The sequence below is a fragment of the Sporosarcina jiandibaonis genome, assembly GCF_013184495.1.
In the GTDB taxonomy this organism is placed as follows: domain Bacteria; phylum Bacillota; class Bacilli; order Bacillales_A; family Planococcaceae; genus Sporosarcina; species Sporosarcina jiandibaonis.
In genome coordinates this window covers 230,687-288,357 of the sequence record NZ_JAAOIY010000003.1, presented here as the reverse complement: position 1 = coordinate 288,357, position 57,671 = coordinate 230,687, and the positions used below count along the sequence as shown (strand labels likewise).

General features: G+C 40.4%; 54 protein-coding genes, 1 pseudogene, 1 riboswitch and 1 other annotated feature (2 of these 57 running past the window's edge). Of the genes and pseudogenes, 24 read left to right on the top strand and 31 right to left on the bottom strand.

Going from position 1 to position 57,671, the window contains the following annotated elements:
• Positions 1–446 carry the 3' portion of a GAF domain-containing protein gene (locus tag G8782_RS11180; protein WP_172371123.1) on the top strand. Its footprint begins 34 nt before the window's first position, so 446 of the gene's 480 nt are visible here — the last part of the coding sequence; its start codon lies beyond the left edge, outside the window; it ends in the stop codon at positions 444–446.
• Between the two features lie 316 nt (positions 447–762).
• Here G8782_RS11180 and megL read toward each other — a convergent pair whose 3' ends face one another.
• Positions 763–1,977, bottom strand: coding sequence for a methionine gamma-lyase (megL, locus tag G8782_RS11175; protein ID WP_172371121.1), 1,215 nt, complete (start codon positions 1,975–1,977; stop codon positions 763–765).
• A 338-nt stretch (positions 1,978–2,315) separates the two neighbouring features.
• Here megL and rpsD point away from each other — a divergent pair, with 338 nt between their 5' ends.
• Positions 2,316–2,921 (top strand): 30S ribosomal protein S4, encoded by a 606-nt coding sequence (rpsD, locus tag G8782_RS11170; protein WP_172371119.1) that lies wholly within the window; start codon positions 2,316–2,318, stop codon positions 2,919–2,921.
• Here rpsD and G8782_RS11165 read toward each other — a convergent pair.
• Both G8782_RS11165 and G8782_RS11160 read right to left on the bottom strand, forming a co-directional pair.
• Positions 2,906–3,151, bottom strand: coding sequence for a hypothetical protein (locus G8782_RS11165; RefSeq protein WP_172371111.1), 246 nt, complete (start codon positions 3,149–3,151; stop codon positions 2,906–2,908). The genes rpsD and G8782_RS11165 overlap by 16 nt on opposite strands.
• A 4-nt stretch (positions 3,152–3,155) precedes the next feature.
• Positions 3,156–3,401: a hypothetical protein gene (locus G8782_RS11160; protein WP_172371109.1), complete on the bottom strand. Its 246-nt coding sequence runs from the start codon at positions 3,399–3,401 to the stop codon at positions 3,156–3,158.
• Positions 3,402–3,534: 133 nt separating this feature from the next.
• Here G8782_RS11160 and G8782_RS11155 point away from each other — a divergent pair, with 133 nt between their 5' ends.
• From G8782_RS11155 to G8782_RS11140, 4 genes are all read left to right on the top strand, one after another.
• Complete coding sequence (locus tag G8782_RS11155) at positions 3,535–3,969, top strand: ferritin-like domain-containing protein (RefSeq protein WP_172371107.1); 435 nt, start codon at positions 3,535–3,537, stop codon at positions 3,967–3,969.
• A gap of 127 nt (positions 3,970–4,096) precedes the next feature.
• Positions 4,097–4,954 (top strand): manganese catalase family protein, encoded by an 858-nt coding sequence (locus G8782_RS11150; protein ID WP_172371105.1) that lies wholly within the window; start codon positions 4,097–4,099, stop codon positions 4,952–4,954.
• Between the two features lie 103 nt (positions 4,955–5,057).
• Entirely contained in the window at positions 5,058–5,720 is a 663-nt protein-coding gene (locus G8782_RS11145; RefSeq protein WP_172371103.1) for a cupin domain-containing protein, read from the top strand.
• 265 nt (positions 5,721–5,985) lie between these two features.
• Complete coding sequence (locus tag G8782_RS11140) at positions 5,986–6,798, top strand: cobalamin-binding protein (RefSeq protein ID WP_172371101.1); 813 nt, start codon at positions 5,986–5,988, stop codon at positions 6,796–6,798.
• Positions 6,799–6,847: 49 nt separating this feature from the next.
• Here G8782_RS11140 and tyrS read toward each other — a convergent pair whose 3' ends face one another.
• Positions 6,848–8,113 carry a tyrosine--tRNA ligase gene (gene tyrS / locus G8782_RS11135; protein ID WP_172371099.1) on the bottom strand — a complete coding sequence of 422 codons (1,266 nt, stop codon included), beginning with the start codon at positions 8,111–8,113 and terminating at the stop codon, positions 6,848–6,850.
• 357 nt (positions 8,114–8,470) lie between these two features.
• Here tyrS and G8782_RS11130 point away from each other — a divergent pair, with 357 nt between their 5' ends.
• Positions 8,471–11,440: a transglycosylase domain-containing protein gene (locus G8782_RS11130; RefSeq protein ID WP_216667851.1), complete on the top strand. Its 2,970-nt coding sequence runs from the start codon at positions 8,471–8,473 to the stop codon at positions 11,438–11,440.
• Positions 11,441–11,506: 66 nt separating this feature from the next.
• On the opposite strand, the gene acsA is transcribed toward G8782_RS11130, so the two are convergent.
• Positions 11,507–13,189: an acetate--CoA ligase gene (acsA, locus tag G8782_RS11125; protein WP_172371098.1), complete on the bottom strand. Its 1,683-nt coding sequence runs from the start codon at positions 13,187–13,189 to the stop codon at positions 11,507–11,509.
• Positions 13,190–13,366: 177 nt separating this feature from the next.
• Between acsA and G8782_RS11120 the strand changes: the two genes are divergently transcribed.
• The 3 genes and pseudogenes from G8782_RS11120 (at position 13,367) to G8782_RS11110 (ending at position 15,830) form a co-directional block, all read left to right on the top strand.
• On the top strand, positions 13,367–13,999 hold the full coding sequence (locus G8782_RS11120) for a GNAT family N-acetyltransferase (protein ID WP_172371096.1): 633 nt from the start codon (positions 13,367–13,369) through the stop codon (positions 13,997–13,999).
• A gap of 21 nt (positions 14,000–14,020) precedes the next feature.
• Entirely contained in the window at positions 14,021–14,668 is a 648-nt protein-coding gene (locus G8782_RS11115) for an acetoin utilization AcuB family protein (RefSeq protein ID WP_172371094.1), read from the top strand.
• Positions 14,638–15,830: pseudogene (locus G8782_RS11110) on the top strand (acetoin utilization protein AcuC). The gene G8782_RS11115 and the pseudogene G8782_RS11110 overlap by 31 nt, the downstream one beginning before the upstream one ends.
• Before the next feature lie 69 nt (positions 15,831–15,899).
• Here the strand turns inward: G8782_RS11110 and ccpA are convergent.
• The 11 genes from ccpA to G8782_RS11055 all read right to left on the bottom strand — a co-directional run bounded on the left by ccpA (position 15,900) and on the right by G8782_RS11055 (position 27,637).
• Positions 15,900–16,895: a catabolite control protein A gene (ccpA, locus tag G8782_RS11105; protein ID WP_172371083.1), complete on the bottom strand. Its 996-nt coding sequence runs from the start codon at positions 16,893–16,895 to the stop codon at positions 15,900–15,902.
• A 67-nt stretch (positions 16,896–16,962) separates the two neighbouring features.
• Positions 16,963–18,039, bottom strand: a complete 1,077-nt coding sequence (locus G8782_RS11100; RefSeq protein ID WP_172371081.1) for a bifunctional 3-deoxy-7-phosphoheptulonate synthase/chorismate mutase — start codon at positions 18,037–18,039, stop codon at positions 16,963–16,965.
• Positions 18,040–18,252: 213 nt separating this feature from the next.
• Complete coding sequence (locus tag G8782_RS11095) at positions 18,253–18,924, bottom strand: YtxH domain-containing protein (protein WP_246231642.1); 672 nt, start codon at positions 18,922–18,924, stop codon at positions 18,253–18,255.
• 73 nt (positions 18,925–18,997) lie between these two features.
• The gene (locus tag G8782_RS11090; protein ID WP_172371072.1) at positions 18,998–19,444 is read right to left on the bottom strand and encodes a DUF948 domain-containing protein; all 447 of its coding nucleotides are present in this window, start codon (positions 19,442–19,444) and stop codon (positions 18,998–19,000) included.
• Between the two features lie 151 nt (positions 19,445–19,595).
• Entirely contained in the window at positions 19,596–20,906 is a 1,311-nt protein-coding gene (gene murC / locus G8782_RS11085; RefSeq protein WP_172371070.1) for a UDP-N-acetylmuramate--L-alanine ligase, read from the bottom strand.
• Positions 20,907–21,027: 121 nt separating this feature from the next.
• Complete coding sequence (locus tag G8782_RS11080; RefSeq protein WP_172371068.1) at positions 21,028–23,541, bottom strand: DNA translocase FtsK; 2,514 nt, start codon at positions 23,539–23,541, stop codon at positions 21,028–21,030.
• Between the two features lie 111 nt (positions 23,542–23,652).
• Positions 23,653–24,258, bottom strand: a complete 606-nt coding sequence (gene ytpR, locus G8782_RS11075; protein WP_172371066.1) for a YtpR family tRNA-binding protein — start codon at positions 24,256–24,258, stop codon at positions 23,653–23,655.
• A gap of 4 nt (positions 24,259–24,262) precedes the next feature.
• Positions 24,263–25,075, bottom strand: a complete 813-nt coding sequence (locus tag G8782_RS11070; RefSeq protein WP_172371064.1) for a DUF1444 domain-containing protein — start codon at positions 25,073–25,075, stop codon at positions 24,263–24,265.
• 74 nt (positions 25,076–25,149) lie between these two features.
• Entirely contained in the window at positions 25,150–25,662 is a 513-nt protein-coding gene (locus tag G8782_RS11065) for a hypothetical protein (RefSeq protein WP_172371062.1), read from the bottom strand.
• Between the two features lie 85 nt (positions 25,663–25,747).
• Complete coding sequence (locus G8782_RS11060; protein WP_172371060.1) at positions 25,748–26,278, bottom strand: DUF84 family protein; 531 nt, start codon at positions 26,276–26,278, stop codon at positions 25,748–25,750.
• 285 nt (positions 26,279–26,563) lie between these two features.
• Positions 26,564–27,637 (bottom strand): M42 family metallopeptidase, encoded by a 1,074-nt coding sequence (locus G8782_RS11055; protein WP_172371058.1) that lies wholly within the window; start codon positions 27,635–27,637, stop codon positions 26,564–26,566.
• Between the two features lie 243 nt (positions 27,638–27,880).
• On the opposite strand from G8782_RS11055, the gene G8782_RS11050 reads away from it, so the two are divergent.
• On the top strand, positions 27,881–28,195 hold the full coding sequence (locus G8782_RS11050; protein WP_172371056.1) for a hypothetical protein: 315 nt from the start codon (positions 27,881–27,883) through the stop codon (positions 28,193–28,195).
• Positions 28,196–28,247: 52 nt separating this feature from the next.
• On the opposite strand, the gene G8782_RS11045 is transcribed toward G8782_RS11050, so the two are convergent.
• Together G8782_RS11045 and dat are read right to left on the bottom strand one after the other, a co-directional pair.
• On the bottom strand, positions 28,248–29,102 hold the full coding sequence (locus G8782_RS11045; protein WP_172371054.1) for a YtnP family quorum-quenching lactonase: 855 nt from the start codon (positions 29,100–29,102) through the stop codon (positions 28,248–28,250).
• 29 nt (positions 29,103–29,131) lie between these two features.
• Entirely contained in the window at positions 29,132–29,986 is an 855-nt protein-coding gene (dat, locus tag G8782_RS11040; protein WP_172371052.1) for a D-amino-acid transaminase, read from the bottom strand.
• A gap of 309 nt (positions 29,987–30,295) precedes the next feature.
• Here dat and G8782_RS11035 point away from each other — a divergent pair, with 309 nt between their 5' ends.
• Positions 30,296–30,511, top strand: a complete 216-nt coding sequence (locus G8782_RS11035; RefSeq protein ID WP_172371050.1) for a DeoR family transcriptional regulator — start codon at positions 30,296–30,298, stop codon at positions 30,509–30,511.
• A gap of 39 nt (positions 30,512–30,550) precedes the next feature.
• Here G8782_RS11035 and G8782_RS11030 read toward each other — a convergent pair whose 3' ends face one another.
• Together G8782_RS11030 and G8782_RS11025 are read right to left on the bottom strand one after the other, a co-directional pair.
• Entirely contained in the window at positions 30,551–31,270 is a 720-nt protein-coding gene (locus G8782_RS11030) for a pseudouridine synthase (RefSeq protein WP_172371048.1), read from the bottom strand.
• A 10-nt stretch (positions 31,271–31,280) separates the two neighbouring features.
• Positions 31,281–32,894: a putative polysaccharide biosynthesis protein gene (locus G8782_RS11025; RefSeq protein WP_172371046.1), complete on the bottom strand. Its 1,614-nt coding sequence runs from the start codon at positions 32,892–32,894 to the stop codon at positions 31,281–31,283.
• A gap of 122 nt (positions 32,895–33,016) precedes the next feature.
• Between G8782_RS11025 and G8782_RS11020 the strand changes: the two genes are divergently transcribed.
• Positions 33,017–34,282, top strand: a complete 1,266-nt coding sequence (locus tag G8782_RS11020; protein WP_172371044.1) for a BaiN/RdsA family NAD(P)/FAD-dependent oxidoreductase — start codon at positions 33,017–33,019, stop codon at positions 34,280–34,282.
• 59 nt (positions 34,283–34,341) lie between these two features.
• On the opposite strand, the gene leuS is transcribed toward G8782_RS11020, so the two are convergent.
• From leuS to G8782_RS11000, 4 genes are all read right to left on the bottom strand, one after another.
• Complete coding sequence (gene leuS, locus G8782_RS11015; protein WP_172371042.1) at positions 34,342–36,756, bottom strand: leucine--tRNA ligase; 2,415 nt, start codon at positions 36,754–36,756, stop codon at positions 34,342–34,344.
• A 45-nt stretch (positions 36,757–36,801) separates the two neighbouring features.
• Positions 36,802–37,023, bottom strand: a binding site (T-box leader).
• Between the two features lie 42 nt (positions 37,024–37,065).
• Positions 37,066–37,725: a 3-oxoacid CoA-transferase subunit B gene (locus tag G8782_RS11010; protein ID WP_172371040.1), complete on the bottom strand. Its 660-nt coding sequence runs from the start codon at positions 37,723–37,725 to the stop codon at positions 37,066–37,068.
• Positions 37,726–37,749: 24 nt separating this feature from the next.
• Positions 37,750–38,436, bottom strand: coding sequence for a CoA transferase subunit A (locus G8782_RS11005; protein WP_172371038.1), 687 nt, complete (start codon positions 38,434–38,436; stop codon positions 37,750–37,752).
• Positions 38,437–38,655: 219 nt separating this feature from the next.
• Positions 38,656–39,840: an MDR family MFS transporter gene (locus G8782_RS11000; RefSeq protein WP_172371036.1), complete on the bottom strand. Its 1,185-nt coding sequence runs from the start codon at positions 39,838–39,840 to the stop codon at positions 38,656–38,658.
• 128 nt (positions 39,841–39,968) lie between these two features.
• On the opposite strand from G8782_RS11000, the gene mnmL reads away from it, so the two are divergent.
• Entirely contained in the window at positions 39,969–40,928 is a 960-nt protein-coding gene (gene mnmL, locus G8782_RS10995; protein ID WP_172371035.1) for a tRNA modification radical SAM protein MnmL/YtqA, read from the top strand.
• Positions 40,925–41,497: a tRNA 5-(aminomethyl)-2-thiouridylate-methyltransferase MnmM gene (gene mnmM, locus G8782_RS10990; RefSeq protein ID WP_172371033.1), complete on the top strand. Its 573-nt coding sequence runs from the start codon at positions 40,925–40,927 to the stop codon at positions 41,495–41,497. Before mnmL ends, mnmM begins: the two co-directional genes overlap by 4 nt.
• 42 nt (positions 41,498–41,539) lie before the next feature.
• Here mnmM and G8782_RS10985 read toward each other — a convergent pair whose 3' ends face one another.
• From G8782_RS10985 to G8782_RS10975, 3 genes are all read right to left on the bottom strand, one after another.
• Positions 41,540–42,262, bottom strand: a complete 723-nt coding sequence (locus G8782_RS10985; RefSeq protein ID WP_172371031.1) for an SDR family NAD(P)-dependent oxidoreductase — start codon at positions 42,260–42,262, stop codon at positions 41,540–41,542.
• 3 nt (positions 42,263–42,265) lie between these two features.
• Positions 42,266–42,811: a DUF4825 domain-containing protein gene (locus G8782_RS10980; protein WP_172371029.1), complete on the bottom strand. Its 546-nt coding sequence runs from the start codon at positions 42,809–42,811 to the stop codon at positions 42,266–42,268.
• A gap of 238 nt (positions 42,812–43,049) precedes the next feature.
• On the bottom strand, positions 43,050–43,808 hold the full coding sequence (locus tag G8782_RS10975; protein ID WP_246231641.1) for a LysM peptidoglycan-binding and 3D domain-containing protein: 759 nt from the start codon (positions 43,806–43,808) through the stop codon (positions 43,050–43,052).
• 130 nt (positions 43,809–43,938) lie between these two features.
• On the opposite strand from G8782_RS10975, the gene G8782_RS10970 reads away from it, so the two are divergent.
• The 5 genes from G8782_RS10970 to G8782_RS10950 all read left to right on the top strand — a co-directional run bounded on the left by G8782_RS10970 (position 43,939) and on the right by G8782_RS10950 (position 47,559).
• A complete protein-coding gene (locus tag G8782_RS10970) occupies positions 43,939–44,454 on the top strand; it encodes a GNAT family N-acetyltransferase (RefSeq protein ID WP_246231640.1) in 516 nt (171 codons plus the stop codon).
• 17 nt (positions 44,455–44,471) lie between these two features.
• The gene (locus G8782_RS10965) at positions 44,472–45,572 is read left to right on the top strand and encodes an RtcB family protein (protein WP_172371025.1); all 1,101 of its coding nucleotides are present in this window, start codon (positions 44,472–44,474) and stop codon (positions 45,570–45,572) included.
• Between the two features lie 30 nt (positions 45,573–45,602).
• Positions 45,603–46,175 carry a VanZ family protein gene (locus G8782_RS10960; RefSeq protein ID WP_172371023.1) on the top strand — a complete coding sequence of 191 codons (573 nt, stop codon included), beginning with the start codon at positions 45,603–45,605 and terminating at the stop codon, positions 46,173–46,175.
• Between the two features lie 23 nt (positions 46,176–46,198).
• Positions 46,199–46,834 carry a glyoxalase gene (locus tag G8782_RS10955; protein ID WP_172371022.1) on the top strand — a complete coding sequence of 212 codons (636 nt, stop codon included), beginning with the start codon at positions 46,199–46,201 and terminating at the stop codon, positions 46,832–46,834.
• A gap of 62 nt (positions 46,835–46,896) precedes the next feature.
• Positions 46,897–47,559 (top strand): GntR family transcriptional regulator, encoded by a 663-nt coding sequence (locus tag G8782_RS10950; protein ID WP_172371020.1) that lies wholly within the window; start codon positions 46,897–46,899, stop codon positions 47,557–47,559.
• Positions 47,560–48,116: 557 nt separating this feature from the next.
• On the opposite strand, the gene brnQ is transcribed toward G8782_RS10950, so the two are convergent.
• The 3 genes from brnQ to G8782_RS10935 all read right to left on the bottom strand — a co-directional run bounded on the left by brnQ (position 48,117) and on the right by G8782_RS10935 (position 53,915).
• Positions 48,117–49,475 (bottom strand): branched-chain amino acid transport system II carrier protein, encoded by a 1,359-nt coding sequence (brnQ, locus tag G8782_RS10945; RefSeq protein ID WP_172371018.1) that lies wholly within the window; start codon positions 49,473–49,475, stop codon positions 48,117–48,119.
• 196 nt (positions 49,476–49,671) lie between these two features.
• Positions 49,672–52,761, bottom strand: coding sequence for an AAA family ATPase (locus G8782_RS10940; protein ID WP_172371016.1), 3,090 nt, complete (start codon positions 52,759–52,761; stop codon positions 49,672–49,674).
• A 2-nt stretch (positions 52,762–52,763) separates the two neighbouring features.
• Positions 52,764–53,915, bottom strand: a complete 1,152-nt coding sequence (locus G8782_RS10935) for an exonuclease SbcCD subunit D (RefSeq protein WP_172371014.1) — start codon at positions 53,913–53,915, stop codon at positions 52,764–52,766.
• A gap of 141 nt (positions 53,916–54,056) precedes the next feature.
• Positions 54,057–54,158: riboswitch (TPP riboswitch) on the top strand.
• Positions 54,159–54,265: 107 nt separating this feature from the next.
• Between G8782_RS10935 and tenA the strand changes: the two genes are divergently transcribed.
• From tenA to G8782_RS10915, 4 genes are read left to right on the top strand one after another with little or no spacing between them, the layout of a single operon-like run.
• Entirely contained in the window at positions 54,266–54,958 is a 693-nt protein-coding gene (tenA, locus tag G8782_RS10930) for a thiaminase II (protein ID WP_172371226.1), read from the top strand.
• Positions 54,945–55,694: an ABC transporter ATP-binding protein gene (locus tag G8782_RS10925; RefSeq protein ID WP_172371228.1), complete on the top strand. Its 750-nt coding sequence runs from the start codon at positions 54,945–54,947 to the stop codon at positions 55,692–55,694. Before tenA ends, G8782_RS10925 begins: the two co-directional genes overlap by 14 nt.
• Positions 55,691–56,431, top strand: a complete 741-nt coding sequence (locus G8782_RS10920; protein WP_172371012.1) for an ABC transporter permease — start codon at positions 55,691–55,693, stop codon at positions 56,429–56,431. The genes G8782_RS10925 and G8782_RS10920 overlap by 4 nt, the downstream gene beginning before the upstream one ends.
• On the top strand, positions 56,428–57,405 hold the full coding sequence (locus G8782_RS10915; RefSeq protein WP_246231639.1) for an ABC transporter substrate-binding protein: 978 nt from the start codon (positions 56,428–56,430) through the stop codon (positions 57,403–57,405). The genes G8782_RS10920 and G8782_RS10915 overlap by 4 nt, the downstream gene beginning before the upstream one ends.
• Positions 57,406–57,659: 254 nt before the next feature.
• On the opposite strand, the gene G8782_RS10910 is transcribed toward G8782_RS10915, so the two are convergent.
• Positions 57,660–57,671, bottom strand: the final stretch of a protein-coding gene (locus tag G8782_RS10910; RefSeq protein WP_172371010.1) for a hypothetical protein. Its footprint extends 1,251 nt past the window's final position; the window shows 12 of its 1,263 coding nt (coding positions 1,252–1,263); the start codon falls outside the window, past its right edge; the stop codon is at positions 57,660–57,662.

The window sequence follows — 57,671 nt, the reverse complement described above, 5'->3', positions numbered from 1 at the left end:
CAAAAGAATATACTCAACTTTCCAACCAATTAGATGCACTTCTTTCTGGAGAAAGTAATTTATATGCAAATTTGAGTAACGCTTCCGCATTATTAAATCAATTTTTCGATCGTATTAACTGGGTTGGTTTTTATTTAATGGAAGACGGGGAACTTGTTCTCGGACCTTTCCAAGGGCTTCCAGCATGTGTGCGCATTACGGTTGGAAAAGGCGTGTGCGGAACATCTGTTGAAAGAAGAGAATCGATTGTTGTACCAGATGTACATGCTTTCCCGGGTCATATCGTATGCGATGCAGCTTCACGCTCGGAAATTGTTGTTCCGATTATTAAAGATGATGTCGTATTGGGCGTGCTTGATATCGATAGTCCGGAATTAAACCGTTTTTCTGAAGCAGATCGTGTGGGGCTAGAACTTGTTGTTTCGACGTTGGTAAAGCATATTTAAATATAACTTTAGCGAGTACTTGAATGTTCTATTCAGGTACTCGTTCTTTATTTAGAACGTTGATTTCCGTTGCGGGCTACGCTTTCCATGGGGCGGGCGGTGAGCCTCCTCAGTCGCTTGCGCTCCCTGCGGGGTCTCACCTGTCCCGCTAATCCCATAGGAGTCTTCGCCCTCCACTTCAATCAACTCATTTCTTTAAATAAAAAAAGTTATTAAGTACTGTTTTCTGTATTCCATTTCGCAAGTGGGTAAATATAAAAAAAGTAAGTGGAGGTTTATAGAAATTCCACTTACCTTTAATTCTTTGATAGTTTTGTTATATGTTTGTATTTACTTCAGTCACTTTCATCTTTTCAAATGCGCCTGCTAAGTCTGCGAGTAAATCGTCTGCGTTTTCAAGGCCAACGGAAAGGCGTATTAATGAATCTGTGATTCCCATGGCTAAACGTTTTTCTTCGGGCACTACGGAATGTGTCATTGTAGCTGGGTGTTGTATGAGCGTTTCTGCATCACCGAGGCTGACGGCGATTTTTATGAGTGATAAGCTGTCCATAAAGTGCTGCGCTTCATCTCGACCGCCTTTGATAGTGAATGAAATGAGTCCGCCGCCCGCTGACATTTGACGTTTTGCAATTTCGTATTGAGGATTATCCTCATCAAATGGGTAAAAGACTTGTTCAACTAACGGATGATTTTTCAAATAAGCGAGAAGCTTTTCGGCATTGGAAGTGTGGCGTTCCATACGTACAGGCAACGTTTTTAATCCGCGGATTAAAAGCCATGCATCGAACGGAGATATAATGCCGCCGTAATCTTTTTGAGCGCTCATGCGAATTTTGTCCATTTCATCTTTGTCGTTCCCCACGAGCAATCCCGCAATTACATCCCCGTGTCCGTTAATATATTTTGTTGCACTGTGTAAGACGAAATCCACCCCGATTGTTAATGGGTTTTGTAAATAAGGCGATGAAAATGTATTATCGACAACGACCTTTAACCCGTGGCGTTTTGCGACATTCACAACTGCATGGAGATCAACGAGTTCCATCGTTGGATTGATCGGCGTTTCGACATAAATGCAAACCGTTTCTGGTTTTATCGCTTTCTCAATTTCTTCTTCTGTCCCCATCCGGATTAAATCATGCGTGATGTTATACTTCTCTTCCATTATAGATAACAATCCAAAAGTACATCCGTAAATACCGCGCGTGCAAAGTATATGATCGCCCGACTTTGTTAAATGGACGAGAACGGTACTGACCGCCGCCATTCCAGAACCGAATGCGAGTGCTCCTTTACCGTTTTCGAGCATTTTCATTCTTTCTTCAAGAACATGCACGGTCGGGTTTCCTAGACGAGAATAAATCGGTCCAGCTTCTTCGCCCGAAAAACGAAGTTCACCTTGTTTTGCCGATTCAAACGAAAAAGTTGAAGTTTGATAGATTGGCGTTGTTAAACTTCCGTGATGCGCTTTATCGTCATAACCTTCATGAATTACTAGTGTGTCTTTGTGCAGTTTATTTCCCCTCATTATTTACACCCCTTCTTCACTTGAAAGTTCTTTACATGTCAATTATACTATACCCCTCTTTCATTGAAAGGAAAAGAAATTATGAGCGATGAATAAAATGAATTTGTAAGAACAAAAGAGCTTGACTCTATGCCAGCATCTTGTTATGATAGTCGTTGTGTAAAATATTTGCAGCAGTTATGTGTTTCGATCTGTTCAGTCTATTCCTTTTAAGAGGTGCATCGCGTAACCTTCAGGCTGCGAAGGCGAAGTTGCAAGATAATAGAATGGCAATCGAATTGAACATATCTGGTCTTATTTTACAACAAAATAAAACCAAATTAGAGGAGGAGTCTACTATGGCTCGCTATACAGGTCCAGCTTGGAAATTATCTCGCCGTCTTGGCATTTCACTTTCAGGCACAGGAAAAGAAATTGAAAAACGTCCTTACGCACCAGGACAACACGGTCCTACTCAACGTGTTAAACTTTCCGAATACGGAATGCAGTTACAAGAAAAACAAAAACTTCGTTTCATGTTTGGTGTAAACGAACGTCAATTTAGAACACTATTCAATAAAGCTGGTAAAATGCCAGGTAAACACGGTGAAAACTTCATGATTCTTCTTGAAACTCGCCTTGATAACCTAGTATACCGCATGGGTCTTGCACGCACACGTCGTGCATCACGCCAACTTGTTAACCACGGCCACATTTTGGTTGATGGAAAACGCGTTGACATCCCATCATTCAGCGTTAAACCAGGTCAACAAATTTCTCTTCGCGAGAAATCTCAAAACCTTGATGTTGTTAATGAAGCACTAGAAGTGAACAACTTCGTTCCTGAATATGTTTCATTCGACAAAGACACTAAAGTTGGTACATTCGTTCGCATGCCTGAGCGCAGTGAACTAGCAGCAGAAATTAACGAAGCACTTATCGTTGAATTCTACAGCAGAAAATAATATTCAAAAAAAGAGTCCTTTATGGGCTCTTTTTTTTGGTTAAAATTGTTGCAGATTGAAGGTCCTATTTTACGGATTTGCGTGTCAAACGCGCGGATATGCTGCTCAAAGTGTCGGATATGAGCGCAAAACTGTCGGAAATCCACTCCCAACATACGGATATACCGATGCACGCCCCCTCTTTCTCTAGTTTTGTCTCCAAACAAGGAGGAGCATTCTGTTTTACTCATTGTTCTACCCCCTATTTTTGGACCTGAATTCAGAAACTTTATAATCAATGAATACTCCAACGAATCCTATCGGTATACCGCCTGCGGACGTTGAGAGCAAAATAACAAATAAATTTATTTCCTCTATTTTTTTGTACAAAATGAAAAAGACTAAGGCAATTCCGATTGCCATGAATATTACCGTAAAATAATATGTAATTTGGATGCTCTCTTTTATCTCTTGTTCCTCTCTTGCCAACCTTTCAGTCATATCACGCCCTCGATTCTTGGAACGATAGTAATTTATATCATTATTTACTTATCGTCATTGTTTCAATCAATTTTCCGTATAACTTTCAAAAGTTAGTTAAATATACGACTATACTCATTAAGGAGTTTTTACAATGAAAAATAAAGTAATCAAAGAATTAAATACTTTCTTAGAAGGTAATTTTATGGCAATTCATGCTTATGAAAATTACATTCGCCACATCGAGGACATCGAAATAAAACAGGTTCTTCAAAAGATTCAACAAGATCATAAACAACATGCAATGATGATAGCAGAAAGAATCCAAAATCTCGACGGTATGCCTGTTGATGATGTAGGCATGATGGGAAATTTCGCAGAATTTATTAACAAGATAAAAGGCTCTACTAAAGGTTCCGCTCACATTTTGAAAGATGCTCTTGCCGGTGAACATAGAGGCATTGAAAAATCCAAAGAACTTCTTGACGGTGATTTAGATCCCGAAAGTCTAACACTCGTTAAACATATTTTGGACATAGATCAAAAACATGTTGACCTGCTAGATCGGCTCATCCACTTAGAAACATAATATTAATGACAAACGCTGCAGCCAAATGCTTCTCACGGCTTCCAAAAACCAATTCACTTATTCGTTTAATTATAAATATCTTGGGCATTCTTATCTTGATAAGTAAACTTGAAAGGGTTGAATACATTTGTATTACTATAAAGAAGAGCTAATTAATATCATCACCCCTGATAAACCCGACCCAGAAGCCGCGAGAGTGATGCAAGAGATTCTAGGTGGTCATTACGGCGAAATGAGAACTATGATGCAATACTTCTTCCAAAGTTCCAATTTCAGGGGAAAAGATACTCAGTATCGAGATTTGCTTCGAGGTGTCTTCATAGAAGAAATAGCTCATGTTGAACTCGTGCAAAATACAATTAACCAGTTATTAAATGATTCTGGAGAATCCGCGATTCCCGGGGATGCAGGTGTCGATCATGCACCTCTTGACGATGCAGTCAGGCACGCCAACCCCCATCATTATATTGTTGGAGCTCAAGCTTCTTTGCCCGTTGATGCTGCTGGTAACCCTTGGAATGGCTCTTGGGTTTATTCACACGGAAACCTTATAGCTGATTTACTTAACAATTTGGTTCTTGAATCAACTGGCGTGCTTCAAAAGACACGTATATACGAAATGAGTTCAAATAAAACTTTCCGAGAAACGCTGGCTTTTCTCATCGTCCGAGATAACGCGCACCAGAATGCTTTTGCTAAAGCGTTAGAGACATTGGGTGTGGATTGGGGTAAAATATTACCTATACCGAACTATGATATAAACAAGTATCCCGAATGCAGAAAATATGTAGAGTTGGGATACCATAATGCACAGTTCAACTTTAGGTTAGACCCTACTCGCATAGGCGAAATTCTTCAAGGTCAAACCCCTAGCAGGAACAAAGAGCCATTTACAGTAACAGATCCACCAAAAGGGTTCCCAGTTCCTTTAATGCCCGACATGCCAAATGAACATAGTCCAGGTACCCAGGACTTGAATAAATAAAAAATTTCAGTCCCGTGTTGGGACTGAATTTTTATTTTCACATAAGAATGAATTTATAAATATTCTGTTTATGACGTTTAATTTATGATGGAAGGATGTACGGATGAGTTCCACTGTGGATTATTCTTCACCAACTGCGCAGTTCGCTTTTGATATAAATAAAAGCCCTTTGTTCAAAAAAAACAACCAAAACTTTATTAACATCCTAGGAATTGATCAACTGAACACGCTAGATAATGTGTCGTTACTCGATATTTATCTTAGTAAGAATAATGTCATAGAACCGCATTACCACCAAAACGCCGCGCAACTCGTATATTGTATTTCCGGTGCGATTACTGTTTCTATTTTGAATCCTTATACAAAACAACTTCACCATTATCCTATTACACCCGGCCAAGTAGCGAATGTTCCTCAAGGATGGTGGCATTATGAGGTAGCAACGTCGGATAACACACATATTATAGCGATTTTCAATGCACCAACTCCTGAAGTGATTTTAGGATCAGACCTTTTAAAATTAACACCCGCGAATATCATGGCGCATACTTACTGCCTTGACGAGGAACAGTGGAAAAAAGCCATTGCTCCTGTTAAACCAGCAACATTTATCGGCCCGCCCGTAGATTGCAATAAAACAAATGAACATTACCCAATCCAAAATTCATTTAATCAATACGCCTGCCAGATGTATACATCGCAAGCATATAGCCATCAATACGCATATTGTCCTCACCAATATGAACATAACAAGTGGATGGGGTAACCGTTAAAGACTACTAATTATATTAGTGGTCTTTTTTATGCGCAGGATCAATTTTTCATTCAAAAACATGTAGGTTAAAAGTTCTGTTTTACGGATATATATGAAAAAGGTGCTGATATGTTAGTTCAAGTGTCGGATATGCAGCTCAAATCGTCGGATATAAGCGCAGAACTGTCGGATATCTGCCCCACACCTACGGATATCCCAGAGCACACTTCCCTTTCTTCTGCTAAACTTAAGAAAACTAGTATGAGGTGAAGTTCCATTGAAACTTATTTCAATTTGTCCTAGCAACACCGAGCTACTTGCTTATCTCGGTATAATTGATCAACTAATTGCGGTTGATGACTTTTCGGATTGGCCGGAATCTGTCAATACTCTCCCCCGACTCGGACCGGATTTATCAATCGATATGGACAAGCTAGAATCGCTTGAACCAGATTTAGTTTTGGCTTCTTTAAGTGTTCCGGGAATGGAAAAGAATATTGAAGAACTTGAAAAGCGTAGAATTCCGCATATCGTTTTAAATCCTCAAAGCCTGAATGATATTGCAGGAGACCTTTTATTGGTTGGAAAAGAGTGTGGAATTGAGGAAAGAGCTAAAATTGTTCATGCGGATTATTTAGCATTTATTCATGAGATGAAAAAGCGGGCACCGACCGCTAAACATACACCCTCTCTCTATTGGGAATGGTGGCCGAAACCGATATTTACACCTGGTCGGATTAACTGGTTGACTGAAATTAGTTCAATTGCGGGCGGATTAAACGAATTCCGCGACGTAGAACTTGCCAGCGTACAAACTGATTGGGAAGATGTCTTGCAAAGAAATCCCGATTACATACTACTTGCATGGGTGGGTGTGCGATCTGCAAAAGTTAACAAAGAAGTTGTTTTAAAGCGGCCGGGTTGGAAAGATATGCCCGCCATTAAAAACAATCGTTTTTCTATTATGGAAGAAGAATTATACTGCCGCCCTTCCCCACGTCTATTGGAAGGTGCTCTAAGGCTCGGGAAAATGATTCACCCTGAAATTTACAATGAATTGCAACTACCAAAATGGATTACAACCGTATGAATTGAAAAAAGGCTATTTTCCACGTATATAGGAAAATAGCCTTTTAAAATTAAACGAATTTAACCATCGTGTAATTACGTCTGCCGCGGCGAACGATTGTAAACTCATCTTCCAATCGATCAGTAGCGTCAACTACATATTGAGTATCGGTTATTTTTTCACCATTAAATGAAATCGCACCGTTATTGACGTCTTCTCTTCCTTGGCGCTTCGAAGAAGAAATACCTGCTTCAACTATGAAGTCGACGATATTTTTATCTTCTTTCGGCATTTCAAAAGAAGGCACGTCTTTAAACGCATCTTTCATTTCATCCGTAGAAAGTGATTTTAAATCTCCGCTGAACAAAGCTTTTGAAATGCGAATTGCATTGTCCAATGCTTCTTGACCGTGAATAAGTCGTGTCATTTCTTCCGCTAATGCTTTTTGTGCTTTACGCAAATGCGGTTCTTCTTCGACAGTCACTTCAAACGCTTCAATTTCTTCGCGCTCAATAAACGTGAAAATCTTCATGTATTTAATGACATCCGCGTCAGCTGTATTAATCCAGAATTGGTAGAATTCATACGGAGAAGTTTTTTCAGCGTCTAACCAAACTGCGCCACCTGCTGATTTACCGAATTTTGTCCCATCTGCTTTTGTAACCAATGGGATTGTAATCCCGAATGCTTTCGTTTCTTCATCATGCATTTTCCGGATGACTTCAAGTCCAGTCGTAATATTACCCCACTGATCCGATCCGCCAATTTGCACTCGGCAACCGTAATTGTCGTATAGGTGGTTGAAGTCAATTCCTTGAATGAGCATATAAGAGAACTCCGTAAAAGAAATTCCGCTGTCGAGTCGTGATGCCACATTATCTTTTGCAAGCATATAGTTAACGCCTAAAAGCTTACCGAAATCACGTAAAAATTCGATGATTGTCATCGAGCCGATCCAGTCATTATTATTGACCATCTGCGCACCGTTTTCAGAATTGAAATCAAAAATTTGTTCCATCTGTTTTTTGATGCCCTGTACGTTTTTGTCAATCTGTTCCGGTGTTTGTAGTTGTCTTTCTTCTGAACGACCAGATGGATCGCCGATCATGCCAGTTGCCCCGCCGACGAGTAAAATCGGACGATGCCCATGCATTTGGAAACGGCGCAAAGTTAAAAGCGGCACGATATGTCCAATGTGCATGCTGTCTGCTGTAGGATCTACTCCGCAGTAAAGCGAAATCTTTTCTTTGTTCAATAAACCTTCAAGACCCTCTTCATCCGTTTGTTGATATAGTAAGCCTCTCCACTTTAAATCATCCAATAATGTGTTTGTCATTTGAACCCCTCCTGAAATTAAAAAATCCCCGCATGATTATAAAAAAATCATGCAGGGACGTTAGTTTGATTAGTAACGCGGTACCACCCGGCTTGAGAATGAATTCTCCGCTCGAAATCGCATTATCGCCGCGAACGCGCTTCACTCCAAAGCTGTAATTCGTAAACGGTGTACCGAGCAACTTTCACCAGCCGTTGCCTCTCTTAACGGTTCCACAGCCACTACTTCGGCTCTTTCATTGTGCAGATTTAGTATATATTTATTAATAATAACTTATTCTGTGATTTTGTCAATTAAAGTTGTTTGATAGTCATACAATTGTGCTATAATAGGAACGATTTAAGGAGGTCGATCAGGTTGAGTGAAAATCAAAATAAACCAATCAAAGAGCGATTGCAACAAATAGAAGAAAAGCTAGATTCACTGACAAATACCAAATGGGCGAAGAATTTAAGAATCACATCAGGCGTTTTTTGGAATTTATTTCTTTTATCTATCATTTTCGGAATAACTCTTACAATATTCGCAGCTTCAGTGGGTGCTGGGTATTTTGCATCCCTTGTTGCCAAAGAGCCGCTTCGTACAAAAGATGAAATGCGTTCCGATATCTTTTCTTATGAAGAAACCTCCGAAATATATGCCGGAGATGTTTATATCGGCCCTGTTAACGCTGATATTACACGGAAAGAGATTAAGCTAGAAGAAGTTTCTCCATATGTCATCGATGCCGTTCTCGCCACCGAGGATGAATACTTTGAATCGCATGAAGGAATTGTGCCAAAAGCAATTTTCCGGGGATTATTTCAAGATGTAACGAATGCTGATAGCCAGACTGGCGGCTCAACGTTAACGCAACAATTGATAAAACTTCAGATATTAACAAACGAAGTTTCATATGAACGTAAAGCAAAAGAAATTTTACTCGCCATGCGACTTGAACATTTCATGGACAAACATGAAATATTGGAAGCGTACTTAAATATTATTCCTTACGGACGAAATGCAAATGGAGATAATATTGCTGGAATTGAAGCAGCAGCTGAGGGCATTTTCAATTTGAAAGCGAAAGATTTAAACCTTGCTCAATCCGCATATATTGCCGGGATTCCACAAGCGCCATTCGCATACACTCCCTTCTACAATCAAAATCAGGGATTAAAAGAAGATGAAGGTTTGAAACACGGTATCAACCGTATGAAAACAGTGCTTTTCCGTATGAAAGAAACGGGATACATTACGGAATCAGAATATAATGAAGCCATTGCTTATGACATTAAAAAAGATTTCCGCAAAGCGCCACTGCGGACGAATGAACGCTATCCTTATTTAACGCAAGAAATCCAAAATAGAACCGTGGATGTACTTGCGAAAGTATTAGCTGAAAAAGATGGAGTCGATCCAGACCGTTTAGATAATGAGGGTAAACTTAGAGAGAAATATTCAATTTTAGCCCGTCGTGAAATGACGAGCGGAGGCTATCGAATCTACTCTACGATTGATTTGAAAATGTACAACCACTTTCAGAAAATAAAAGATGACTATAAACTTTATGGTCCAACGCTTACTGAAAAAGTTAAGGACAAAGAAACCGGAGAACTAATAGAAGTACCATACCCTGTTCAAGTGGGCTCAATGGCCATTGAAAATGGCACGGGGAAAATTCTTTCTTTTATTGGCGGTCGTGATGGTCACGCAAACAATTGGAATTTTGCTACACAAGAATTCCGACATAATGGTTCTTCTATAAAACCGCTACTAGTGTTCGCACCTGCGATTGAACTTGGGCAAATTGGCGCCGGAAGTCCCGTAGCAGACGTTTGGTTTCAAACGAATAAATATGGTCCCGGTGCAAATGGAGGGCCTTATTCGCCGAAAAACTTCATTCAAAGTGAACAAATGGGTGTAATTCCAGCGCGACAAGCATTGGCTTCATCTCAAAACGTTGCAACTCAGCGATTATACGAACAAATTATTGATAAGAATCCTGCCCAATATTTAACGAAAATGGGATTCAAGAATACTGCAGCCGGTGGTATTGCTGATGCTTTGGGAACAGTTGAAACAACAGTGGAAGAAAATACGAATGCTTTTGCAACATTTGCTAACGGTGGAAAATTCATCGATGCTTATATGATTGAACGTATAGAGGACATGGATGGAAATATTGTTTATCAACATGAAGTTGAGCCTGTCGACGTATTTAGTCCGCAAACAGCTTATATTATTACCGATATGTTGCGCGATGTTCTTACAAATCGAAGAGGTACCGCTCAAGTCATGAAACAAAACCTGAATTTCAATATCGATTTAGCAGCTAAAACAGGGACAACACAAAGCTATGGAGATGCATGGCTTGTAGGTTACAACCCAAATGTAACACTTGGTGTCTGGATTGGTTATAAGTACCGAAAAGATGCACTAGATAAAGGGGAAAATACGTACGGCCCCGTTAGTAATCGTGTCAATAAACTATTTGCTAATCTAATGAACGGTATTAATGAAGTCAGACCAGAAATTCTAAAAGCTGATTCGAAATTCAAAATACCAGAAGGCGTTGTTACGCGTTCGTTTTGTGGAATATCTGGTCTTGCACCATCAGCGGAATGTTCAGCTGCAGGTTTAGTCACTTCAGATCTGTTCAACGCAAAGGTGTTTGTTCCGACAAAACCAGATGATAGTCTCACTTCTTCTTCCTATGTCCAAATGAATGGGAAAAAGTACCGTGCGCTTCCATCCACGCCGAAAGAATTCGTTGTCTCTAAAGGCGGAATTGGCGTAAATCAGGATTATATTGACTGGATTCTCCGTCCTTTCGGTGGCAATCCAGAATATCTATTCCCTAATAATTCATCTTTCGCTAAAAATGTAATTTCAGAAGCGAAATTCACAGCAGATAATGCTGCACCAGCAGCAGTCAAACTAACGTTAACGGATAAGAAAATTACTTGGGCAGCTTCTGCCTCCAAAGATGTGATCGGTTATTATGTCTATTCTGTTGGCGGAGGCGAGAAAAAGATTGCTACGGTTCGTGACGGCGAATCCTACTCTCACTCGATCGGACCCGGCTCATATATCGTAAAGGCAGTTGACATTACAGGTAAATTATCAGGTGCTTCTAACACTGTCAAATTAGATAAAGAAGAGCCGCCTAAAGAGAAACCTGAAAAACCTAAAGATCCACCGAAAGTAGAAAAGCCAGGAAAACCTAAAGATCCGCCAAAAGCTGAAAAACCTGGTAAACCGGAAAAACCGGGCAAACCTAAAGAAGATCCGCCCGAAGAAGATAATCCCGGTATTCCAGAAGATCCACCTGAAGGTGGAGAATAAATAACAAAATAAAAGCTTGCTCCCACGTCAAAAACGTAGAGAGCAAGCTTTTTTATATTCTATAGATTAGGCATTCAGTTCCCATGACTTCAATACACTTCGCATAATTTTGCCACTGCGGGTTTTTGGCAGTTTATCTTTAAATTCGATTTCTCTCGGAGATGCATATGCCGCAAGTCCTTTTCGAACAAAACTTTTTATATCCTCTTCCAGCTCATTTGATGGATCATAGTGCTCTTTTAGCACGATATACGCCTTGATGACTTCCCCTTCCACCGGATCCGGTATTCCAATCACGCCGGCTTCTTCAATTGCTTCGTGTTCAAGAAGCTTCGCCTCGACCTCGAACGGACCGACTCGTTCCCCGCTTGTCATAATGACATCATCTACACGGCCTTGAAACCAGAAGTATCCATCCTCGTCCATCAAAGCAGAATCACCGGTAATATACCATTCATCATTAATGAAACTTGAATCGTATACTTCTTTATTATTCCAAATGCTGTGCATCATCGCCGGCCAGTCTTTTTTAATTGCGAGATTGCCCATTTCATCCGCCGGTAATTTATTTCCTTGATGATCAATGATTGCAATTTCAATTCCTGGTACAGCTTTGCCCATCGACCCGATTTTTATCGGCAAACATTGGAAGTTGGCAATCATTTGCGCGCCGGTTTCAGTCATCCACCATGTATCGTGAATACGTAAATTGAACGAATCGATACCCCATTGAATAATTTCAGGGTTCAATGGTTCTCCTACTGAAAGAATATGTCTTAGAGAGCTTAAATCGAATTTTCGCTGCTGACTCTCCCCTGCTCCCATCAGCATGCGGAATGCGGTCGGAGCACTATACCATACGGTGACACCATATTCTTCAATGATATCGTACCAACCCGCCGGTGAAAACTTGCTGCCTGATACGACCAGCGTAGCTCCGGCTAGCATCGGCCCGAACATGCCGTAGACAGTTCCCGCTACCCAGCCCGGGTCCGCAGTGCACCAATAAATATCTTCATCGGTTAAATCGAGAACCCAGCGCGTCGTTTGCAGTTGCTGGACCATAGCTTCTTGCGCAAGGACAACACCATTCGGTTTTCCCATAGTGCCCTCAGTATAATGTAATAGTGTCGCATCTTCTTTTTGCAACCATATCGGTTGGAATTTTGGTGATGAAGCTTTTAAATGCTTAAGGAAGTCAATCGTCTTATCGTCTTCCTTTATATCCTCTCCCACAACAAAAATCGTTTCCAAATGCGGCAACTTGTCCACCGGTATTTGTTCGAGAAGTTCCGGGGTAGTGACAATCGCTTTCGCTTGACTGTCTGATAGCCGTTCAAAAACTGCATCTTCTTTAAAAACTTCAAATAATGGTCCGACAATTGCGCCTAGTTTCAATGCCCCAAAAACCGAAAAGTAAAGTTCAGGAGAACGCGGCATGAATACAAACAACCGATCGCCTTTTTGGAGTGAAGACTGATTATGAAAAACATTCGCGGCTTTATTCGTCATCTTTTTCATTTCAAAATACGTATAGGCTTCTTTACGATGACTGTCTTTATAGTAAAGTGCTACTTTATTTTTCCTATAAGATTCCGCATGACGATCAATTGCTTCATAAGCGATATTTATTTTTCCGCTCTGATGCCAACTGAATTCTTTTTCAGCATCCGTCCAATTAAATTCTGTAGTTGTTTGATAATAATCGTTTAGTTGATAGTCCCCTTTTACAACTGGAAGCGTTTTCATATGTGATTTCCACCCTTTCAAAAACTAGTACACATTCATTCTACAACAGATACACTGAAATGTGTAAATTATTCTTCATTTCGAATTGTTTTCAGAATGTAACTTAAACGAGCTGACACGGGAACTTTATGCTGTATACTATTACTATAGTCATTTATAAGTGAGGCGGTGGCAATTATGGAACATAAAAAAACATACAATGCAATGGAAATTAAACATAAGAGCGGCGATATAATCATCGAGGGCCCTATCTCGTCGAAAGAATTAGCCAGTCTCGATTTCCATGAAGATCTGACGGCATTTCGTCAAGCTCCCCAGCAACATGAAGCACTCATTAATATTGCTAAACTACCTGAAGGGAGAATTATCATTGCGCGTGAATTAAACGAAGTTGTCGGTTATGTAACGTATGTCTACCCTGATCCGATGGAAAGATGGTCAGAAGGAAATATGGAAAATTTAATCGAACTCGGCGCAATCGAAGTAATCCCGAGATTTCGTGGCGGCGGCGTAGGCAAGGCACTTTTGTCTGTGTCGATGATGGATGATGCGATGGAAGATTATATTATCCTCACGACTGAGTATTACTGGCACTGGGATTTAAAAGGTACGGGATTGAATGTTTGGGAATACCGGAAAGTGATGGAGAAAATGATGAAAGTCGGCGGACTCGAATACTATGCGACAGATGAACCCGAAATCAGTTCCCATCCGGCAAACTGTTTGATGGCCCGTATCGGAAAAAGGGTTGACCCTGAATCCGTTCAGCAGTTTGATAATTTACGTTTTCAAAATCGTTATATGTACTAACTATAGAAAGCAGGTGCAGTCATGTTAATCGAAGAAATCATGAAACAAGATGTAATCACGCTCTCTCCTGCTCATACAGTAAGAGATGCGCTTGAAATTATGTTGGAAAACAAAATTCGACATTTGCCAATTATCACTGAAGACCGGGCAGTTGTCGGTATCGTTACCGATCGTGATTTAAAACAGATTGTTCCCTCTACCCTATCCGACAATAGCGATAAGAAAGTGTACGATATGAAGTTATCCGAGGTAATGACCAAAAATCCAATTACAGCCCATCCAATGGATTTTGTGGAAGAATCCGCGCTTGTTTTTTATTCGAATCAAATTGGATCATTACCGATCGTTTCGAATAATAAACTTGTCGGAATTATAACGGAAACAGACTTGCTCTATAAGTATATCGAACTCACCGGAGCCCATCAGCCGGGGTCGCAAATCGAAGTTCGTGTTCCGAATATACCAGGTATTCTCTTTGAAGTATCTAAAGTATTTCATGAACAAAAAACAAATGTCCTAAGTGTCCTTGTATATCCCGATAAAGAAAATGCGGCAAACAAAATTCTTGTCATTCGAATAAAGACAATGAACCCGCTGAAAATTATTGACGGGCTTAAGTCGGAAGGATTTGAAGTCCTATGGCCGAATGTCCCGGGAATTCAACAATGAAAAGAAATGCTGTATTCATTTATTCAAAAGAACAACTAGGTTACTCTTTTTCTGATTCACATCCTTTTAATCAAAAAAGAATCTTATTAACCTTGGATTTGCTTAAATCTTCCGTGAAATTGCGGATTCAGATATTATTGCGCCGCGAATCGCAACAGATGACGAACTTCTTCTTGCACATGATGCAAAGTTTATCGACATCGTGAAAAGGGCCGGTAAAGGCGAAAAGATAGAAGCATCCGGTGAAATGTATGGAATCGGCACTGAAGATACGCCGATTTTCTCGAATATGCATGAAGCTAGCGCAATGCTCGTTGGCGGGACATTGACTGCAGTCGATGAGGTGATGAGCGGGCGCGCCAGACATGCCCTTAATTTGGGTGGTGGGCTGCACCACGGCTTTAAAGGACGTGCATCGGGCTTTTGCGTATATAATGATAGTTCCGTTGCGATTAAGTACTTGCAGCAAAAATACAACGCTCGGATCCTATATATTGATACAGATGCACACCACGGGGACGGGGTTCAATGGAGTTTTTATGACGATCCTGATGTTTGCACATTATCGATTCATGAAACCGGCCGTTATTTATTCCCGGGGACTGGCGGCGTGACTGAACGCGGAAACGGCAAAGGTTATGGCACATCATTTAATTTCCCTATCGATGCTTTTACGGAGGACGAATCATTTCTCGAAGTTTATCGAACTGCGATCAGGGAGGTAACCGAGTATTTTAAGCCTGACGTTATTTTAACGCAAAACGGTGCTGATGCTCATTATTTCGACCCCCTCACCCATCTTTATGGAACTATGAATATCTTCAACGAAATTCCGCGTCTCGCACGTGAAATAGCGAACAAGTATTGCGAGGGCCGTTGGATTGCCGTTGGCGGCGGAGGGTATGATATTTGGCGAGTTGTTCCGAGGGCTTGGGCTCATCTTTGGATTGCGATGAATGGCAAGGATGCCCCTACAGGTCCTCTGCCTGCCGAATGGGTAAAGAAGTGGCAAAGCGAGTCTCCGGTGACTTTAATCGAAACTTGGGAAGATCCGGATCCACTGTATAAGCCGATTCCTAGAAAAGAAGAAATCACTGAAAAAAATGCTCAAATGCTAGAACAGGCATTGCATTTAATACGTGAACAACGTGAGAGTTGCTGATCATATTTCATATAAATAAAAGAACAGTCCTTAATTCGGTATTAATCCGGGTAAGGGCTGTTCTTCGTTTTATTTTAGAGAATCGCGATCTTCAAATCGATAAGGGAGTTCAACCTTGTTCTCTTCAACTTCTTCATTATTCATTAACTTTGTCAACAAACGCATGGCGACTGCACCTAAATCATAAAGCGGAACAGCTACGGAGGTCAGTTGCGGTCTGACGATTCGCGCAAGATTTGAATGTTCAAAACAAATTAGTTCGTAATCATTCGGAACTGAAAATCCATCATCGCGAATACCATTTAATACACCGACTGCAAGTGTATCATTTGTTGCAAATATTCCAGTTGGTTGAGTTGCAAATCCTTTGATGTTTCTCCAACATTCATAGCCGCTATCGTATGAATTTTCAATTTCAATAATTAACTCCTCATCGAAATCGATGCCGGCTTCTTTTAGCGCGCGTTCGTAGCCTCGTTTCTTGGCGCCGTTAATATCTCTTGTGAGAGGACCTGTAATGAACACGATCCGATTATGTCCATTTGCGATCAGTTTTGAAACTGCTTCATAAGCAGCTTGTTCAAAATCGATGTTAACCGTTGCAAATTGACCTGCTTCATCTAATGTGCCCGCCAATACTACTGGAACATTGCCTCTAGACATCTCTGTGCGAACTTCGTCTGAAAGCGCATCACTCATAAAGATTAAACCATCGACTTGTTTACCGAAAAGATCAATAAGCAACTCAACTTCCCGATCAGGTCGCTCATCAGAGTTTGACACAATAATATTGTATTCGTACATCGTTGCTATATCTGCGATTCCTCGGGCTAGTTCTGCGTAAAAGTTGATTGAGATATCGGGAATAATGACGCCGACTGTCGTTGTTTTTTTGCTTGCCAATCCGCGCGCAACGGCGTTCGGTCGATAACCTAGTTCTTCAATGACTCCTAGAACTTTTCTTCTTGTGGATGGTTTAACATTTGGATTTCCATTAACTACACGCGAAACCGTCGCCATTGAAACATTAGCCTCTCGCGCTACATCATAAATTGTTACTGCCATTAAAGTTATTTCTCCTCTCCTAGTAAAAACGCCGGAACCATGAATGGCCCGGCGCTCAATTACTACTTTACTCGTGAGTTTTCATAAAGTCCATCATTGAAGCATAAAACTCATCAAATTGGTTAAGGTCCATTTGCTGAGCTGCATCTGATAGAGCTACTGCTGGGTCTGGATGCACTTCTGCCATAACGCCATCTGCTCCGACAGCAATTGCTGCTTTCGCGGTTGGAATTAATAGGTCGCGTCTACCAGTTGAATGAGTGACATCCACGAATACTGGTAAGTGTGTTTCTTGTTTCAATATAGGAACCGCAGAAATATCTAGCGTATTACGTGTCGCACGCTCGTATGTACGTATTCCGCGCTCACAAAGAATGATTTGATCATTGCCTTGCGAAATAATATATTCAGCTGCATTTATGAATTCATCAATCGTTGCAGCTAGACCTCGTTTTAGAAGAACTGGTTTATTTACGGAGCCCACTTCTTTGAGCAATTCAAAGTTGTGCATATTACGAGCACCGATTTGAATAACATCAACGTATTCAAGTGCTTCCTCAAGATGTGAAGGAGTAATAATTTCACTGATTACCGCGAGACCTGTTTCATCAGCCGCTCTTCTCAAAATTTTCAAACCTTCTATGCCAAGTCCTTGGAAATCGTACGGAGATGTACGCGGCTTATAAGCCCCGCCTCTTAATAGCTTTTGTCCTTTTTCTTTAATAGCTTGCGCTACTTCTAAAACTTGCTCGTAAGATTCAACAGCGCAAGGCCCGAATATAAAGGATGGCGCACCGTTTCCGATGGCAACTCCGTTTACATCTACAATAGTATCTTCCTTTTTGCGCTTGCGTGAGACAAGAAGTGCATTGCGTTGTTCGTCTTCTTGAATCTCCAATGCTGACATGAAAATTCCTTTGAAGATTTGTTCCATTACGCCATTCGGAAGTGGTCCTTGATTGTATTCTTTAAGGGAATTAAGCATTTCACGTTCTCGGATCGGGTCATATCGATTGACACCTTGCTTTTCTTTTACTTTTCCAATTTCTTGAACAAGCTCTGTTCTCTCATTGATAAGGTCTAAAATTCTAGTATTCAATTTGCTTACTTGGTCTCTTAATTCATCTAGATTAAGGTGTCCCATATGTTCCATCTCCTCCCCGTACAATTCATCCATATATTCCTGTCTGAATGAATGTAAGAATTTTTGATAATAGACTCATTATAGAGAAGACTTATGGAAAAGTCACGCATAATCTAACTATTTCTAACATTATTCGCTTTTATTCTTCATTTTATAAGTATTCGAAAAATAAATTCCCCTAAATCAGTAAATCTGATTTAGGGGTTCCGACTATTATTTGTTAGATGTTTCTGTTTTTGTTACTGCATCTTTAATAGCTTCGGCAGTTGTTGTAACAACATCTTCGTCATCAAGTTGTTGTACGGCTTTTTCGACGTATTCAGTAGGCTCCTCGCCTTCAGCTGAAACCGTTCCGTCATCTAATGGAATAGTAGTAGTTTTCGATCTGATCGATTTTACTTTATCAACTAACTGGCCGGATTGTTCTTGAAGCGACTTTGTTACTTCCCCGGTTTTCTCTTTAGCTACATTGGAAAATTCAGATGCTTTATCTTTCGCCACTGAAGAATATTCGGTTGCCTTATCTTTTGCTGCCGAAGAGTATTCCGTTGCTTTATCTTTTGCAATCGTTGTAAATTCCGTCGCTTTGTCCTTCGCCACTGTGCCGATTTCGATTCCTTTTTCCTTCAATTGGCTAGCTTGCGTTGATAAGTCCTCTCGCATCTCTCTGCCAGTTTTCGGCGCCAGGAATAGTGCTGCTGCCGCTCCAATGACTCCACCGACAATTGCACCGAATAAAAAGCTTCCTGTCCCTGAATCTACGTATTCGTATTCATCATAAAACGAATCTGTGTAACCACGATCATTATAGTCATATTGGTTTGGCATATACGATTGACCATTCTCTGTTGGGTTATTATAGTTTGTTTTTACTTTGTTATTCATTGCGATTCCTCCTAATTATTTATCATGATAAGAATCCATTCGAGAGTAATGCCAACTAGCATCATTAACTTATCTACTTTGGCGTGTAACTTTTCCAGCCTCGTGAACTTCCACGACGTTCCTTCAACTTATCTAGTACACCAATCGCTACCTGACTCCACTGGATCACTTGAGCGACCTTGTCGCTATTGCGCTCAGCTTCCAATGTGACTGAGTCTGTTACGCGGCGCACAGACGTGTTAATGCCTGTTACTGAATCACCGACTCCTTTGACAGCTTCGACAACAGAATTCAGTTTTTCAGATTTTTGTTGAATGTCATCAGCAAGATTATTCGTCCGCTGGAGAAGTTCCGTCGTCTCAGTTGTTACACCTTCAAGTTGAGCAGATAGGCCTTCCATTGTTTCAGAAACGTTTTGCAACGTCCCTTTTAATGAGAACAATGTCATCGCAAGACTTACGCATAATATCAAAAATGCGATCGCAGCGACGATAGCTGCTATGTACAACAAATTTTCCATGGCATGTCCTCCTTATTTTCACTAACATAATGTTGTTTTACCCTATTCTTTCAAAGTTTAAACGTTATGTCTTAGTTATACTTCGACATCATTCATCAAAACCCTTTAAAAATCATTATTTTTTAATAAAAAACAGCTTGATCTCAATAAATCAAGCTGTTTCTTCACTAACCAATTCTTTGAATGCATTTAAATATTTTTGAACGTCACCGGCGCCCATGAATAGATAAACCGCATTGCCATATTGTTCTAGCTCTTCGATATTTTCAAGTTGCAGATGTTTCGCACCTGGTAGCTTTTGAAGTAATTCATTGATTGATATCGCGCCTGATTTTTCTCTAGCTGAACTAAAAATGTCACATAAGTAAATATGATCGGCTGTTTCCAAACTATGCGCAAATTCATCTAAAAGAGCCGCGGTACGAGTAAATGTATGTGGCTGAAAAACGGCGACGATGTCTTTGTTCGGATACTTCTGTTTAGCAGATTGCAAAGTTGCCCTAATTTCAGTTGGATGATGCGCATAATCATCAATGATGACACTGCCTTTACTTTCCATCACTGTAAATCTTCTCTTCACGCCATGAAAAGTCGACAGTCTCTCTTGGATGACAGCAGCCGGAATTCCTTCATAATGGCATAAAGCGATAACGCCCAGCGCATTCAGAATCGCATGATCGCCTGTCAACGGGATTGTAAACGTATAGTACAATTCACTTCGCACATAAACATCGAATGTGCAACCTTCCGAATTTTTTACGATATTTTTCGCAGCAAAATCATTGGACTCATCAAAACCATAATAAACGACAGGAACATTTGCCTGGATCTCTTGTAAATGGTTGTCGTCTCCGCATGCGATAAGTGCTTTCTTCACGCGTAAAGCCATATCCCCGAAAGCATCAAGAACATCATCCAAATCTTTAAAGTAATCCGGATGATCAAAGTCAATATTTGTCATAATTGCATAATCTGGATTATAAGCTAGAAAATGACGTTTATATTCGCATGCTTCAAAGGCAAAATACTCAGCATCTTCTATCCCTTTCCCAGTCCCGTCACCGATTAAATACGAAGTCGGGGCGTGACCGGAAATGACATGGGCAAGGAGCCCAGTCGTGGATGTCTTGCCATGGGAACCCGTTACTGCAATCGAGATAAACTTTTGCATATAATCTCCGAGAAAGTCGTGATAACGAACGACTTCGAGCCCTAATTCCAGCGCCTTCTCAATTTCAGGATGACTGTCCGGAAAAGCATTTCCCGCAATTACTGTCATGCCTTCTTTTATATTATTTTCATCAAATGGATAAATCGATATATTTCTCTCATTCAAAGCATCCTCCGTGAAAAAATATGTCTCCACGTCGGAACCTTGTACTTTATGAGAGGAATCATGAAGGATTTGAGCAAGTGAACTCATGCCTGATCCTTTGATTCCTACAAAATGAAACAATGTCATATGGTAACCTCCTGGGACCTTTTTGGTACCCTTAATACTCGTTTAATTATTCCCGTTTCAACTATAAATTATGCATTTATAGGTAACTATAAATAATGAATTTATAGGTTAGTTATATATATTAATAAGAAGTAACTTCCGCGAGCCGTTCTAGATCGCTTTCCGTTATGAAAACATCACGCGCGCGACTACCTCTTTGCTCCGAAATGAAGCCATGCTTTTCAATACTGTCCATCAACCTCGCAGCTCGGTTATAGCCAATACTGAACTTGCGTTGCAAGAGTGATGTAGAGGCACTTCCTTGCTCGTAAATAAATAAACAAGCCTCCTCAAATAAAGGATCCGTTTCCTCTTCCTCAACCGCAGTTTTCAATAACTCTTCTTGCCCGAACAAATATTCGGGCGCAGCTTCACGTTGAACATGTTCTATTATACGTTCAATCTCGTCATCCGTTACAAATGTGCCCTGCAATCGAACAGAGGCTGATTGACCATTTCCTAGATACAACATATCCCCTTTGCCAAGAAGGCGCTCTGCACCTATTGTATCGATAATTGTTCTAGAGTCAACCTGCGATGAAACGGAAAATGCAATACGTGTCGGTATATTTGCTTTGATAGTACCCGTAATAACATCAACGGACGGACGTTGGGTAGCGATGATCAAATGGATTCCGCAAGCCCGCGCTTTTTGGGCAATTCGAATAATCGACACTTCTACATCAGCTGGCGACATCATCATCAAATCTGAAAGTTCATCGATGACGATTAATAGATAAGGCATCTTCAATGAATATTGGCCGTTATCCTCCGCAACTTTGTTATAGCGTTCAATATCGCGGACGCCCATATGCGCCAGGAGTTCATACCGTCTTTCCATTTCATTGACTGCCCACTTTAAAGCGGCTGTCGCTGCTTTCACATCTGTAATAACAGGACTGATTAGATGCGGTATTCCATTAAACGGTGCCAACTCAACCATTTTCGGATCAATAAGCATCATCTTTAAGTCTGTAGGCGTTGCTTTGTAAAGCAGACTGACAAGAAGTGAATTAATGCAAACTGATTTACCAGATCCTGTGGCTCCGGCAATTAATCCGTGCGGCATTTTTCGCAAATCTAGCGTTATAGGCTCGCCAGTTAAGCCGAGGCCAAGAACTGCCTCGAGCGGCGAAGTTGACTGTTGAAATTCCGTTGAATTAATGACTTCGGATATTCGAACCGGTCTTGTTTTTCGGTTGGGTATTTCAATGCCGATTGAACTTTTACCCGGAATCGGCGCTTGAATCCTTATTTCTTTTGCAGCTAATGTCAGTTTCAAATCATCCGTCAAGTTCCGAACGCGACTGACTTTGGTCCCCTGCCCTACCGTCAATTCAAAACGGGTTACTGTAGGTCCTTGAACAGCTTCAATTACTGTTGCCTGCACGCCGAAATGTGATAAGGACTCTTCAAGTTTATCAGATTGGGATTGAAGCCATTCCGTATCTTCGATTTGTAATTCAGGCGCGATTAATAAATCCGATGATGGAAATACATAATGTTCTTCTTCCGGGTTTTCAGAATGACTCGTTATTTCTTCTGCAACAACTTTTTGTTCTATTACTTCCGGTTGTTTATTATTCTGTACTGGTTGTTTGGTGGCAAGCTTTGCTTTATCACTTTTCAACATTAATACATTGAAAGGAACGATGCGTTCTTTATTCCTTTCTGGCTGTCGTTCAACTTCATCATTCGATGGTTTGATTATTGGTTCTGGTTCCGGTTCTGGTTCTGGTTCCGGTTCCGGTTCCGTTTCCGGTTCTGGTTCGTTTTCAACAAAGGGTTCTTCTCCCATTATCGATTCTTCTTCATGTCCTTCTGATTCCAAAATATACTCATGATAGGAATCCGAAATAGGTTGTTCTTCTACTATAGTAGATTCTTCTAGTTCTTCTTTCTGTATTGTAAAGTTGTCTTCCACTGGCTCTACAGGCTCAGAATTAAATTCGACTTCTTCATTACGATGAATTATTTCTTCATCCTGAAATAATTCTTCCACCACTTCATCTGGTTCCAAGAAAGAGTTTTCATAGGAACCTATCATAGGCTGTTCATCGTTTATTGTAGGTTCAACTGGTTTTTGCAGTGTGAATTTGTCATTCAACTGTTCCATAAGTTTAGATTTAAGTTTGAGTTCTTCTAGGGTCGGTTTCCGATCCGAAAAACCATATATAGGCGATGGTACATGTGTCGCGCTGAAACTCCGCGTTCCTTTCAAAAGCGGTTTAGGTTCAACCCGTTCTTCGATGGTTTCAGTTTCAACAATCTTGGTATTTTCCTTTTGTTTACCTGATCGATGAATATTCGTTTGAACTTTTTTTCCAGGCCATCTTTCATTTTGATACAGCGGGACCGTTTCAAATTCTTCATCAATCGTTTTTTGGGGCTCATTTTTAATTTTCATAATTTGAGTATTCTCTTCGTCATCGTCCCAACCATAAATCTCAGCATCCGTAATGATCGGAAAACGAAATGTTGGACGTTCTTTTACTTCCTGCTCTACTGTAGCGTTAGCATGTTGTTCGAATGCATCTTCGCTTTCTTCATCTTTTTCAGTAACTAATCGGTCTAGTATTCTTTTAAACCAACTCAAGTAAATCACTCATTTCATATCGATTAGTCTATTTTAGCAGTTTAACAAAGCTTAAATCAAATTTTATACTAAAATAAGAAAAACGTACCACAAGGTACGTTTTTTCGTTTGTTACTTTATAAATGGTTGTCCAATAACACTTTTTTCGTCTAGAACCAGGATGCCCGAACCTTCCTCCGCATCCGGTAAAGCTAATTCAGATGCAGAGCAAATCATTCCTGACGACGGAACTCCGCGAAGTTCAGCATCTTTGATGACCAAACCGGAAGGCATAACTGCTCCCACTTTTGCGACTACTACTTTTTGATTTTCGTCTACATTCGAAGCCCCGCAAACTATTTGAAGCGTTTCATCTCCAACATCTACTGTACAAACATTAAGTCTGTCAGCATTGGGGTGCTTTTCTTTTTTAATAACGTGGCCGACAACAAACTTTGGCGATAAATCAACATCAAGCTCCAAATCCACATTATTCTCACGTAGCGCGAGTCGTACTTTCTCGATAATTTCTTCCGTTAATTCAACTTCTCCGTTCGCTTCCACTTTTAAATATTTTGAAGCGTTAAATAGATTGAACGCGACTGCTTTTTGTGTTTCCGCATCTTTTATAACAGCTACATCACCGAGTTTTTCCGTCAAAATTTCTTTCGACTTTTCTAATTCAAGCTGTACTAATAGTACATCTCCAACACCTTTTTCATTATAAAAAATAATCATTTTACTATTTTCCTTTCCTTCGTGCAACACGATTTTTCGCCATGATGAAAATAGGCTCTAATTTTCCGTCTTCATAGATAAAAGACAACGATGTGACTGGAACAGTCCCTTTAGTAAAGAAATGCATCGTCATTTGCGCAAGTACGTCATAACCCGTCTTGTTTCGAATGTCACCGATAATCAACACATCTTGATGCGGAACTGAAACGGTCATGTCTCCTTCAATTTTTCCTTCCATTTCCTTTAGGAATGCGCTATTCAAAATACGGCTCGCGTCGTACCCATCATTGTTATTTATGAAGTAGTAGAAATTACCGTCAACTTCATCTTTTTTCATAGATGTCGGTAATGACCTGACGCGAAAAAGCGCCGCTTCCATTAGTTCAGTTTCGGTTTGACCAAGTGCATCCAACATGCCTTCATCAATTAAACGATATGTTTTTCCTAAATCCAAAGCATAGTAAATTCTTGTCTCAGCTGTATGATCTTTCATGATGAAACGTTTACCTTCGGCTGTTTCTTCCGGGAAAGAAGTCGATCTAATAACCGGGTAAACCGGTCTGTCAGCTTTAAACCCTTCCGTATGCTCGATTTCCATTGCTTGGAATGTAGCTTCGATCGTATAGACGATTTCATCTATCGCAACATCTTTTCTCTCATTATATTTCGAAATGATCTCGGGTAATGAAATATCCATCCCCTTGTTCAATAATTTATGATCAAGACGGACTTTATCTGCTTTCGCATCGAATTTCCATACGAAATTATCTGAAGGCAAACGTTTTTTAAGAATGTTTACAAGTTCATTCGATTTCATTATTTAAACATCCTCCATTAAAAAGAACGGTTTCCGTCGTACTTCACGGCATACCGTTCGTTATTTTTTTGTTATTATTTTTTCTGAATTGAACGCAGTATTTCCATCATAACTGTTAAATGACTTGCTACATCTCTTTTTTTCGCGAGTGTTGTGATTTTTGTACCGCCTACACTTGCTATTAATTCCACTGTGTCATTATTTTCAACCACTGCAGCGAATCCAAATATATCTCCGTCAGTAAATGTTTTTTCGTCAATAATTTTTTTCGTATCGTCTGCTTTCAATAAATCATAAAAGAGGCGGCTGTCCATTTTTTCATTTGGATTATTGAACAAGATGAAAGTATCTTTTTTCGTCGTTAAAATGATGTTTTGGGAATCTGATCCTTCTTTAATAGTGAATTCACTCGGCTTATAAAATTTTACGCCATCGATTTGCTCATTTGCAACTTTATTGTTTTCATAAAATACTTTTTCAGCAGATCTTAAACCTTCCCCTATTCTGACTTCTAGGGATTTACCGCATGCTGCAAGAAAAAAAACTGATACTATTACAAGGAATATGAATTTCCATGAGCGGAACATTCGATTTCCTCCAATCTGTTTAGTGTATATTATTATTTTAAGGTTGTTTATGCGTAGTTGCAACCCATTAGACTGTAGAAAAGGACTACTTCTTTTGTTCTATTACAGTTGAATATCGCCATTGACCGATTAATAGATGTATGACGTGTGCAAAAAGATCTGTTCTACTAACTGCTCCATTCGTCAATATGCCGATTGCTCCTTCATTGTGGCGAACATTTTTCTTACTAAAATAATGATCGACGACAGGTCCCAATTCTTTTCCGCTTCGCACTTCACGTGCAATTTCATCGGGCAAAAGGATTTGCGCTCCGCCTGCAGTGAATTCGGTTCCGTCAGGTAGATGTAACGCTCCCCAATTGCATATGTATAGCTGCTCATTGATCAATCTAACGCCGCCCTCTAACCCGATCCCGATGGCATTTTCTTCAGAATCACTCGCGTTCCTTGCACGATTCAACGCCCCCACTTGCGTTTCCTCATCCCCGAAAGGTTGTTCTGAAACATCTGAACTGACACTTCTCCCAGTAATTTTCGAATGTGGATAGTACTCTTTTAATACCTCTTCGCACGCTCGGAGCTTTGCTTTATTTGTTGTTCCGATTATAAAGTTCATTAATATTCACACCTTCATGTTAAAATAGAGTTGGTTTTCCTTGGTGGATTTTTACATTTACACTATTTGATATAGGATATATTGACAATCAAAGTTTTGTGAAAGTAGTTGATTGGAGTGGAGGGCGGCGACTCCCGCGGAAATAGCGAGACAGCCGAGACCCTGGACTGAGCATAGCGAGGGAAGCGGCAGGGAAAGATTGAACTTTATCTTTCCGATTTTCGCGCTCGCCCGCAGGAAAGCGCCGCCCGGAATGGAAATCAACGGTCCGAATCGTAATTCGAATTACACGTTGCTTTTGATTGTCTCAAGTGTCGTTTTATCACAGGAAGTAACAAGTTTAACAAGAAGTTCTTTTGCCGCAGCATAGTCGTCTGTGTGAATGATCGATGCAGCCGTATGAATATAACGGGAACAAATTCCGATGACCGCACTTGGAACCCCTTCATTAGTCATATGCACGCGTCCCGCGTCAGTTCCGCCTTGCGAGATGAAATACTGATACGTAATGTTATGCGTTTCAGCAGTATCTAATATAAATTCCCGCATTCCGCGATGGGTTACCATAGAGCGGTCCATAATACGTAAAAGCGCACCTTCTCCAAGTTGACCGAATTCATTCTCATCCCCCGAAGCATCATTTGCAGGGCTTGCATCTAAAGCAAAAAATACATCCGGATCAATCATCGTTGCAGCCGCTTGTGCGCCGCGAAGCCCCACTTCTTCTAATACGTTGGCTCCGGAATACAATGTATTCGGCAATTCTTTCCTGTGAACTTCTTTCAATAACTCAATTGCAAGTCCGCAACCGTAGCGATTATCCCATGCTTTCGCAAGAATTTTCTTATCGTTCGCCATCGGTGTAAACGGACAAATCGGGACTATTTGTTGGCCTGGTCGAATGCCGATCTTTTTCGCATCCTCTTTATCATCCGCCCCTATATCAATCAACATGTTTTTTATATCCATCGGTTTATTTCGGATTTCATCACTTAGTAGATGCGGCGGTATCGATCCAATAACCCCGACTACTGGACCATTATTTGTAATGATTTCCACACGCTGCGCAAGTAATACTTGGCTCCACCAACCGCCCAGTGTTTGAAAACGAATCATGCCGTTGTCTGTGACCGCGCTTACCATGAATCCCACTTCGTCCATATGACCCGCAACCATAATACGGGGACTATTATCAGGGCCTTTTCTAACTCCGAATATTCCACCAAGATTGTCTTGAACTATTTCATCTGAATACTTGGCAAGTTCTTCTCGCATATAATTACGCACCGCATGTTCGTTGCCCGGTGCACCTGGTAGTTCAGTTAATGTTTTAAACATTTTCAAAGTGTCTTTTTCCATTATAATAGCCCCCAGTTTTTCAATAAAATTAGTTTTCCCATTTTTTCGGTAAAAATAGTTACCTATTTTTTCGTGAAAATAGTTCTCTAAATTAAATATGTACACTATTCAGTGTAGACGATTATTCAGGAATATTCCATTTAATTTAGGGAATCGAATTATTTTTTTGATTCATGAAATCATACTGCTTTACCTTAATTTGTGTTACACTTAACCAAAAGACTTGTTGGGAGGTTACATTTAATGAAGTTTAAAGAATTTTTAGCTGGAATTTTAACAGGTATCGCGGCCGGCATTGTCGTTAGTAAAGTCATTGACCGTGTTGATCCAAATGTTCCTGCCGATTCTGTATTAAAAACGATAAAAGATTCTTTTAAAGAAGAAGGTCCGATTGACGGCTCTTGGATTGTTATGAAGCCCGAGCCTTTTCAAAATAATGTAATTAAAATGAATGTCTACCGCGGAGGTATCTCCCGCATTAAGAACGGCGAACTCGAACAATTCGAATTTGCCGCAAATTCATCAACAGGCACTGTTGTCGAACTCACTAAAGTATAAAAAATAAACCGTTACCTAGGGATGCCCCAACAGGTAACGGTTTTTTTGTTCATTAATCATGAAATTTAGACTTCTTTACGCATTCGACTATTTTCTTGCCTGACTCGTCCCATTTCACAAGCCTGTAAACCGCGTCATGGTAAAAACTAAACCAATAATTCCCTTCAAGCGCTTCTTTCATGAGTTTTTCTTTTGCATAAATCGAATCCATTGGATAATCATCATACGCGAGTACCCAGAGTGGATTGCTATGCGCATGTGTCGGCATTAAATCACCCATATGAAGAATCGTCTCATCATTTTGCGTTAATTTGATAACAGAATGACCGTTGCTATGCCCCCCTGTATGAATCATTTCAATTCCAGGAAGTACACTCAGGCTATTTTCAAACGTCTCCACTTGATCCTGGACAGGTTCCCAATTTTCCTTCCAATAGGTGTTTCTAGACCGAATATTCGGGTCACGCATTTCATCCCATTCTATTTGAGAAGTGTAGATGACTGCATTCGGAAATACAGAAACCAGCTGTTCGTTTTCCCATTTTGTCAGCCCTGCAGCATGGTCGTTATGTAAATGCGTCATTAGTATAATATCGATATCGGCCGGTGTCAGGCCAAACTCAGTCAGGTTTTCCTCCACACGGGATTCATCAATAACACCAAGGTTTCGCTTCATTTTATCATTGAGTTTCCCATTTCCTAACCCAGTATCTATCAAAATATTCTTATCCTCATATTGAAGTAGAATTGGATCAGTCCGTAATTCAATCAAATTGTTTTCATCTACGTCATACCTGCGCGACCACAGGACTTTTGGAACCGGACCAAACATCGTTCCGCCGTCCAAAAAGTTAAGTCCCCCATTTAACCAGTTCAACTTCATATTATGAAAAATAAATTCGTTCATTATCTCTCCCCCAAAAGTTATTTATTAGCTTAAATTGACCCTTTCAACGGACTAGGTATTTTCGCGGAAAATGCATCTTGCAACTTTTTCGTGAGTCTTCCACGTTTGCCATTCCCTATTGCAATTCCATCAATGGCTGTAACCGGCATCACTTCTGCAGTTGTCGATGTGTAAAAGAACTCATCCATTTCAAAAGCTTCATCGAGTGTAAACGCCTCTTCCACCACCGGAATTTCAAGGTCCTTGCATAAATCTAGAACGACGTGGCGGGTTATGCCTTCTAATATTAAATTAGAAACGGGATGCGTATAGACGACTCCATCTTTTATTCCGAACATATTTGTCGAAGAGCCTTCTGTCACGACTCCGTCTCGGTGGAGAATCGCTTCTGGACAGCCCGCTTCACGCGCTTCTTGTTTCGCTAATACACTTCCGAGCAGATTCAAACTTTTTATATCGCAGCGCAACCAACGAATATCATCAACCGACTTGACCGCTACTCCGTTTTCCATGTCTTCCACAGGTCTTTCCGCTTCCACTGCATAGGCTGTAACAACAGCTGACACCGCTGGATCTGGAAAATGATGTGTTCTCGGTGAAGACCCGCGTGTTACTTGCATATAAATATGGCCATTCGAAATTTTATTTACTTTTATTAATTCTTTGGCTACGTCGATAAGCTGTTGTTCAGAAAAAGGAATTGTCATTTTTATTTTTGCCGCACTCGCAAACAATCTCTGGAAGTGCTCTTTCAATGTAAATAACTCATCATTGTAAACTTTAATCACTTCGTAAACGCCATCTCCAAAATAGTAACCTCTGTCGTCAATTGATATTCTAAGTTCATCACGTCGCGTAAAGTGTCCATCAATAAAATAAATCATTTAGTTAATTCCTTCTTTCGGTTTCTTAACTTCTACTCAATTATAATTATATTCTAGCTCCTCTTCTATTTTTACATGTTTGCGCACTAAAATAAAGCACAATGTGTTAATCCTTCCATTTCATAGAATTGTCGTGCAATTCGTTGTAATTTAGGGTATACTGGTATTACCTGAACAGTTCAACTAACCAGATGACTAACTACGGGAAGGAAGTGCGGCTCAGAAACGATTTCAACAGGGCAACATTCACAAATCTCATGACCATGACCATTGGCTTTTGGAGTATGATGACAAAGGAGTGTTACACACTTGAATACAACAACTGATCGTATGCTTACCCGAGTAAAAGATGTCTATCTGTATGTACGTGAAAACGGTACAGTGACGACACAAAACATAGTTGATGAATTTGATATCACTTCTAGAACGGCACAGAGGGATTTAAATGTTTTAAAATATAACGACCTCATCACAAGTCCTGTTCGAGGAAAATGGACGACCACTTCTAGAGAAGTTATTTACTAAATGAAAAAGGCCGATACGCAAATGCGAACGGCCTTTTTCTTATGCTTCTGTTGTTGACTGCAATAGCTCTACCTCTTCTTCCGTTAATTCCCGATATGCGCCTAGCGGTAATGTTTCATCAAGCTGTAGAGGGCCCATGGATAGTCGTTTTAAATAGACAACCTTCTTTCCAACGGTCTCAAACATTCTTTTCACTTGATGAAATTTACCTTCTGTAATCGTCAGTTCAATTTCAGATGTTTCGCCTGATCTTATTATTTTCAGCTTGCCTGGTTTTGTTTCATAACCATCGTCAAGCGTCACTCCCGCGGCGAAACTTTCAATGTCCGCTTCAGTCACGACCCCTGAAACTTTTGCGAAATATGTTTTTGGAACTTCCTTTTTAGGCGACAGTAAGTTATGAGCCAATTTCCCGTCATTCGATAGAAGTAAAAAACCTTCCGTATCTTTATCAAGGCGACCTACCGGAAACGGTTTAAAGTGACGGAACTCTGCATCTAGCAAGTCTACCACAGTTCTCGCATGACCGTCTTCCGTCGCCGAAAGGACATCCTGCGGTTTGTTCATCATAATGTAAATATATTTTCGATAGACAACGGGTTCTCCCATAACAGTCACCAAATCGTTTTCAGTATCTATGTTTACTCCGGGCTTTTTTTCCGTTTCACCATTGACGCGAACAGCCCCTTTTTTCTGCAACTGACGCACTTCTTTTCGTGATCCGTATCCCATATTTGATAATAATTTATCTAAACGCATTTTATTCCTCCTAAAACCCTAACTTATCTGTAAACCTTGTGATGCGTTCTCCGAACAATTTTTGCGCTAGACCTGTTTTCAATGATAAATAACCGTAAATGGCACCGCCGACAAAAGTACATATCAGGATGTACAAGAGCGCATGCATTTTACCATCGACTAAGCTGAATGCTGTTAAACCTTTTAGTGTGAAGTACACAGCAACAAACATCACCAAGTTCAAAATCCCGATCAGAATGATTCTTCTGAAGACCATTCGGGAACGGTATTGAAGAGCTTTTGTTATAATCGCGATATTTAAACCTACAGCAATCGCATAGCCGATAGCAGTTGCTAAGATGGCGCCATTCGTTTCAAATAATTTAATAAGCGGAATGTTAATCATTAATTTAACAAGAAGTCCGACCAACGAGTTGAAGATAATCCATTTATGTCGATCGATTCCTTGCAGGATTGCGGCTGTTACTGTGAACAATCCAAAAAGAATGGCGACCGGCGCATAGCTCGCAAGTATTTTCGCACCCACGGCGTCTCGTTCATATAGCAATAGATAAAATTCATTTGAAAGAACCATAAGTCCGATAACTAGCGGAATCGTCAAGAACATCATAATTTGATACGTTTGGTCAAGCGAGCGTGTGATGCCCTTTTGATCTTTTTGCGTATAATACGTGGTCAACACAGGAATCAGCGCCATTGAAAAGCCAGTGGCAATCATGACCGGAATCATCACGAATTTATGTGTCATTAAATTCAAAATGCCCAAATATACATCCGACACTGTTGAACGGCCGATCGCTTTCATCGCATCATGGAACGTAACCATATCAACGAATTGATATAAAGGATTGATGATGCCGACCAAAACAAATGGCAGTAAGTAAGCGAATAATTCTTTGTACATTTTTAAAAATGAAGTTTCTTCTTCAGGTTTTACACTGTTATCCAATAAATAATCAAAATCCGCTTTATACTTTCTCCAATACCAATAAAGAACGCCAAGACCTGCAAGACCTCCGATAAATGCTGCGAAAACCGCGAAATTAATCGCTTTTTCTGGCGATTCATGCATAAAGTTGACGACGATAAAGGCACCAACTAGGACGGCGATAATACGAACGATTTGTTCGATTAATTGTGAGAAAGCTGTCGGTTCCATTTTGTTATACCCTTGTAAAAACCCGCGAACGATACTCATTAACGGAACTACGAGCAATGCAAAGCTTACCCATCGAATGACAGACGTAATTTGTGCAATGGTAAATATTTGGTCATCATCTCGAATGACGAGGTGAGCAATCGGTTCAGCTAAGAGAAATAACGTAAGAAACGCCAAGATTCCCGAAATCGTCATCACAAGCATTCCGGATTTCATCAACTTTCTTCCCGTTGCATAATCTCCAAGCGCGTTATATCTTGCTACAAATCTTGAAACAGCAAGCGGTGCACCTGATATCGCGATCGAAAGTGCGATATTGTACGGGATATATGCATATTGGTATAACACCATGCTTTCCTTCCCGACAATTGCGTAAAGAGGTATTAAATATAAAAGCCCGAGCGCTTTGGAAAGAAAGAGCCCTATGGTTAAAATGGCAGTACCTTTGACAAGTTTTGACGACATAGTTTTAATCCTTCCATTCTATCTTAAATCTACTCTTAATAGTTTACCCCCCAATATCGTATTTAACAACGAATAACCGCGATATGTGTATAATGGAGGAAAAACGAAAGCGTGGTCTATATATGTATGACGTTATAATAGTCGGTGCTGGGCCTTCAGGTTTAATGGCTTCCATCGCTGCTGCAGAAAACGGTCGAAAAGTTCTTCTGCTTGAAAAAGGAAAGAAACCTGGCAACAAACTCGCCATTTCCGGAGGCGGTCGCTGTAATGTGACGAATCGATTGCCTCAAGAAGAAATCATTAAAAATATTCCAGGCAATGGTCGATTTTTATATGGACCGTTTTCCGTATTCAATAATGAAGATATTATTAATTTTTTCGAAGGACTAGGCGTTGCCTTAAAAGAAGAAGATCACGGACGCATGTTTCCCGTTTCCAATAAAGCCCGCGATGTAGTAAATGCAATGCTGACGGAAATGGATCGGTTAAATGTAGAAATACGGCTTGAAACCCGTGTTGAAAAGTTATTAATGAATGATGAAAAAATCCTTGGTGTCCGGTTGACAACGGGTGAGGAAATCCGGACCAAAGCTGTCGTGCTTGCTGTTGGCGGTAAAGCAGTACCCCAAACCGGGAGCACGGGAGATGGGTATCCATGGGCAGAAAAAGCTGGCCATACGATTACAAAATTATTTCCAACCGAAGTCCCATTATTATCGAATGAACCCTTTATCGTAGCGAAAGAATTGCAAGGTCTCGCGCTCCGTGATGTGGCGGTTTCCGTATTAAATGGGAAAGGCAAAACATTAGTCACTCATCAAATGGACATGCTATTCACCCATTTCGGATTGAGCGGACCTGCCATTTTACGATGCAGTCAGTTTGTAGTTAAAGAACGTATGAAAAATGGAAATGTTCCCGTTGAAATGAAAATCGACTCCATGCCGTCGATGAATGAAGAGCAAGTGTTTCAACTATTGAATACGACAGTAAAAGAAGATCCGAAAAAACAAGTGAATAATTCATTGAAAGGAATTGTTCCAGAACGATGGTTATTCTTTTTATTCGACCGCGCCGGCATCGCAGAGTCCGATATTGGAGCGACAATGTCCGCCGATAAACTACGTGCGCTCGCTAAGCTACTGAAAGCTTTCACGATGACGGTCAACGGCACGCAACCATTGGAAAAAGCATTTGTCACAGGCGGCGGTGTTTCAGTGAAAGAAATCGTTCCGAAAACGATGGCGTCACGTAAGAAAAGCGGCTTGTACTTCTGTGGAGAAATTTTGGATATTCACGGTTATACGGGTGGATATAATATTACATCGGCGTTGGTTACAGGTAGGATTGCTGGGATGAATGCTGGGGAGTATGCGGCTGGAATTTAATGGTCTAGCAATTAGAAAAATCCGTGAAGGAGTATGATACTCTTTCACGGATTTTTTATTTACGGAGCGACAATATTCACCAATCTGCCCGGAATACCAATTATTTTCTTTATTTCTTTACCATCAAGGAACTCCTGTACTTTTTCGTCTTGTAGAGCCATTTCTTCAAGCTCTTCTTTCGTGCTGTCTTTCGCAACGACGATTCTAGCACGAACTTTTCCGTTAATCTGAACAGCGATTTCTACTGTGTCATCGACAAGTTTCGACTCGTCATACGTTGGCCATGGTTCGTACGTAATCGTATCGTTGTGCCCAAGCTTCTCCCAAAGTTCTTCTGCAAGATGCGGAACGATCGGCGATATCAATTTAACAAAGCCTTCTGCATACTCAGTTGGAACTGACTCTGCTTTATAGCACTCGTTGATAAACACCATCAGTTGAGAAATTGCCGTGTTATTATGCATCGCTTCAAAATCATCGGTCACTTTTTTCACGGTTTGATGATACACTTTTTCAAGCGGACCAGCAGACTCTCCACCAATTTTCTCGCCTAATGAACCATCCTCACCTACATACAAACGCCAAATCCGATCCAGGAATCTTCGTGATCCGTCAAGTCCATTCGTATTCCATGCTTTCGACGCATCTAGCGGTCCCATGAACATTTCATAAAGTCGCAAGGAGTCGGCACCGTGTGAATGAACAATATCATCAGGATTAATAACATTTCCAATTGATTTTGACATTTTTTCATTGCCTTCGCCTAAGATCATTCCTTGGTTGAACAACTTTTGGAAAGGCTCTTTCGTTTCAACTACACCGATATCATAAAGGACTTTATGCCAAAAACGCGCGTACAATAAGTGAAGTACGGCATGTTCCGCGCCGCCCACATAAATATCTACTGGCAACCAACGTTTTGCGAGTTCTGGATCGATGATCATTTCATCATTATGCGGATCGATGTAGCGTAGGTAATACCAACAACTTCCAGCCCATTGCGGCATCGTATTTGTTTCGCGGCGACCTTTCATGCCAGTTTCCGGGTCGACTACGTTTATCCACTCTTCGATATTCGCAAGTGGCGATTCACCTGTTCCGCTCGGTTTGATATTATCTGTAACCGGAAGCGTCAATGGCAATTCAGATTCGTCAAGCGCAGTCATCGTGCCGTCTTCCCAATGAATAATTGGAATCGGCTCGCCCCAATAACGTTGTCTTGAAAATAGCCAGTCGCGTAATCGATATGAAATTTTCTTCTCGCCTTTTCCTTGCTCTACAAACCATGCAATTGCTTTTTCAATCGCTTCATCTTTATCAAGTCCGTCCAAGAACCCGGAATTAATATGTTTTCCATCACCGATATACGCTTCTTTTGAAATATCGCCGCCAGCGACAACTTCAATAATTGGCAGATCGAATTTTTCAGCAAACTCATAGTCGCGTTCATCATGCGCAGGTACTGCCATAATCGCGCCCGTTCCGTATGAAGCGAGAACGTAGTCCGCAATCCATATCGGCATTTTCTCGCCGCTTGCAGGGTTTATTGCATAAGCGCCTGTAAATACGCCTGTTTTTTCATCCGCAAGGTCTGTGCGTTCTAAATCGCTTTTTAGTTTGACTTCATTCAAATAATTAGTAACCGCTTCTTGTTGTTCATCGGTTGTAATTTGTTTCACCAATTTATGTTCTGGCGCAAGTACCGCGTATGTTGCCCCGAAGATCGTATCCGGACGCGTCGTGAATGCTTCGAAAGATAAATCAGTGCCGTCAATTTCAAACTTCAGTTGCGCGCCTTCAGAACGGCCGATCCAATTGCGCTGCATATCTTTCAAGCTTTCCGGCCAATCGAGATCGTCCAAGTCTTCTAACAAACGGTCAGCATATTCCGTGATGCGCAACACCCATTGACGCATCGGGCGTCGCTCAACCGGATGTCCTCCCCGTTCGGACAAGCCGTCAACGATTTCTTCATTCGCAAGAACTGTCCCGAGTGCCGGACACCAGTTCACATCGACTTCATCAACATAAGCTAATCCTTTGTTATAAAGTTGGATAAAAATCCACTGCGTCCATTTATAATAAGATGGATCTGTCGTATTGATTTCGCGGTCCCAATCATACGAGAATCCTAAATCATTCATCTGGCGTTTAAAAGTCGCGATATTTTTCGCGGTAAATTCAGCCGGGTCATTCCCAGTGTCGATAGCATATTGCTCAGCAGGCAAGCCAAACGCATCCCACCCCATTGGATGGAGAACGTTATAACCTTGCATCCGTTTAAAAGAGCTTAAAATATCCGTCGCGATATACCCGAGCGGGTGTCCGACATGAAGTCCTGCCCCTGACGGATATGGGAACATGTCTAGACAGTAAAACTTCTCTTTGGATGGATCATCGACCAGTTTATATGTCTTGTTTTCTTGCCAATAGTTTTGCCACTTCTTTTCAATTTGACTATGATTGTAAGTCATTCCAACTTCCTCCTTAAAAATAAAAAAATCCCGTCCCTTAAAAAGATAAGGGACGAGATTTGTTTACAAACTCCCGCGGTGCCACCCAAATTGACGGATAACCGTCCAACTTGTTTCCTTAACGCGGATAACGGTAAGAGCTACTTCTTTTCGCTCCTACTGGCTCCGAGGCGAGTTCACCTAGCTATATCACTTATCGACTTGCACCAACCGCCGACTCTCTAGTTGTGATATAAAAAGACTACTGCTCCTCTTCAATGCCGTTACTATTGGTTCTAGCTTACCCGAATAAAGTAAATTAAACAACTATTATTTTACATTTTCAATAACATTTTTCACAATTAGCGGTGCTTCTGTTGAATCGATGACGTCTTGAATCGTAAATCCTTCGAAAACTTCTCTTAATTCAAGACCGTCTGGCGTGATATCAATCGCTGCGCGTTCTGTAATAATTTTATGGACAACTTGTTTACCTGTAAGCGGAAGTTCGCACTCTTTTTTAATTTTCGCGGAACCGTCCCTTGCCACATGATCCATGATAACGATGATTTTCTTGGCGCCGTGAACCAAATCCATTGCACCCCCCATTCCTTTAATCATCTTTCCGGGTATCATCCAGTTTGCCAAGTCGCCTTTTTCAGAAACTTCCATCGCACCAAGGATCGCAACGTCAACATGACCGCCGCGAATCATCGCAAATGATTCGGCACTTGTAAAATATGCAGAACCCGGGATGGACGTGACGGTTTCTTTTCCGGCATTGATCAGATCAGGATCGACTTCATCTTCTGTCGGATACGGTCCAATTCCAAGCAGTCCATTTTCAGATTGAAGGACGACCGTTTTGTCTTCAGAAATATAGTTTGCGACTAATGTCGGCATACCGATTCCTAAGTTGACGTAGTCGCCGTCATTAATTTCTTTTTCAGCGCGTCTTGCGATTCGTTCTCTATAGTTAACTTTCCCCATTTTAAACAATCCCCTTTCCGTCGTTTACCGAGTCGTTAGTCGCTCGATGCGTTTTTCCTGGTCCGCTTGCAGTAGCCCTTGCACGTAAATGCTCGGCGTATGAATTGTCTGCGGATCCAAATCGCCCGTTTCGACAATTTCTTCGACTTCCGCAATTGTGACAGCGCCTGCTGTAGCCATCATCGGATTAAAGTTTTGAGCCGTTTTGTTATAAATGAGATTTCCGAATTTATCAGCCTTTGCTGCGCGAATCAATGAAAAGTCCGCGCGCAGTGCTTCTTCAAGAACATAGTCTTTCCCGTAAAATTCACGGATTTCTTTTCCTTCCGCGACAGTCGTTCCAACACCCGCTGGCGTAAAGAATGCCGGAATCCCCGCACCGCCTGCCCGAATTTTTTCCGCAAGCGTACCCTGAGGAGTCAATTCTACTTCGATTTCGCCTGATAACACTTGGCGTTCGAACTCCTTGTTTTCTCCAACATATGAGCCAATCATTTTTTTAATTTGTTTATCTTTTAATAGTAATCCAAGACCCCATTCATCGACTCCGCAGTTATTCGAAATAACCGTCAAGTCCTTGACCCCTTTTTCAACGAGCGCTAATATAAGTTGCTCAGGAATTCCTACAAGCCCGAATCCACCGACCATAATCGTAGCGCCATCTTGAATGTCTGCAACCGCTTCCTTCGCAGATGAATAAATTGGTTTCATCATGCATCCCCCTTTGAATCTATTAGTAGTTATAAACGTTCTATCTATTTAATTAAATCAAAGTTTACGTAATCTTGCAATGAAAGGGAGCTATTTTTAATAAGTAAATCGTTGAAAACGCTCGCTTTTTATTAGTATTTGTCATAACTGTTTGTTGTATTCTTGGCAATACGTTTCAAAAAACGTTGTTTCTAAAATAAAAAACCAGAAAATCCGAGATCATGGATTTTCTGGTTTATATTCAGCTCTTTTAATCGGTCTATCATAAAACAACGTCGTGAAAATCGATAAACTTGTAAGAGCTGTCAATATGATTAACATAATATGCATTCCGTATAAATCAACTAGAATTCCACCCGCCAATGGGCCGATCATACGACCGATTGTTGCCGCCGAGTTGACGATTCCTTGATAGAAACCTTCACGACCTTTCGGTGCAAGATGGTTGGCGATAGTCGGAATCGCCGGCCAAACAAACATCTCTCCAAAAGTTAAAATCGCCATAGAAATGATGAACATTTTAAACGAACCCGCATAACCGACAACGATAAAAGAAATAATGAATATCCCGATACCTATCAACATTTGCGCTTTAAGTTGATGTTCAAGCCGTTTAATAATCGGTTTGATCAAAGGTTGTCCAAGCACAATGAGCAACCCATTTAACGTCCAAATGAAACTATATTGTTTTAACGTTATTCCCAGGTCTAATGCATGCGTCGAAATCGTCGTTGACCATTGGGAATAGATAAGCCATGTCAGCAAATACCCGCCCGTTATGATTAAAAGCGCATAAAAAGGTGCTTTCTGACGTATCTTTTTCCTTTGCATCACAACATTCGTATGCTGAGTGGGCTCGATCGTCATCTTTTTATAACCAAAATAAGCAATGAAGAAAAAAACGACATAAAAAAATAAGTTCGCAGAAAAAATATAATTAATATTGACAGATGCCACTAACCCGGCAAGCGCCGGACCAATCGCCACACCGAGATTTTGAGAAAGATATATCGCATTGAACGCTTTCCGCCCCGCTCCAGGCCAAACCGTGCCTACCATCGCATACATACTCGGGAAAACAATTCCGCCGCTAAATCCGAGAACTGTTAAAAAAACAACATATTGCGGCCAATCATGCCAGAAAACAAGACAAACTAAAGCGATTAGTGAAATGACGATGCCGCCAATAATCGATTTATAGCCGCCAATCCGGTCGAATAAAAAACCGCCAAGCAGATTTCCAAAAACGCCTGCACCCGAATTCAACATTAAAACAATACCGGCAACCGTAAGCGATTTCCCTAAATAATCATGTATGTAAATTGTATTAAGCGGCCACAAAAACGAGTTCCCCGTCACGTTGACCAGCATCCCGATGATTAATAGCCAAACTGCTCTAGGCATTAGTTTGCCCCCTCTCAAAACCCAATATTCTTTATGCGCTTAATCGACAATCAGTAATACTATTTATCTTTTGAAGAATACGCTATTCTAAACATGGTATAATTTTAGTATAAGGAGTGAACAAAAATATGGATTCTTCAACGCTTCCGTTCCCTACAGAAGGAAAACGGTATTATACATGGTCCAGGCATTTAAAAGATGAATTTGGTTTCAAAGTATTTAAAGTTGCGCTTGATGCGGGATTTGATTGTCCAAACCGAGACGGCACTGTTGCTTTCGGGGGGTGCACATTTTGCAGCGTCGCAGGATCCGGCGACTTTGCAGGTGACCGAGTCGATCCAATCGATGTGCAGTTTGCTGAAATCAAGGAACGCATGCACAGAAAATGGAGAGACGGCAAACCGATGGCCTATTTCCAAGCTTATACGAATACCCATGCCCCGCTTCCAAAACTAAAAGAGAAATTCGAAGCAGCACTAGCGCAAGAAGGCGTTGTAGGCATATCCATCGCGACCCGTCCAGACTGCCTTCCCGATGATGTCGTCGAATATTTAGCAGAATTAAACGAACGCACTTACTTATGGGTTGAACTCGGCTTGCAAACCGTCCATGAAAAAACTGCAAACCTTGTGAACAGAGCCCATGATTATGCTACTTATGTCGAAGGAGTTGAAAAACTTCGCAAGCACGGAATCCGCGTGTGCACGCATATTATTAACGGACTTCCAATGGAAGACTATGACATGATGATGGAAACGGCATGCGAAGTCGCTAAACTCGATGTCCAAGGCATCAAAATCCATTTGCTGCATCTATTAAAAGGTACGCCGATGGTGAAACAATACGAAAAAGGCGTACTGGAATTTCTAGAAAAAGATGAATACATCAATCTTGTCGCAGACCAACTAGAAATACTCCCTCCTGAAATGATTGTTCATCGCATTACCGGCGACGGCCCGATTGAACTGATGATCGGCCCGATGTGGAGCGTTACGAAATGGGAAGTATTAAACGGAATTGATAAGGAACTGGAAAGACGAAATAGCTGGCAAGGAAAACACTATAAAGGAGCAGTAAAATTCCTATGAAACTTCTTCGCGTACTTCCCATGGCAAAGCAGTTGCTTGCGGAAACCGTAAATCCGGGTGAAATCGCAGTCGATGCCACAGCCGGCAATGGAAACGATACGCTATTTTTAGCTGAACATGTCGGCGAACAAGGACATGTCTACGCTTTCGATATTCAACAAGCTGCATTAGATTCAACAGCAAAGCGACTAGGCGAATTAACTAGCCGGGTATCTCTCATTTTGGATAGCCATGAAAACGTCGATCAATACGTTACTGATGAAATTGGCGGCGCTATGTTCAATTTAGGTTATTTGCCGCATAGTGAAGATATATCTATCGTTACAAAACCTGATTCTACAATTAAAGCGCTACATAAATTACTCAACAAACTAAAAGTCGGGGGCGTTATTTCAATAGCTGTTTATGACGGCCATGAAGGCGGTTCTGATGAACGGGATGCTCTACTAAACTATGTTCGTACCCTTCATCAAGCAGATGTTCAGGTCATAAAATACGAACAACTCAACAGACTAAACAATCCCCCGTTTCTTATTGTCATTGAAAAAATGAGGGCTTTTTCCAAGTGAAAAGGTAGATGTCCGCTGAAAACTCAGTCGGACACCTACCTTTTATAAATTGCGCACGTCTGCAATCGGACCAATTGCTTTGAAATCTTCATGTTTCAGGACTGCGATGAGTTTTTCGGCTGTCTCTTTTGCGCTGCTTAGTGCTCCTTGTTCTTTGTATGTAATGAACCGGTCAAGAAGCGGAAAATCCCCTTCATCACTTGAACGAATTATTTCCTGCATACCTGTGTCAATAATACCCGGAGCGATTGAAACGATGTCTACTGGGTACTTTGCATTAGCTTGTTCCATTGCAACAACCCTTGAAAAATGATCGAGCCCCGCTTTCGTTGTACAATATGCGCCCCATCCTTCGTATGTTTTCCGTCCAGCTCCAGACGAAATATTAACGATTCGTTTCGGTATATGCACATCTCGCAACTTTTCAATAAACGTATTTGAGAGAATGATCGGCGCAGTTAAATTAACAGCAATCGATTTTTCGATATCCACTGCTTGTACATTTCCAACCAATCCGATCGGATCTACAATGCCAGCATTATTAATGAGTGTAAAGGATGTAGCAATCTCAACATTTTCATCAATAATCGAAGTCAAAATACCCTCAAGAAGGCTTGTCTTTGCTAGATCTGCAGTTACAAAATTTGAAGCATTTTGATCAACAGTTCGGGCAATCCCGATCACTTTCTTCCCTAACGCTTGCAATTGCTTTGAAAGTTCATAGCCAATACCTTTTGATGCTCCTGTTACAATAACGACATCCACAAATTATTCCCCTTCCGTATAAGCCGATACCCATTTATTAATATCATCGGTTAATTTTTGTTGAACTTTTTCCTTGAATATTTTCGGATCTTTAAAATCCACCAATGTCGTGCCAAACCACTTTTCAACGTTCTCACGTGTCACAATATATGATTCATCACCAAATAGCAATTTTATCTCCTGCAAATTTCCGATCAGTGTAAAGGCAGCTGTCGTGTTATAAACTACTGCTTGCTTAACCGTTTCTGTCGACACATCTACGTCTAAATTATATTCAACGATAACTGAAAACTTTTCCGCATCCATTTCTAATGGACCTCTATAGTTATTTAACGGCAAGGCACTAAATAGCCCCCCCATATTCGATGCATCACCCATATAAGGGTTTTCAAATGAGGTTACTTTTTCGAAGTTATGTGTTAAAGGATCCTGTTGCATTTTTTCTTCACCGATTTTAACTTTGTTCGGCACTTCAAAAAATTGAATCCATATAAATAACGGTACCCCAATAAGTACTACAAGGATTAACATATGACTACGTTTATCCATTCTTTCACCACTTTTCCGAAAGGATTATCTCGATTATTACAAGCATATCATTTTGATTACAGAAAAGAAATGCACTTCTCCCACTATATGTTTCGATAATTAAAAAAACAACTATTCTATGAAATTGTAGTTGTTTGTATTCATAATTGCAACAATATTTTAGTTAATTAATAGTAAAATATGGCTAACAGCAAAAAAAGCTTGTTAACCAATAATGGCTAACAAGCTTTTCTATTAATTAATCAAGAATCTTTATTTTAACTTGTTTACGTCCCCAGTTAAGCGCTTCACTTTTTGTCGGGATGAAAACATCGATTTTATTTCCTTTGATGGCACCGCCGATATCTCCAGCGATCGCATAGCCATATCCTTCTACATGGACTTTAGTTCCAAGCTTGATAACCGTTGGATCGACCGCGATTACTTTTAAGTCTGGATTCTCTCTCAAATTAATACCTGTTTTCGTAATTCCTATACATCCGTTACAATAAGCTGTATAGGCAGTTGCTGTTACGGTAAATTCTTTTACTGCATTTTCCGAAGTTGAACGGGATGGTGTTTCAACTTTTTTACTCGCTTTCGTAATTGCTGGTTTTGCAACTGATGTTTTTGTAACTTGCGCAGTTGATGTTTTCGTTGATTCAACTATAAACTTTTGGTTCGGGAAAATAACGGTTGATGTCAAATTATTCTTTGCCATTAAATCAGCTATCGAAACGTTATGTATTTTAGCAATTTTATATAACGAATCACCTTTTTGAACCGTATATTCTTTTGCTTCCGAAATGGTAAGCTTTTGGTTTGGATAGATGACTGTTGACTTTAAGTTATTCCATTCCTTTAAGTCACCTACGCTCACATTATGCGAAACGGCAATTTCGGATAATGTATCACCTTTTTCAATTGTATATGTTGAGGAATGCGCTGAGCTTTCACTCGCACCAAATGTTGTCACTAATCCTGCTGAAACAACAAACATTGTAAAAATCTTTTTCAAAAACTTCATCTCCTAGCTTTTTAGTCTAGGTTCATACTAACAGTCCCAAATTACAGGCGTATTACAGAACACCATTTTTCTAGTTACAAATATCTGCCGTAGTATTACAAGGGGGAGACGATGAAAATACATGGTTAATCTAGTAATTCGACAAGCAACTTTAAAAGACGCTAAAGCCGTCATGTCGGTATTAGTCGATAGTCAATGGTTTACGTACAGTCATCTTTATTCAAAAAGCTATCTCCAAAACTTGATCGACCAATATTACAATGAACAAAGAATCAAGAATGAAATCAGATCAATTAGCGATAAATGGAGCGGTTATTTCCTGGCCGAAATAGCCGGTAAGGTCATCGGTGTCATCGGAGGTGGTATGATTAATAGTACAGCTGGTGAAATTTACGTTTTTTATATGAATCCGGAGTATCGTGGTTCAGGAATCGGCACACGATTACTCAACTTTTTCACCAAAGTGCAAAAACATTCATACGGGGCTACTGAACAATGGGTTGCTGTCGCAAAAGGAAATCATTACGGCATTCCTTTTTATGAAGCACGCGGATTTATCTTTCATCACGAAGAACTTGCTTACGGAACTACAATGGAAGATCAAGATATTTCATTGAAATACAAAAGACAAATCTAATGAAAGAGGGTTTATCAATGATTGAAATCAAAGGAAGACATAATACAGCGATTGTTTATACAGATGAAATTGAGGACAGTGCGAAACAACAAGTTTATGATTTATGCAATCAAGAATTTCTACAAGACGCAAAAATACGAATGATGCCCGATCTGCATGCCGGAAAAGGATGCACAATCGGAACGACGATGACGATTAAAGATAAAATTGTGCCGAACTTTGTAGGGATCGATCTTGGGTGCGGAATGATATGCATTAAATTGGATGTAACAAAAGAAGAAATCGATTTCAATAAACTAGATAAAGTTATTCGTCAAAATGTACCGAGCGGGATGAATATCCGAAGAAAAGCGCATCGCAATGCTTCAGAAATTCCTTACGACGAAATTATTGCGCCTATTAATGAAGGAAGAGCGCGAGGAAGCATTGGTACGCTTGGCGGAGGAAATCACTTTATTGAATTGAATGAGGGTGAAGACGACAGCGTTTACTTAGTCATTCATTCAGGCAGCCGCAATCCTGGCAAACAAATATCGGATCACTATCAACAAGTGGCGATTGATACCAATCAAAATCCGAATGTAACAAGAGACATGGCTTATCTTGAAGGCGAAAATATGCAGAATTATTTACATGACGTGAATATAGCTCAGCAATACGCAGCAGTGAACCGAAAAACGATGGCGGAGGTCATTATGAGAGGCATGGATTGGAATACGGTTTCCGAATTCGATACAATCCATAATTATGTCGACATCGAGAATATGATTCTACGAAAAGGCGCTATTTCTGCACAAGAAGGAGAAATTGTCATTATCCCGATGAATATGCGTGATGGATCACTAATTTGTCGCGGTAAAGGAAACCCGGATTGGAACTATTCTGGTCCGCACGGCGCCGGCAGGATTATGAGCCGTTCACAAGCTAGACGTGAAGTGAATTTAGCAGATTTTGAAAATACAATGAAAGATGTCTGGAGCACATCGGTCACAAAGTCAACGATTGATGAATCCCCTTTCGCCTACAAAAAAATGGATGATATCTTAAAACATATTGGGGATACCGTCGACGTATTAGAGGTTATTAAACCTTTATATAATTTCAAAGCAAGCAGATAATCATGTCTAAAAAAGAGTTAGGTGAACCTTTTGACTGCAATTTTAGGGTATATTCAGGATATGCTTCCTTACATGATGATTGCACTGCCCGGTATTATTATTTACCGCCTAATCTATAATAAAATCCGCAATTTTGAAAAGCCTAATCTATATCATGAAGTGGGCGTCGTTATTTTTTGTTTGTTCATGATCGCTTTATTTTCTCAAACAATCATGACCCGTTTTTATACCGGACCTGTTGTAACTCGTTCGTTTTCAAATATAAACCTTGTCCCCTTTCGAGTTTTCCAAGATAATTACTACGCCATCACTGAACTTAATTACTGGCAGCCATTTATCATCAACTTTTTGGGAAACATCTGCATTTTCATGCCAATCGGATTTCTTGTCCCATTATTATGGGGCAAGTTTAACCGGTTTTGGAAAGCGGCTTTGATTGGATTAGCGACTTCGCTGTTTATAGAAGCTACACAGCTTTCTCAAGTACGGAGTAGCGATATCGATGATTTATGGCTGAATACTTTGGGAAGCATGATAGGTTATGCATTTTATTATTTTTCGAATAAAAGATACCCGCAACTTACTCAAAAATTCAAGAGGTGATTATTATCTTTAAAGCTGTAAAATTGCAGACGAATCGATTAAACGAATTGAAAGGTTTCTATCAAAACATTTTGGAGATGCCTTTGATTGACGAAGGGATTGACAGTTTCACATTACAAATTGGAAGTTCTGCTTTAACTTTTAAAGAGAGTCCCCTACCCGCTGCCTATCATTTTGCTATCAATATTCCCGGCACTCAAATTACCGAAGCGAAAAAATGGTTACAAGCCCGGGTCGAGTTGAATCTCGAGGACGGTAACGATGAAATTTATTATAAGAGTTTTGATGCTGATGCAATTTACTTTGACGATCCTGTTGGAAATGTTGTTGAGTTTATTGGGCGAAGAACGAAGAGCGGCGCCGGCGATTTTACACCCAATTCTTTGATGAATATTAGTGAAATGAGCATAACGACTCCCTATGTATCGGAGATTGCATTAAACCTGACAGACATCGGCGTAAATAGCCGTAACAATAACCCGATTGATCCGGACTCACTGAACTTTTTAGGAAAGGATGATACCTATATAATTCTTGTTCCACCGAATAGAAGATGGTACTTTTCCGATAAGTTTAGTGAAACATGTCCGTTGGAGATTGAACTCGTAAATGGTCATTCGATTTTGATTGATAAAAGAGGATTAATGCCAAATAGGTAGATAGTTCGACTATTTTACATGTATACTATAAGAAATGCCTTAAAACAGGATGGTGATAAAAAATGCCGATACCTTCTGATTACTCAAAACCGAAACGGAAGACAGCGAAAGAAACCGCCTTTAACCAAATTCAACAGTGGATTATTGACGGGACATTGCATCCGGGTGAAAAACTTTATGATACCGAACTTGCGAAAGCATTAGGAATTAGCAGGACGCCCGTCCGCGAATCACTGCAACTATTAGAAACACAAGGTTTCGTGGAAATGTTCCCGGGGAAAGCGACGCAAGTAACAGAGGTCAAGAAAGAATCGATTACCGATCTTCTCCCTCCCCTTGCTGCACTACAAGCATTATCTGCGGAACTTGCCATCCCTAATCTGACTGAAGAGCAATTAACATTACTCGAAGATACAAATAGCCGTTTTGCTGAAGTAATTGAGTCAGAGGATTACTTTTCTGCGTTGAAAATCGACGAAGAGTTCCATCAAATCATCGTTGACGCAGCAGACAATCCATATATTTTTTCAATAGTAGACTCGCTCCAAGCCCATGTTCGAAGACTATTCTTCCATAATTCGATTGTCTTAACCAGCAGTTCAATCGATGAACATAATGACATTATTAAATTAATGAGAGAACGGGATGTAGAGAGTGTTTCAACACTAATGCGAAAAAACTGGTTACGCGCGATCGAAAAATTTCGTTTGTTGAATGCTGAATGAAATCGGGATACGTGAAGTGGGCACTGAAAACTTAATAGGCTGTACTAAGAATACTCCATTAATAACGCTGCGGCGCTAGGGAAAGATTGAACTGTATCTTTTCCGCCCTTTATAGATGACATGTAAAGCGCCTTCGCTGGTATATTCCTGGAAGTCTATTGAGTTCTCTATTGTTTGAGAGTAATAATGTAACAATCTAAGAATTTTCCTTTGTAATTTCAGTAAATGAAGTAAAAGCCGCCTATTATAGACGGCTTTTTTAATTATACAGTTTTTTATAATTTGCTTGCATTCAAAGGGTTTTGCTTGCAAGTCGGGACCTTCTGCCCGCATAAAAACTGAGACTAGTTATAGACATCTAATAAACTTCATCTGTTTAGTGAAATTAGTTGATTGGAGTGGAAGGCGGCGCTCGTCCTCCCGGAACGGAGATCAACCGATCGATTAAATTGCAATAGTTGAATAAAGAATTGTTAGTTTACAGTAAATCTCCCCTCCTAAAAAATAAAAAGTCTGAGAGGCATATAGGAAATATCCTCTCAGACTTTTATTTGAGTTTATTGTGCATGCACCGTAGAGGTTCTAACTAAACGAACAAGCACTCCAGTAACAATCATAATCGCCAAGACTGGCAGCAACCAACCTAATCCTTCATCATAAAGCGGCAATACTTCCTTATAGAATTTAATAATCGGATTCATCCAACCGAAATTTTCTATCTCCAATAACGCACAAAGCGTTTTTAATCCGTCAATGACACTAATCATGAATGCGACAGCAGTCGCCGCAATATACACGACGCGCGAATGATTAAACAATGACGATGTAAACGTCAGTAGCATTAAAACTACTGCAAGTGGATAAAGGAACATCAATACTGGAATGGAATACGTAATAATATTCGTCAATCCAAAATTCGCAACCACGAGACAAAATGTCGTGAAAAATGACACAAACACTTTATAACTAATTTTAGGGATAAGCATATGGAAGTATTCACCACAGGCCGTAATCAACCCAATACTTGTCGTTAAACACGCAAGAAGAATGATCACGCCAAGCATGACAGAGCCAAATGTCCCCATATAATGCGTTGATGCACCGCTTAATACAGGTCCCCCATTTTCCATTAATCCAAGAACTTGAGTACTCGTTGCTCCCAAGTATGCTATTCCAACATAAAGAATCGCAAGGAAAGCTGTCGCAACTGCACCGGATTTTGCCGTAGCCATAAGTATCTCTCTTTTATTCGTAACGCCCATCGCCCGGATCGCGTTTATAACTATGATTCCGAATACCAGAGACGCCAGCGCATCCATCGTATTATAACCTTCCGTGAAACCCTTCATAAACGGCCCGCTAACATAAGCGTCCTGCGGCGATCCGATAGCACCCATCGGTTTCACAATAACCATTACCAGCATGACAAGAAGTAAAATTATGATTCCCGGAGAAAGATATTTACCTATGCGATCAACGATTTTTGCTGGATTTAGAGATAACCATAAAGTAATTCCAAAAAACAATAATGTAAATATGAATAATGCAAATTTCAAATTACCTTCACTTATAAAAGGTGCAATGGCAATATCAAATGCAACCGCGCCTGTACGCGGAGCTGCAAAAAATGGTCCGATTGTTAAATATAAAAGTGATGTGAATATGACTGCATAAAGCGGATGGACTCTACTCGCTAAGTCTTGTAAATTACGACTTCCCGAGAACCCCATCGCAAGAATTCCGAGGAAAGGCAGCCCTACACCTGTAATTAAAAATCCAATTATAGCCGGCCAAAGATTTTCCCCAGCATATTGTCCAAGTTCGGCTGGAAATATTAGATTCCCTGCGCCAAAGAATAATGCGAATAACATGACGCCAATAAGAAGATATGATGAAAATTTCAGTTTTGTTTGCATGATGTCTGTTCCTCCTAAGTTGTGCAGCTTGCCATATGCAATATATCGCTGTTTTCAATATTACTCCCCTTTGTGAAAAAATTCAATATGTTAGTGTAAATTAATATATACCAATTTTCTCCTATCCATTAATAATCGACAAAAAAAGCCCATTTACAGCTGTTTATGGCTGTAAATAGGCTTTTTAATTTTTAAGTTATTTTAATAAAAATCTCGTATTACTATGGCCTTCTCTAGATTTTCGAACTTCAAGAATTGCCGGGAATGCTGCTTTTAATTCTTCAACATGTGAAATTACACCGATGACACGCCCCGATTTTTGCAAATCGATCAATGTATCAATCGCTTTATTCAATGACTCTTCATCTAAAGAACCGAAACCTTCATCGATAAACATCGTATCGATAGAAACCGCGCCTTGGAAACTTTGAATAACATCCGCCATGCCAAGCGCTAAACATAAGGAAGCGTTAAATTTCTCTCCCCCGGATAGTGTTTTCACGTCACGCGTTTGTCCCGTATATGCATCATATACATCAAGACCCAATCCGCTTTGTCTCCCCCGGACTTCCTGGCGATCGCTGCGAATTAATTGGAACTGGCCATTTGACATTTCTCTCAGTCTTTCATTTGCAGATTGAATAATTTGCTCCAAATATTCTATTTGAATATAACGTTCGAATGATAATCGCAAACTGTTATGGCCTCGAACAACGTCGTAAAGATTCGAAACTTTACCATATGTTTTGTCAAGATTAGCTATTTTAATCGTTGATTCGTAAATATTATCTTTCAATCTCGTAATCGTTTTTTCAAAATCCAATGAACGATTATACTCTTTATAGGCCGTTTCATAGGCAATTTTTAAATCGATCAATGTTTTTTCTATCTCATTTAAATCCGTCTTTTCTAGCCCTTCAAGATGTTTAGTTAATTCTTTCATTGCTTCTCGTACAGCGTAATACTGTTGTTTGAAGTTATCAATTTCATTTTTCAATATCGTGCGAGAAGACTCATCAAGTTTAGCCGCTTGATAAGCCTCTTCGGTCGGAAATTCAGACTTGTCTAGTGCTTCAAGAAACCTTTTCTTAGCGTTGACTTTCTTTTCTTCAGCCTCAGATAAAGACGTTTTTGCATGAAGTTCAGCAGATTTACTTGAAGATAATTGATCTCGTCCTTCTTCACGCAGTTTTTGAATGGCTTCCCATGCGCGATCCATTTCACTTTTCTTCGTATTAAGCGCGTGGATTCTTTGTTCCAACACATTCAGCTCTCGAACATCTTCTGGAATTGTATTCAAAGTATGATTGAAAATCGCTTGTTTTGTTTCAAGGGACGCACTGCTTTCAAGAAATGCCCGCTCTAATTCGTTTTTAGCTAATAAGAGTTCATCGGTTGCTATACTTTGAGTGGATAATTTCTCCTTGAATTTTGAAAGCTGATTTCGAGCTTCACGAAGTTCTTTTACTTCTTCTTCCAAATGACTTTTCAATTCATGCAATTGAATGCTTGACTCGTTAATCGATTCAGCTTCAAGTTCAAAGCGAACAAGCTCTTCAGTTTTTCTCGTTAACTGGTTAAAGACACTTTGGTAGTTTGCATCGGCAGTCCGGTAGTCGCTTTCAATTTTTGCTAATTGTTTATTTGCCGCTTCAAGCTCATCTTTTGTCACGGCAATTTCACCGCGATGCGCTTTCTTCGGATGGTCCTTGCTTCCGCACACAGGACAATCTTCGCCGTCGTGAAGCATTTCAGCCAATGTTGCCGCTTCATTATTCAACCAATCTTGCGCCATTTCATCGTATTTATTACGGTAGGCTTCATAGGAGACTTCATGTTGACTTTTCTCTTTTTCAAGCTTAGATGCCTGCTCTTTCAGTGCAATGAACTCATCAATGACACGGCATTTTTCAGTAGTGCTAGTCAGCAAATCCACTTTTTCATCATACGTAATGAGCTTTTTTTCTAATTCTTCAACGCTATTTTTATATTGAGTTACTTTTTCGATTTCACTGGTTGCTTTTTCAACGGTTTCATTTAATTTGAGTTGGATTATGTCATGTTCCTTCTTGCTAACCGAAAGTGCTTTTTCTTTTGAAGCTAATTCCGTCACCTTAGGAAGTGTATCATTTAGACGAATCAAGCTTTCTGTTATTTTTTCTCGTTCAGGTTTTTTCGCTTCTTCGGCATGATACTGATTTTCGATTTTCACTAGTTTTTCTGAGAGAATTTGAACTTGCTCAGATGCTTTTCTGAGGTGATTGGTCTTCTCAGCAACTTCATTTTTCAACTCCGCGTACTGCACTTCGATTTGCTCAATAGAAGCCGCACGCTCCGCATCGCCGAGATGTTTTGATTTCTTTTCAAGAACCGGAATTTGTTTTGTAAGCTCCTCGTAGCGTTGCTTTCTCTTTTCCAATTCAACAAATTGATCATTAACATTTTTTGCTTTATGGTATTGCTCCAGCATTTTCGCATGATTTTTATTAGCTGCGACATATAAATTTTGATCATGAACCGTTTTTTCTTTGTAATACTGTAACTCTTCTTCTAGTCCGTCTACAATCTGATTTGCATTATGGTAGTCTGTCCTTAACACTTCAAAAATTGCGGAATCTCGTTCTGGTAACAATGAAGGGATTTGTTCTATGAAACTGTTTCTTTTTTGTTCTTCAGACAGCAACATTGCCTTCGCTTCCTGTTGTTTTCCTTTTAGTCGTTCAACAACTTCTCGGTAAGGCTCCGTCCTGAATATTTTGCGCATAATCGTTTCTTTATTTTCTGTATCGGAAGTAAGAAATTTCCTGAATTCTCCTTGGGGCAACATGACGATTTGACTGAACTGCGCTTGTGTAAATCCGATTAATTCTTCTGCTTTTTTATTGATTTCGGAAACGATTTGCCGATCGACCATCGGAATTTCTCCGTTCTCGGTTTGTTCATAAAACTCGCAACTAGCCGGTGTTTCGGTCTTATTTCCATCCTTCACATACGGAATTTGCCGCATGATCCGATACGTTCGATTGTGTATTTCAAATGTTAATTCGACTGTCGTTTGTGTATCACTTTCTGCAAAGTCGCTTCGCATCGCACGTATATCCGTCCGATCTTCTCCGCTTGCTTGCCCATATAACGCAAAACAAATGCCATCAAATATTGTTGTTTTTCCCGAACCTGTCGCGCCGGAAATCACGAATAATCGATTGTCCTCAAGTTCTCTGAAATCGACTGTTTCGGTTCCTTTATACGGTCCAAACGCCGTCATGGTCAATTTAACTGGTTTCAATGTCACCCCTCCTCCCGGTTCATGACTTCATATAGAACTTCTTCAAATAAGTTTTTCGTTTCTTCATCGACCGGTTCATTCATCATTTCTTTATAAAATCCGGTAAATAGTTGGATATCATCCTTCTTACCGTGTTCTGTTTTTGTCTCTCGATCAATACTCGTTTTCGGCATTAACATCTTCCGTTCAACATGCATCGCATTTGGATAAACCGAACGAATCTTTTCCATTGGAAATAAAACAGGCGTCTCGTCAAGAAGTTTCACAAAAACGTAATCCTCGCTGATTGGATGTTTCAGTATTTCTTCAATTGTTCCTTCAACAGTTCGCATATCCCTGTTGGGAATCAATTCACGTTTTTCAACAGTCGCATTTCCTTCACCATCTAATTCAACGATGAAAAAACCTTTATTATGATGCTCTTCTGAAATTGAATATTTAAGCGGCGATCCTGCGTAACGAATGGTTTCATTCAACACATAGTGGGCTTGGTGCAAATGGCCGAGCGCCGTGTAATGGAACATCTCAAACAATTGCGCTGAAACGTATTCCGCTCCTCCGATGGCGATGGGTCGTTCTGAATCACTCGTATTTTCTTCACTTTCACCGTGCGGCGTGACAAAAGCATGTCCAACAAATACATGACGCGCTTTGTCATCCATCTTCTCACAAATGCCTCCGGTGATTTTCTTCATTGCATCTTGGTGATTTGAAATTGTTTCATCCCCATGAAGATGTTTAATCACGGATGGATCTGCAAACGGCACAAGGTGAAAATGGACTTCGCCGAATTCGTCTTGTAGTACAACTGGTTCAATTTTTTTCGACACTTGTCCGGCAATAAAGTACCCATTCTTCTGCATAAGACTACTTCCGAAATGAAGGCGACCAGGGCTATCGTGATTTCCGCCAATTGCAATGGCAGGAATTTTCATGTCCATCACAATTTTCTCAAGTACTTCATCAAGCAATGCCACCGCTTCAGTTGGAGGAACAGCTCGGTCATATAAATCTCCTGCGATAACAATCGCATCGGGCTTTTCTATTTCAATCGCCTCGATGAATTGATTTAATATAAACCGTTGTTCGTCAGTCATATAAACTCCTTGAACGAGCTTGCCTAAATGCCAATCCGCCGTATGGAAAAATTTCATAGCTTACATCCCCCTTTATAACGCTTTCTTACTACTTTACAGTAAAACTGTTATTCCTTCTACCTTTCTTCCTATTACCAACCAATAACTTGACCTCCCAATTTCTATATGCTTATACTTAATAGAATCCAATTTCATAAGATCCACCACTAGGGGTGCTCGAAAAGAGCTGAGACTGGCGAATGCCTAACCCTTCAACTTGAACCAGATAATGCTGGCGTAAGGAAGAGGTGCTGACGAATAAATTCTACCCGTCTATTTTCGGCGATTAAATTTGACTGTCTACAACCCGCTTCTTCTTCAAGGAGTGGGTTTTTTGATTGGAAAAATTGTTAGGGAGAGTGTTTGAATTGAAATTCACTGACCGCTTGCATGAGAAGACATTACCAATTTGGAGGCAGAATCATAATCATCCATTTGTAAAAGGAATCGGCGATGGTACTGTTGATCAAGAAAATTTCCGGTTTTACATGGTGCAGGATTACTTATACTTAATCGATTACTCAAAAGTATTCGCGATCGGTGCCGTGAAAGCGGATGATGTCGAGACGATGGGGAAATTTGCTGGTTTACTTGAAGGAACATTGAACACGGAGATGGCACTTCACCGCAAATATGCTGCAAGATTCGGCATTTCGGAAGAAGAACTGGAGAACGCGAAACCCTCTCCTATTGTCCTTGCTTATACTCATTACATGTTGCACGTAAGCCAAAAAGGAACACTCGCAGAAGTTGTCGCCGCCGTTCTACCATGTGCTTGGAGTTATTGGGAAATCGGCAAAGAATTAAATGCGATCCCCGGGGCAGCAGATCACCCTCTATATGGCGACTGGATTCGCATGTATTCTTCTGAAGAATTCGGTGAGCTAGCAGGTTGGTGCATCGACTTGATGAATGAAGTCGCGGAAGGAAAACCAGAACATGAGCTACAAAAACTTGAAGAAATCTTTTTAAACACAACACGATTTGAATACATGTTCTGGGATATGGCGAACAACAAACAAATGTGGCCAGGCGTTGAAACTGCTGATGTTGGAATTTAACAAAGTTTCGTTTGGCTATGATGAAAATAGTAAAATACTGGACGAACTATCTTTTTCTGTTCGTGCAGGTGAATTTATTTCAATCATCGGTGTAAGCGGGTCCGGAAAAAGCACGATCTTCCGTCTTGTCACTGGGCTTGATAAGCCATTGGCTGGTGACATTACACTTGAAGGGAATAAAAATGGTGCACGGCTTGGACAAGTAGGTTATATGCCGCAACAAGATCTTCTTCTACCATGGAGAACGATTTTGGAAAACGCATTTTTACCACTTGAAATTAATGGTGTTGATAAACAAACTGCCTATAAACAAATCAAACCATTATTAAAAGAGTTCGGGTTGGAAGGCACAGATGATAAATATCCATCCGAGTTATCAGGAGGCATGAAACAGCGCGTTGCTTTTTTACGCGCAGTTCTTTCCGGAAATCCACTTCTTTTACTCGATGAACCCTTTTCCGCACTTGATGCGATCACGAAATTATCGATGCAGGAATGGTTGCTTGATCAATGGCAAAAAAGGAAGTCAACGATTTTATTCATCACCCATGATGTAGATGAAGCACTGTTTCTTTCAGACCGTATTTTTTTATTGAAAAATAAACCTGTGACCGCTATTGAGGAAATCTCGATTCCACTACGACGAGAACGAACGCGTAAAGATTTACATCGCCCTGACATGTTGGAATTGAAAGAGCGATTGCTAAGTACGCTGAGGAGTGAGGTTACATTATGAGAAATACGGCATCTTTATTGATAGTACTTGTGTTTTTAACCCTATGGGAAATTAGCGCAAGGTTAATTGATAAAGCATTCATCCTCCCATCCCCTGTTCAAATTTTAGTTCGCCTTTGGGAATTGAAAGATGTTCTATTTTTAGTCCATTTGCCAGTCACTTTATTGTCAATCGTCATCGGGCTTACATTTTCAATCATTTTAGGAACGGCAATTGCGGTTTGGATGTCTCAAAATGCTAGTGTTCAACGAGCAATCTATCCGATTTTAATTGCATCTCAAATGGTGCCAGTCATTGCGCTAGCACCCATTTTCGTACTTTGGCTCGGCTACACAATATGGAGCAAAGTCGCTGTGGCAGTTTTAATCACATTTTTCCCCATTACAGTGAACGCCTTCGACGGATTATCCTCCGGAAAAAGGGAAACTGAGGAATTGTTTTTAACGATGGGTGCTACGAAAAAAGACGTTTTCTTAAAATATTCTGTACCCATTGCACTTCCCCACTTCTTTTCAGGATTAAAAGTAGCCGTAACCCTGAGCGTCATTGGTGCAGCAATTGGAGAATGGCTAGGCGCACAAGCTGGGCTAGGTTATTTCAGTCGACGAATGATGACGCAATTCGACGGAGCGGCTGTATTTGCACCGATTTTCGTTCTAACTTTTGTAGGAATTCTATTATTTGTTTGTGTGGCTTACATTGAAAAACGCATGCTAAATTGGAGGACAAAAAGTTGAAAAATCTTAAAGTGATTTTAGGAAGCATCTTGCTTTTATTCGTATTAAGCGCTTGTAATAAGGATGAAACAGAAAAAGTGAGCATTATGCTCGATTGGTATCCGAACGCTGTACATAGTTTTCTTTACGTGGCTGAAGAAAAAGGCTATTTCGAAGAGGAAGGAATTGAACTGGATATTCAGTTCCCGGCTAATCCAACAGACCCGATTAACTTAGCCGCCGCTGGGAAAGTGACGATGGGCATCACGTATCAACCAGATGTCATCATCGCGAAAACGGAACAAGATATTGCGGTGAAATCGGTTGGCGTACTCGTTCGATCCCCGCTCAATCACCTCGGCTTTTTAGAAGAGAGCGGCATTAAAACTCCAAAAGATCTCGAAGGAAAAACAATTGGGTTCACCGGGATTCCCCTAAATGAAGCAATGGTCGAAACGATGATGGAAACAGACGGTGCAGATTTCAACTCTGTTAATATGGTAGATGTCGGCTTCGAATTAAGTTCATCGATTGTTTCCGAAAAAGCTGATGCGGCAATCGGAATGTATATCAATCACGAATTTCCAATGCTTGAATATGAAGGATACAGTCCTGGACATATAGACCCGACTGATTACGGGGTCCCCTCGTTCTACGAACTCCTAGTCGTAACGAGTGATGATACTTGGGCTAAAGAACAAGATAATATCGAAGCGTTTTGGCGTGCGGCTAGAAAAGCGTTCGAGGACATGGAAAACGACCCTGATGAAGCACTGACTACCTTGTTGAAACACCAAGACAAAGCGAACTTCCCTCTTATAGAAGAAGTGGAGAAAGAATCGCTATCCATCCTACTTCCGAAGATGAAATCAAGTGGCAAATTTGGCGATCAAGATGAAGAAGTGTGGAAAGTCACTGCGGACTGGATGATGAAAGCAGGGTTACTTACCAAAGAAGCTAATTTGGATGGGATATTTGTTAATGTAGAAAAATGAACTAGTAGTGTGTGAAGAGTTTATTACCGGTACGGGCTAAGTTGTGACCGTTGCTCGGCACTTTATTCCCGTTGCTCAATGGTTTATTCCCGTAACGAAAACTGCCTAAAGTTTATTACCGGTACGGGCTGTGTTGTGATCGTTGCTCGGCACTTTATTCCCGTTGCTCTATGGTTTATTCCCGTAACGGACTTCCAAGGCTCGAGGCAAAAAAACTGGCAACCACCGTATAAAAGTGGTTGCCAGTTTTGTCATTAAAAATCAGT

What these genes read in the sequence shown, in the direction of transcription:
- megL (WP_172371121.1), bottom strand. Translation starts at nt 1,977, where the DNA reads ATGAGGGGAAATAAACTGCACAAAGACACACTAGTAATTCATGAAGGT.
- rpsD (WP_172371119.1), top strand. Translation starts at nt 2,316, where the DNA reads ATGGCTCGCTATACAGGTCCAGCTTGGAAATTATCTCGCCGTCTTGGC.
- G8782_RS11165 (WP_172371111.1), bottom strand. Translation starts at nt 3,151, where the DNA reads ATGAGTAAAACAGAATGCTCCTCCTTGTTTGGAGACAAAACTAGAGAA.
- G8782_RS11160 (WP_172371109.1), bottom strand. Translation starts at nt 3,401, where the DNA reads ATGACTGAAAGGTTGGCAAGAGAGGAACAAGAGATAAAAGAGAGCATC.
- G8782_RS11155 (WP_172371107.1), top strand. Translation starts at nt 3,535, where the DNA reads ATGAAAAATAAAGTAATCAAAGAATTAAATACTTTCTTAGAAGGTAAT.
- G8782_RS11145 (WP_172371103.1), top strand. Translation starts at nt 5,058, where the DNA reads ATGAGTTCCACTGTGGATTATTCTTCACCAACTGCGCAGTTCGCTTTT.
- tyrS (WP_172371099.1), bottom strand. Translation starts at nt 8,113, where the DNA reads ATGACAAACACATTATTGGATGATTTAAAGTGGAGAGGCTTACTATAT.
- acsA (WP_172371098.1), bottom strand. Translation starts at nt 13,189, where the DNA reads ATGAAAACGCTTCCAGTTGTAAAAGGGGACTATCAACTAAACGATTAT.
- G8782_RS11120 (WP_172371096.1), top strand. Translation starts at nt 13,367, where the DNA reads ATGGAACATAAAAAAACATACAATGCAATGGAAATTAAACATAAGAGC.
- G8782_RS11115 (WP_172371094.1), top strand. Translation starts at nt 14,021, where the DNA reads ATGTTAATCGAAGAAATCATGAAACAAGATGTAATCACGCTCTCTCCT.
- ccpA (WP_172371083.1), bottom strand. Translation starts at nt 16,895, where the DNA reads ATGGCAGTAACAATTTATGATGTAGCGCGAGAGGCTAATGTTTCAATG.
- G8782_RS11100 (WP_172371081.1), bottom strand. Translation starts at nt 18,039, where the DNA reads ATGGGACACCTTAATCTAGATGAATTAAGAGACCAAGTAAGCAAATTG.
- G8782_RS11095 (WP_246231642.1), bottom strand. Translation starts at nt 18,924, where the DNA reads ATGAATAACAAAGTAAAAACAAACTATAATAACCCAACAGAGAATGGT.
- G8782_RS11090 (WP_172371072.1), bottom strand. Translation starts at nt 19,444, where the DNA reads ATGGAAAATTTGTTGTACATAGCAGCTATCGTCGCTGCGATCGCATTT.
- murC (WP_172371070.1), bottom strand. Translation starts at nt 20,906, where the DNA reads ATGACATTGTTTCATTTTGTAGGAATCAAAGGATCAGGCATGAGTTCA.
- ytpR (WP_172371066.1), bottom strand. Translation starts at nt 24,258, where the DNA reads ATGATTATTTTTTATAATGAAAAAGGTGTTGGAGATGTACTATTAGTA.
- G8782_RS11070 (WP_172371064.1), bottom strand. Translation starts at nt 25,075, where the DNA reads ATGAAATCGAATGAACTTGTAAACATTCTTAAAAAACGTTTGCCTTCA.
- G8782_RS11065 (WP_172371062.1), bottom strand. Translation starts at nt 25,662, where the DNA reads ATGTTCCGCTCATGGAAATTCATATTCCTTGTAATAGTATCAGTTTTT.
- G8782_RS11060 (WP_172371060.1), bottom strand. Translation starts at nt 26,278, where the DNA reads ATGAACTTTATAATCGGAACAACAAATAAAGCAAAGCTCCGAGCGTGC.
- G8782_RS11055 (WP_172371058.1), bottom strand. Translation starts at nt 27,637, where the DNA reads ATGGAAAAAGACACTTTGAAAATGTTTAAAACATTAACTGAACTACCA.
- G8782_RS11050 (WP_172371056.1), top strand. Translation starts at nt 27,881, where the DNA reads ATGAAGTTTAAAGAATTTTTAGCTGGAATTTTAACAGGTATCGCGGCC.
- G8782_RS11045 (WP_172371054.1), bottom strand. Translation starts at nt 29,102, where the DNA reads ATGAACGAATTTATTTTTCATAATATGAAGTTGAACTGGTTAAATGGG.
- dat (WP_172371052.1), bottom strand. Translation starts at nt 29,986, where the DNA reads ATGATTTATTTTATTGATGGACACTTTACGCGACGTGATGAACTTAGA.
- G8782_RS11030 (WP_172371048.1), bottom strand. Translation starts at nt 31,270, where the DNA reads ATGCGTTTAGATAAATTATTATCAAATATGGGATACGGATCACGAAAA.
- G8782_RS11025 (WP_172371046.1), bottom strand. Translation starts at nt 32,894, where the DNA reads ATGTCGTCAAAACTTGTCAAAGGTACTGCCATTTTAACCATAGGGCTC.
- G8782_RS11020 (WP_172371044.1), top strand. Translation starts at nt 33,017, where the DNA reads ATGTATGACGTTATAATAGTCGGTGCTGGGCCTTCAGGTTTAATGGCT.
- leuS (WP_172371042.1), bottom strand. Translation starts at nt 36,756, where the DNA reads ATGACTTACAATCATAGTCAAATTGAAAAGAAGTGGCAAAACTATTGG.
- G8782_RS11010 (WP_172371040.1), bottom strand. Translation starts at nt 37,725, where the DNA reads ATGGGGAAAGTTAACTATAGAGAACGAATCGCAAGACGCGCTGAAAAA.
- G8782_RS11005 (WP_172371038.1), bottom strand. Translation starts at nt 38,436, where the DNA reads ATGAAACCAATTTATTCATCTGCGAAGGAAGCGGTTGCAGACATTCAA.
- G8782_RS11000 (WP_172371036.1), bottom strand. Translation starts at nt 39,840, where the DNA reads ATGCCTAGAGCAGTTTGGCTATTAATCATCGGGATGCTGGTCAACGTG.
- mnmL (WP_172371035.1), top strand. Translation starts at nt 39,969, where the DNA reads ATGGATTCTTCAACGCTTCCGTTCCCTACAGAAGGAAAACGGTATTAT.
- mnmM (WP_172371033.1), top strand. Translation starts at nt 40,925, where the DNA reads ATGAAACTTCTTCGCGTACTTCCCATGGCAAAGCAGTTGCTTGCGGAA.
- G8782_RS10980 (WP_172371029.1), bottom strand. Translation starts at nt 42,811, where the DNA reads ATGGATAAACGTAGTCATATGTTAATCCTTGTAGTACTTATTGGGGTA.
- G8782_RS10970 (WP_246231640.1), top strand. Translation starts at nt 43,939, where the DNA reads ATGGTTAATCTAGTAATTCGACAAGCAACTTTAAAAGACGCTAAAGCC.
- G8782_RS10965 (WP_172371025.1), top strand. Translation starts at nt 44,472, where the DNA reads ATGATTGAAATCAAAGGAAGACATAATACAGCGATTGTTTATACAGAT.
- G8782_RS10950 (WP_172371020.1), top strand. Translation starts at nt 46,897, where the DNA reads ATGCCGATACCTTCTGATTACTCAAAACCGAAACGGAAGACAGCGAAA.
- brnQ (WP_172371018.1), bottom strand. Translation starts at nt 49,475, where the DNA reads ATGCAAACAAAACTGAAATTTTCATCATATCTTCTTATTGGCGTCATG.
- G8782_RS10935 (WP_172371014.1), bottom strand. Translation starts at nt 53,915, where the DNA reads ATGAAATTTTTCCATACGGCGGATTGGCATTTAGGCAAGCTCGTTCAA.
- G8782_RS10925 (WP_172371228.1), top strand. Translation starts at nt 54,945, where the DNA reads ATGTTGGAATTTAACAAAGTTTCGTTTGGCTATGATGAAAATAGTAAA.
- G8782_RS10920 (WP_172371012.1), top strand. Translation starts at nt 55,691, where the DNA reads ATGAGAAATACGGCATCTTTATTGATAGTACTTGTGTTTTTAACCCTA.